This is a genomic window from Massilia aerilata (assembly GCF_042656905.1).
GTDB lineage: Bacteria > Pseudomonadota > Gammaproteobacteria > Burkholderiales > Burkholderiaceae_D > Telluria > Telluria aerilata.
The window spans coordinates 1-56124 of record NZ_JBHSMZ010000005.1; the positions used below are offsets into that span (position 1 = coordinate 1).

51 protein-coding genes, 8 tRNA genes and 1 riboswitch (1 of these 60 only partly in view) are annotated in these 56124 nt (G+C 65.7%); of the genes, 21 read left to right on the top strand and 38 right to left on the bottom strand.

Annotation, left to right across the window (positions count from 1 at the left end; translation table 11 throughout):
* From ACFPO9_RS07920 to aceA, 3 genes are all read right to left on the bottom strand, one after another.
* Positions 1-587, bottom strand: a 587-nt coding sequence (locus ACFPO9_RS07920) for a DUF1565 domain-containing protein (RefSeq protein WP_379769216.1), incomplete at its 3' end; no start/stop codon positions are given.
* Positions 588-762: 175 nt separating this feature from the next.
* Positions 763-2070: a PQQ-dependent sugar dehydrogenase gene (locus ACFPO9_RS07925; protein ID WP_379769219.1), complete on the bottom strand. Its 1308-nt coding sequence runs from the start codon at positions 2068-2070 to the stop codon at positions 763-765.
* Between the two features lie 146 nt (positions 2071-2216).
* Entirely contained in the window at positions 2217-3515 is a 1299-nt protein-coding gene (gene aceA, locus ACFPO9_RS07930) for an isocitrate lyase (protein WP_379769222.1), read from the bottom strand.
* 528 nt (positions 3516-4043) lie between these two features.
* Between aceA and ACFPO9_RS07935 the strand changes: the two genes are divergently transcribed.
* Positions 4044-4229, top strand: coding sequence for a PEP-CTERM sorting domain-containing protein (locus tag ACFPO9_RS07935; protein ID WP_379769225.1), 186 nt, complete (start codon positions 4044-4046; stop codon positions 4227-4229).
* Positions 4230-4286: 57 nt separating this feature from the next.
* On the opposite strand, the gene clpB is transcribed toward ACFPO9_RS07935, so the two are convergent.
* Positions 4287-6902, bottom strand: coding sequence for an ATP-dependent chaperone ClpB (clpB, locus tag ACFPO9_RS07940; protein WP_379769229.1), 2616 nt, complete (start codon positions 6900-6902; stop codon positions 4287-4289).
* Between the two features lie 67 nt (positions 6903-6969).
* The gene (gene yiaA, locus ACFPO9_RS07945; RefSeq protein WP_379769232.1) at positions 6970-7377 is read right to left on the bottom strand and encodes an inner membrane protein YiaA; all 408 of its coding nucleotides are present in this window, start codon (positions 7375-7377) and stop codon (positions 6970-6972) included.
* A gap of 163 nt (positions 7378-7540) precedes the next feature.
* Positions 7541-7624, top strand: a riboswitch (Fluoride riboswitch).
* A gap of 91 nt (positions 7625-7715) precedes the next feature.
* On the opposite strand from yiaA, the gene ACFPO9_RS07950 reads away from it, so the two are divergent.
* Positions 7716-8990 carry a voltage-gated chloride channel family protein gene (locus ACFPO9_RS07950; RefSeq protein WP_379769235.1) on the top strand — a complete coding sequence of 425 codons (1275 nt, stop codon included), beginning with the start codon at positions 7716-7718 and terminating at the stop codon, positions 8988-8990.
* Here the strand turns inward: ACFPO9_RS07950 and ACFPO9_RS07955 are convergent, their stop codons facing one another.
* The 4 genes from ACFPO9_RS07955 to ACFPO9_RS07970 all read right to left on the bottom strand — a co-directional run bounded on the left by ACFPO9_RS07955 (position 8991) and on the right by ACFPO9_RS07970 (position 14346).
* Positions 8991-9470, bottom strand: coding sequence for a molybdenum cofactor biosynthesis protein MoaE (locus ACFPO9_RS07955; RefSeq protein ID WP_379769237.1), 480 nt, complete (start codon positions 9468-9470; stop codon positions 8991-8993).
* On the bottom strand, positions 9467-12151 hold the full coding sequence (locus ACFPO9_RS07960; RefSeq protein ID WP_379769240.1) for a DUF349 domain-containing protein: 2685 nt from the start codon (positions 12149-12151) through the stop codon (positions 9467-9469). The genes ACFPO9_RS07955 and ACFPO9_RS07960 overlap by 4 nt, the downstream gene beginning before the upstream one ends.
* Before the next feature lie 84 nt (positions 12152-12235).
* The gene (locus tag ACFPO9_RS07965; RefSeq protein ID WP_379769242.1) at positions 12236-12877 is read right to left on the bottom strand and encodes a hemerythrin domain-containing protein; all 642 of its coding nucleotides are present in this window, start codon (positions 12875-12877) and stop codon (positions 12236-12238) included.
* Between the two features lie 236 nt (positions 12878-13113).
* Positions 13114-14346, bottom strand: coding sequence for a winged helix-turn-helix domain-containing protein (locus tag ACFPO9_RS07970; protein ID WP_379769244.1), 1233 nt, complete (start codon positions 14344-14346; stop codon positions 13114-13116).
* 126 nt (positions 14347-14472) lie between these two features.
* On the opposite strand from ACFPO9_RS07970, the gene ACFPO9_RS07975 reads away from it, so the two are divergent.
* From ACFPO9_RS07975 to ACFPO9_RS08015, 9 genes are all read left to right on the top strand, one after another.
* Positions 14473-15720, top strand: a complete 1248-nt coding sequence (locus tag ACFPO9_RS07975) for an exonuclease SbcCD subunit D C-terminal domain-containing protein (protein WP_379769247.1) — start codon at positions 14473-14475, stop codon at positions 15718-15720.
* Positions 15717-19496 carry an AAA family ATPase gene (locus tag ACFPO9_RS07980; protein WP_379769249.1) on the top strand — a complete coding sequence of 1260 codons (3780 nt, stop codon included), beginning with the start codon at positions 15717-15719 and terminating at the stop codon, positions 19494-19496. The genes ACFPO9_RS07975 and ACFPO9_RS07980 overlap by 4 nt, the downstream gene beginning before the upstream one ends.
* A gap of 148 nt (positions 19497-19644) precedes the next feature.
* Positions 19645-19857, top strand: coding sequence for a hypothetical protein (locus ACFPO9_RS07985; RefSeq protein ID WP_379769251.1), 213 nt, complete (start codon positions 19645-19647; stop codon positions 19855-19857).
* Positions 19858-19867: 10 nt separating this feature from the next.
* The gene (locus tag ACFPO9_RS07990) at positions 19868-21019 is read left to right on the top strand and encodes a methyltransferase (protein WP_379769253.1); all 1152 of its coding nucleotides are present in this window, start codon (positions 19868-19870) and stop codon (positions 21017-21019) included.
* Positions 21020-21074: 55 nt separating this feature from the next.
* A tRNA-Met gene (locus ACFPO9_RS07995) sits at positions 21075-21151 on the top strand.
* Positions 21152-21214: 63 nt separating this feature from the next.
* Positions 21215-21454, top strand: coding sequence for a hypothetical protein (locus tag ACFPO9_RS08000; RefSeq protein WP_230021783.1), 240 nt, complete (start codon positions 21215-21217; stop codon positions 21452-21454).
* 132 nt (positions 21455-21586) lie between these two features.
* Positions 21587-22996: an ATP-dependent RNA helicase DbpA gene (gene dbpA / locus ACFPO9_RS08005; RefSeq protein ID WP_379769255.1), complete on the top strand. Its 1410-nt coding sequence runs from the start codon at positions 21587-21589 to the stop codon at positions 22994-22996.
* Between the two features lie 134 nt (positions 22997-23130).
* Positions 23131-24345, top strand: a complete 1215-nt coding sequence (locus tag ACFPO9_RS08010; protein ID WP_379769258.1) for a protein kinase family protein — start codon at positions 23131-23133, stop codon at positions 24343-24345.
* Positions 24346-24359: 14 nt separating this feature from the next.
* A complete protein-coding gene (locus ACFPO9_RS08015; RefSeq protein ID WP_379769260.1) occupies positions 24360-24896 on the top strand; it encodes a TssQ family T6SS-associated lipoprotein in 537 nt (178 codons plus the stop codon).
* A 9-nt stretch (positions 24897-24905) separates the two neighbouring features.
* Here ACFPO9_RS08015 and ACFPO9_RS08020 read toward each other — a convergent pair whose 3' ends face one another.
* On the bottom strand, positions 24906-25352 hold the full coding sequence (locus ACFPO9_RS08020) for a GNAT family N-acetyltransferase (protein ID WP_379769262.1): 447 nt from the start codon (positions 25350-25352) through the stop codon (positions 24906-24908).
* A 172-nt stretch (positions 25353-25524) separates the two neighbouring features.
* Here ACFPO9_RS08020 and ACFPO9_RS08025 point away from each other — a divergent pair, with 172 nt between their 5' ends.
* Positions 25525-26820, top strand: a complete 1296-nt coding sequence (locus ACFPO9_RS08025; RefSeq protein WP_379769264.1) for an FAD-dependent oxidoreductase — start codon at positions 25525-25527, stop codon at positions 26818-26820.
* Here ACFPO9_RS08025 and ACFPO9_RS08030 read toward each other — a convergent pair.
* The 3 genes from ACFPO9_RS08030 to ACFPO9_RS08040 all read right to left on the bottom strand — a co-directional run bounded on the left by ACFPO9_RS08030 (position 26817) and on the right by ACFPO9_RS08040 (position 29079).
* Positions 26817-27194, bottom strand: coding sequence for a nuclear transport factor 2 family protein (locus tag ACFPO9_RS08030; RefSeq protein WP_379769266.1), 378 nt, complete (start codon positions 27192-27194; stop codon positions 26817-26819). The genes ACFPO9_RS08025 and ACFPO9_RS08030 overlap by 4 nt on opposite strands.
* Before the next feature lie 12 nt (positions 27195-27206).
* Entirely contained in the window at positions 27207-28805 is a 1599-nt protein-coding gene (locus tag ACFPO9_RS08035) for an amidase (RefSeq protein WP_379769268.1), read from the bottom strand.
* A 79-nt stretch (positions 28806-28884) separates the two neighbouring features.
* On the bottom strand, positions 28885-29079 hold the full coding sequence (locus tag ACFPO9_RS08040) for a hypothetical protein (protein ID WP_379769271.1): 195 nt from the start codon (positions 29077-29079) through the stop codon (positions 28885-28887).
* Between the two features lie 73 nt (positions 29080-29152).
* Between ACFPO9_RS08040 and ACFPO9_RS08045 the strand changes: the two genes are divergently transcribed.
* Positions 29153-29761 carry a TetR/AcrR family transcriptional regulator gene (locus ACFPO9_RS08045; RefSeq protein ID WP_379769273.1) on the top strand — a complete coding sequence of 203 codons (609 nt, stop codon included), beginning with the start codon at positions 29153-29155 and terminating at the stop codon, positions 29759-29761.
* Positions 29762-29818: 57 nt separating this feature from the next.
* Here the strand turns inward: ACFPO9_RS08045 and ACFPO9_RS08050 are convergent, their stop codons facing one another.
* The 10 genes from ACFPO9_RS08050 to gltX all read right to left on the bottom strand — a co-directional run bounded on the left by ACFPO9_RS08050 (position 29819) and on the right by gltX (position 34172).
* Positions 29819-30394: an elongation factor P gene (locus ACFPO9_RS08050; RefSeq protein WP_379769276.1), complete on the bottom strand. Its 576-nt coding sequence runs from the start codon at positions 30392-30394 to the stop codon at positions 29819-29821.
* Between the two features lie 220 nt (positions 30395-30614).
* Positions 30615-31766, bottom strand: coding sequence for an elongation factor P maturation arginine rhamnosyltransferase EarP (gene earP / locus ACFPO9_RS08055; RefSeq protein WP_379769278.1), 1152 nt, complete (start codon positions 31764-31766; stop codon positions 30615-30617).
* Positions 31767-31848: 82 nt separating this feature from the next.
* Positions 31849-31924, bottom strand: a tRNA-Glu gene (locus ACFPO9_RS08060).
* Positions 31925-31932: 8 nt separating this feature from the next.
* Positions 31933-32008: transfer RNA gene (locus ACFPO9_RS08065), tRNA-Ala, on the bottom strand.
* Between the two features lie 63 nt (positions 32009-32071).
* Positions 32072-32147, bottom strand: a tRNA-Glu gene (locus ACFPO9_RS08070).
* Positions 32148-32268: 121 nt separating this feature from the next.
* Positions 32269-32344, bottom strand: a tRNA-Glu gene (locus ACFPO9_RS08075).
* A gap of 32 nt (positions 32345-32376) precedes the next feature.
* Positions 32377-32452 (bottom strand) — tRNA-Ala (locus tag ACFPO9_RS08080).
* 79 nt (positions 32453-32531) lie between these two features.
* Positions 32532-32607, bottom strand: a tRNA-Glu gene (locus ACFPO9_RS08085).
* 31 nt (positions 32608-32638) lie between these two features.
* Positions 32639-32714, bottom strand: a tRNA-Ala gene (locus tag ACFPO9_RS08090).
* A gap of 66 nt (positions 32715-32780) precedes the next feature.
* Entirely contained in the window at positions 32781-34172 is a 1392-nt protein-coding gene (gene gltX / locus ACFPO9_RS08095) for a glutamate--tRNA ligase (RefSeq protein WP_379769281.1), read from the bottom strand.
* A gap of 183 nt (positions 34173-34355) precedes the next feature.
* On the opposite strand from gltX, the gene ACFPO9_RS08100 reads away from it, so the two are divergent.
* Complete coding sequence (locus ACFPO9_RS08100) at positions 34356-35534, top strand: GGDEF domain-containing protein (protein WP_379769283.1); 1179 nt, start codon at positions 34356-34358, stop codon at positions 35532-35534.
* Between the two features lie 26 nt (positions 35535-35560).
* Here ACFPO9_RS08100 and ACFPO9_RS08105 read toward each other — a convergent pair whose 3' ends face one another.
* The gene (locus tag ACFPO9_RS08105; RefSeq protein ID WP_379769286.1) at positions 35561-36583 is read right to left on the bottom strand and encodes an RNA methyltransferase; all 1023 of its coding nucleotides are present in this window, start codon (positions 36581-36583) and stop codon (positions 35561-35563) included.
* Between the two features lie 97 nt (positions 36584-36680).
* A complete protein-coding gene (gene apbC, locus ACFPO9_RS08110; RefSeq protein ID WP_379769287.1) occupies positions 36681-37769 on the bottom strand; it encodes an iron-sulfur cluster carrier protein ApbC in 1089 nt (362 codons plus the stop codon).
* Positions 37770-37889: 120 nt separating this feature from the next.
* Here apbC and metG point away from each other — a divergent pair, with 120 nt between their 5' ends.
* From metG to ACFPO9_RS08140, 6 genes are all read left to right on the top strand, one after another.
* Entirely contained in the window at positions 37890-40043 is a 2154-nt protein-coding gene (gene metG / locus ACFPO9_RS08115; RefSeq protein ID WP_379769288.1) for a methionine--tRNA ligase, read from the top strand.
* A 47-nt stretch (positions 40044-40090) separates the two neighbouring features.
* Positions 40091-41407, top strand: a complete 1317-nt coding sequence (locus ACFPO9_RS08120; protein ID WP_379769290.1) for an enoyl ACP reductase FabMG family protein — start codon at positions 40091-40093, stop codon at positions 41405-41407.
* Between the two features lie 47 nt (positions 41408-41454).
* Entirely contained in the window at positions 41455-41664 is a 210-nt protein-coding gene (locus ACFPO9_RS08125) for a DUF3460 family protein (protein ID WP_379769292.1), read from the top strand.
* A 28-nt stretch (positions 41665-41692) separates the two neighbouring features.
* A complete protein-coding gene (locus ACFPO9_RS08130; RefSeq protein WP_379769294.1) occupies positions 41693-42580 on the top strand; it encodes a segregation and condensation protein A in 888 nt (295 codons plus the stop codon).
* Between the two features lie 16 nt (positions 42581-42596).
* Complete coding sequence (gene panC / locus ACFPO9_RS08135) at positions 42597-43448, top strand: pantoate--beta-alanine ligase (RefSeq protein WP_379769296.1); 852 nt, start codon at positions 42597-42599, stop codon at positions 43446-43448.
* 180 nt (positions 43449-43628) lie between these two features.
* Positions 43629-43793, top strand: a complete 165-nt coding sequence (locus ACFPO9_RS08140; protein WP_379769299.1) for a hypothetical protein — start codon at positions 43629-43631, stop codon at positions 43791-43793.
* On the opposite strand, the gene ACFPO9_RS08145 is transcribed toward ACFPO9_RS08140, so the two are convergent.
* Positions 43768-45183 (bottom strand): aminotransferase-like domain-containing protein, encoded by a 1416-nt coding sequence (locus tag ACFPO9_RS08145; RefSeq protein WP_379769302.1) that lies wholly within the window; start codon positions 45181-45183, stop codon positions 43768-43770. The two genes, ACFPO9_RS08140 and ACFPO9_RS08145, sit on opposite strands and share 26 nt — an antisense overlap.
* A gap of 117 nt (positions 45184-45300) precedes the next feature.
* Here ACFPO9_RS08145 and ACFPO9_RS08150 point away from each other — a divergent pair, with 117 nt between their 5' ends.
* On the top strand, positions 45301-45519 hold the full coding sequence (locus ACFPO9_RS08150) for a hypothetical protein (protein ID WP_379769304.1): 219 nt from the start codon (positions 45301-45303) through the stop codon (positions 45517-45519).
* A gap of 327 nt (positions 45520-45846) precedes the next feature.
* Here ACFPO9_RS08150 and ACFPO9_RS08155 read toward each other — a convergent pair whose 3' ends face one another.
* The 12 genes from ACFPO9_RS08155 to motA form a co-directional block, all read right to left on the bottom strand.
* Positions 45847-47055 (bottom strand): EAL and HDOD domain-containing protein, encoded by a 1209-nt coding sequence (locus tag ACFPO9_RS08155; protein WP_379769306.1) that lies wholly within the window; start codon positions 47053-47055, stop codon positions 45847-45849.
* Between the two features lie 65 nt (positions 47056-47120).
* Positions 47121-47765, bottom strand: a complete 645-nt coding sequence (cheZ, locus tag ACFPO9_RS08160) for a protein phosphatase CheZ (protein WP_379769309.1) — start codon at positions 47763-47765, stop codon at positions 47121-47123.
* 1 nt (position 47766) lies between these two features.
* Entirely contained in the window at positions 47767-48156 is a 390-nt protein-coding gene (cheY, locus tag ACFPO9_RS08165; protein WP_230021946.1) for a chemotaxis response regulator CheY, read from the bottom strand.
* Positions 48157-48280: 124 nt separating this feature from the next.
* Positions 48281-49363 carry a protein-glutamate methylesterase/protein-glutamine glutaminase gene (locus ACFPO9_RS08170; RefSeq protein WP_379769311.1) on the bottom strand — a complete coding sequence of 361 codons (1083 nt, stop codon included), beginning with the start codon at positions 49361-49363 and terminating at the stop codon, positions 48281-48283.
* Between the two features lie 14 nt (positions 49364-49377).
* On the bottom strand, positions 49378-49977 hold the full coding sequence (gene cheD, locus ACFPO9_RS08175; protein WP_230021959.1) for a chemoreceptor glutamine deamidase CheD: 600 nt from the start codon (positions 49975-49977) through the stop codon (positions 49378-49380).
* A 12-nt stretch (positions 49978-49989) separates the two neighbouring features.
* Positions 49990-50838, bottom strand: coding sequence for a CheR family methyltransferase (locus ACFPO9_RS08180; protein ID WP_379769314.1), 849 nt, complete (start codon positions 50836-50838; stop codon positions 49990-49992).
* A 54-nt stretch (positions 50839-50892) separates the two neighbouring features.
* A complete protein-coding gene (locus ACFPO9_RS08185) occupies positions 50893-51390 on the bottom strand; it encodes a chemotaxis protein CheW (RefSeq protein ID WP_379769317.1) in 498 nt (165 codons plus the stop codon).
* A 28-nt stretch (positions 51391-51418) separates the two neighbouring features.
* Positions 51419-53584 (bottom strand): chemotaxis protein CheA, encoded by a 2166-nt coding sequence (cheA, locus tag ACFPO9_RS08190; RefSeq protein WP_379769320.1) that lies wholly within the window; start codon positions 53582-53584, stop codon positions 51419-51421.
* A 31-nt stretch (positions 53585-53615) separates the two neighbouring features.
* Positions 53616-53981 (bottom strand): response regulator, encoded by a 366-nt coding sequence (locus ACFPO9_RS08195; protein WP_230021993.1) that lies wholly within the window; start codon positions 53979-53981, stop codon positions 53616-53618.
* An 88-nt stretch (positions 53982-54069) separates the two neighbouring features.
* A complete protein-coding gene (locus ACFPO9_RS08200) occupies positions 54070-54618 on the bottom strand; it encodes a chemotaxis protein (protein WP_230022006.1) in 549 nt (182 codons plus the stop codon).
* 14 nt (positions 54619-54632) lie between these two features.
* Complete coding sequence (gene motB, locus ACFPO9_RS08205; protein WP_379769323.1) at positions 54633-55619, bottom strand: flagellar motor protein MotB; 987 nt, start codon at positions 55617-55619, stop codon at positions 54633-54635.
* Positions 55619-56124 carry the 3' portion of a flagellar motor stator protein MotA gene (motA, locus tag ACFPO9_RS08210; RefSeq protein WP_379769326.1) on the bottom strand. 355 nt of this gene lie beyond the right edge of the window, so only the last 506 of its 861 coding nucleotides appear in the window; its start codon lies beyond the right edge, outside the window; the stop codon is at positions 55619-55621. The genes motB and motA overlap by 1 nt, the downstream gene beginning before the upstream one ends.

The following is a 56124-nucleotide window of genomic DNA, read 5'->3' on the forward strand; positions in this document are numbered from 1 at the left end:
GAAACCCAGTAGATGCGTGCCGAGGCGGTGCCGTTGGCGGTGGTCTTGATGCCGCCGGCATAGGTGCCTGGAGCCACCCAGACCGTGGTGCCGGCCTTGGTCGCGGCTTTTGCTGCGCGGGCCAGGGTCTTGAACGGCGCGGCCTTGGTGCCGGCGGCGGTATCCGAACCGGTCGGCGACACATAATAGTTATAGGTGGTGGCCGGGGTCGTGGTCGCGGCGCTCACGGTCGGGCTCGATGCCGAGATCGACGCCAGCAGGCGCGGCGCGCCGTCGGCCGGCGCATCGGCTTGCGAAGAAGCGGCGCCGGTCGAGGCCAGGCTGCCATCGTAAGCGCTCAGTTCGAAGCTGCCTGCAGCGGCTTCGGTCGCCCGGGCGCCGGCTGCGTCGGCAGCGTTCGGCGTGGTGGCGGCACTATTTGCGACGGTGGTGTCGGCGCTGGACATGAGCGCGGCGGCGGTCTGCGATTGCTGGCCGCTGCCGGCGTCGCTCATGCCGCCGCCACAGGCGGTCAGGAGCACGGTGACGCTGGCGCACAGCAGGGCGTTGACACGGCTATCCGAAGCAAAAGTAACGAGTTTTTTCATAAGAAAGTTCCTAGCAGCAAAAAGAGAATGCACCCCTTTGAGCGTAGGAAACTTCCTTAGTTCAATCTTTTTTAAAAAAAATTTCCTTATAAAATCAAATACTTATGAAAGTATAACTGAGACCTGGCAAGCAAATGAGCCGGCGCCCTACGGCACAGCGGACTCATCTGCCTCGTCATTTCTTGTAAGTCAGCTTGAAAATCGTGCCCTTGGCATCGTCGCTTACCAATAGCGCGCCGTCGCGCGTCACCGCCACGCCGGCCGGCCGTCCCCAGGTACTGTCGCCAGTCAGGGCAAATCCGGTCATGAAATCCTCGAACCCGCCGGTCGGCTGGCCATTCTTCATGCGCACGCGGACCACCTTGTAGCCGGTCGCGGGCGCGCTGTGCGAACCGTGCATCGCGACGAACGCATCGCCCCGATACTCCGCAGGGAAAGCGTTTTGATCGTAGAACGCCAGGCTCAGCACCGCGGCATGGGGATGGAACAGCACTTCCGGCGTCCGCACGTGGCCCTTGAGATCGGGGCGCTTTCCCTTGAGAGCCGGATCTTCGTTGTCGCCCAGGTAGTACCAGGGCCAGCCGAAGAAATCGCCCTCCCCTACACGCGCCATGAAATCGGGTGGCACCTGCGGGCCGAGGTGATCGCGCTCATTGACCACGCACCACAGATTATCGGTACCGGGCTGCATCGCCAGCCCCGAGCAGTTGCGCAGGCCGGTAGCGTAGGTGCCCAGCTTCCTGGTTTGCAGATCGTAGACGCGGACCATGGCGCGGTTCTCTTCATCGCCCCACGCCGCGCCGCGGCCATGCGCCTTTTCATAAGCCTGTATGTCTGCCGGTTTTTTCTCGGGCATGACGCCCAGGTTCGAGCTCGATCCGATGGAGACGAACAGGCGCTTGCCGTCACGCGACAGCGCCAGGTCGCGCGTCCAGTGACGCTTGGTCGGGATATTGTCGATGAGGACTTCGGCCGGGCCGGAAGCCTTGACGTCGCCGCTATGGTAGGGATAGCGCACGACTTGATTCGCCGCCGCCACATAGACGTACTGCGGGTTGGCGGCAGGCTGGAACACGATGCCGTAGGGACGGTCCAGCTTCTCGGCAAAGACTTCGGGCTTGGCCGGCGCCGCCGCATTGGCGCGGAAGACCAGCACACGTCCGGTGCCGGTTTCGGACAGGAAGATATCGCCGTTGGGCGCGACGCGCATGGTGCGTGGCTTGTCGAGGCCGCTGGCGAATACCTGTACCGTAAAACCGGCCGGCACCTTGGGCAGCGCGCCTGCCGGCGGCGAAACGACTTTCACGGTGGCCGGCAGCGATCCTTCCGGGTCGCCGGCCTTTGGATTTGCCGGCAGGTCGGATCGCTTGATCTGGTGCTGCGTTCCCGGCGTATCGGGACGCCAGTCCTGGGCCTGGGCGAGCGCGGCGGCAAAGACCAGTGGAAGAGGAAGAAGTAGGATGGCAGGTTTGGGGAAGTGCACGAGAGCCTCCATTGTCGTGTTCACTTGAGTCTATCGGTTCCGCTTGCCAGGCCGCGCACGTGAGCCGCAAAAAAGCCGCAGCGGCTTTTGACCGCTGCGGCTGCCACCGCGAACAACGGAGGAAAAAACTTTTCAGTTAGCGCTTCTTAGGCGACTTTCTTTTCGTCGAAGAACTGCTCATCTTCCGTCGAGCCATGCAGGGCCGTGGTCGAGCTCTGGTTCTGCTGGATGGTCTGGGTCACGGCGTCGAAGTAGCCGGTGCCGACTTCGCGCTGGTGCTTGACCGCGGTAAAGCCCTTCTCGGCCGCCGCGAATTCCGCTTCCTGCAGCTCGACGAAGGCCGACATGCCGCGCCGCGCATAGCCGTGGGCCAGGTTGAACATGCCGTAGTTGAGCGAGTGGAAGCCGGCCAGGGTGATGAACTGAAACTTGTAGCCCATCGCGCCCAGCTCCTTCTGGAACCTGGCGATGGTGGCGTCGTCCAGGTTCTTCTTCCAGTTGAACGAAGGCGAGCAGTTATAGGCAAGCATCTTGCCGGGGAATTTTTCGTGGATCGCTTCGGCGAAGCGCTTGGCGAAGGCCAGGTCCGGCTTCCCGGTCTCGCACCAGACCAGGTCGGCGAAAGGCGCGTAGGCCAGGCCGCGCGAGATCGCCTGTTCGACGCCCGGACGCACCCGGTAGAAGCCCTCGACGGTGCGCTCGCCGGTGCAGAAAGGCTGGTCGACCGGATCGACGTCCGAGGTCAGTAGATCGGCCGCTTCGGCGTCGGTACGGGCGATCACCAGGGTCGGCGTGCCCATCACGTCGGCCGCCAGGCGGGCCGCGGTCAGCTTTTCGACCTGCTCTCGGCTCGGCACCAGCACCTTGCCGCCCATGTGGCCGCACTTCTTGACGGACGCCAGCTGGTCTTCGAAGTGAACGCCGGCGGCGCCGGCATCGATCATGGACTTCATCAGCTCGAAGGCGTTCAGCACGCCGCCGAAACCGGCTTCGGCATCGGCCACGATGGGTGCGAAGAAATCGACCTCGTCCTTGCCTTCCGACCACTGGATCTGGTCGGCGCGCTGGAAGGTATTGTTGATACGCTTGACGACCATCGGCACCGAGTTGGCCGGATACAGCGACTGGTCCGGGTACATCTCGCCGGCCAGGTTGGCATCGCCGGCGACCTGCCAGCCGGACAGGTAGATCGCCTTCAGGCCGGCCTTCACCTGCTGCATGGCCTGGTTGCCGGTCAGCGCGCCGAGGGCGTTGACATAAGGCTCGTTATTGACCAGGTCCCACAGCTTCTCGGCGCCGCGGCGGGCGATGGTGTGCTCGATCTGGATCGAGCCGCGCAGGCGGACCACGTCCTCCGCCGTGTAGTTGCGGGTCACGCCCTTCCAGCGCGGATTGCTGTCCCAGTCTTGCTGCAGGGCGGCGATTTGCTGTTCACGAGTTGCCATGCTGATTCTCCTGATGATGAATGATGAAAGCTGTGTTGGAAGGAAGCGGCCTTGGGAATATCTTAAGCCGGCTTGTGCGAAGCACCAATACTCTTATATAAGACATAGGATTAATTTTATTTACTTATTTATCAAACACTTGCGAATTTCCTTCCATGATGCGGAAGGTAATTTCTCAAAATGGGAGCGGGTGCGGCGTCCCATTCGATGCAATTTTCATATTCGCGAACTGCATTCCGCATCGTGAAATATGGACCATTGTTCCGCCAAGGAAATAACCTGCCCATCATGGCGGCATGCGGCCCACCTTCCTTGACCCAGTGCCGTGCGCTCTCAACTTCCTTCCGCGCGTCAATATATTTGTTACACAGACTGAGTTAGCCACTTAACAGAGAGCCTTGCCATCCCACCCCTACCCTGTGTTCGCGGACTCATCCGTATCGCCGGTCCGTTCGCAGGACGCGAAGGGCCGGCGCCCGAGACTCGAAGAAAAGGAGGCCCCATGGCCCTCGGCTAAGGCCGGCACCCTTGAGCCCGCACCTGAAGGTCAACTCCTTCGACGGCGACGGCGGGCGCAAGGCCGGCAGCCTGCTGTCGGAGAATATTCCGCTGGCGCCGGTGCCGGAGCCCTCGGCTTACGCGATGTTGCTGGGTGGGTTGTTGCTGCTGGGCGGGATGGCTCGGGGGCGGACGAGCGCGGAAACGACGAGCTGACAAAAAACGCCCTGCCCGGCTTTCCGGACAGGGCGCTTTCACTTGGTGCGCAAGATATTACTTGGCCAGATCGACCGCCGGCTCCGCGCTGAAGTTCAGCTCGCTGCCGTTGACGCCGACGTGGATCGTATCCTTCGGCCCGAAGCGGCCGGAGAGGATCGCCTTCGACAGCGGATTCTCGATCTGCTGCTGGATCGCGCGCTTGAGCGGGCGGGCGCCGTAGACCGGGTCGAAGCCGGCTTCCGCGATTTTCTGCAGGGCGGCGTCGGTCAGGTCGAGTTTCATCTCCATCTTCTCGAGGCGCTGCTCCAGGTTGCGCAGCTGGATGCGGGCGATGTCGCCGATGTTCTTCTCGTCGAGCGCATGGAAGACCACGATCTCGTCGATGCGGTTGATGAACTCGGGGCGGAAGTGGCCGCGCACCTCGGCCATCACGGCCATCTTGACCACCGCCGGCTCGTCGGTCTCCATCGCCTGGATCTTGTGCGAACCCAGGTTCGAGGTCATGACGATCACGGTGTTCTTGAAGTCCACCGTGCGGCCCTGGCCATCGGTCATGCGGCCGTCGTCGAGCGCCTGCAGCAGCACGTTGAAGACGTCCGGGTGGGCCTTCTCGATCTCGTCGAGCAGGATCACGCTGTAGGGCTTGCGGCGCACGGCTTCGGTCAGGTAGCCGCCCTCTTCATAGCCGACATAGCCCGGCGGCGCGCCGATCAGGCGGGCCACCGAATGCTTCTCCATGAACTCGCTCATGTCGATGCGGATCAGCGATTCCTCGGTATCGAACAGGAAGCTCGCCAGCGCCTTGCACAATTCCGTCTTGCCGACGCCGGTCGGACCCAGGAACATGAAGGAGCCGTACGGACGGTTCGGGTCGGCCAGGCCGGCGCGCGAACGGCGGATCGCATCGGACACGGCTTCGATCGCCTCGTCCTGGCCCACCACGCGCTCGTGCAGCTTCTCTTCGATGTGCAGCAGCTTGTCGCGCTCGCCCTGCATCATGCGCGCCACCGGGATGCCGGTCGCGCGCGAGACCACTTCCGCGATCTCCTCGGCGCCGACTTGCGTGCGCAGCAGGCGCGGCTTGCCATCGGCCGTCTCGGGCTGCTCGCCCGCGACTTCGGCGTCCTTCAACTGCTTCTCCAGCTCCGGCAGACGGCCATACTGCAGCTCGGACATGCGGCCGTAGTCGCTCTTGCGCTTGGCCTCGTCGATCTGCAGGCGAATCTGCTCGATCTCCTCCTTGATGTGCGCGGTGCCCTGCACGGCGGCTTTTTCGGCCTTGAGGATCTCTTCGTAATCGTTGTACTCGCGCTCCAGGCGCGCGATCTCGTCGTTGATCAGCTCCAGGCGGCGCTGGGATGCTTCGTCGGTTTCCTTCTTGACGGCTTCGCGCTCGATCTTCAGCTGGATCAGGCGGCGGTCCAGCTTGTCCATCACTTCCGGCTTGGAGTCGATCTCGATCTTGATCTTCGAGGCCGCTTCGTCGATCAGGTCGATCGCCTTGTCGGGCAGGAAGCGGTCGGTGATGTACCTGTGCGACAGCTCGGCCGCGGCGATGATCGCGGGGTCGGTAATCTCGACCTTGTGATGCAGTTCGTACTTCTCCTGCAGGCCGCGCAGGATCGCGATGGTCGCCTCCACGCTCGGCTCGTCGACCATGATCTTCTGGAAGCGGCGCTCCAGCGCGGCATCCTTCTCGACATACTTGCGGTACTCGTCGAGGGTGGTCGCGCCGATGCAGTGCAGCTCGCCGCGCGCCAGCGCCGGCTTGAGCATGTTACCGGCGTCCATCGCGCCCTCGGCCTTGCCGGCGCCGACCATGGTGTGGATCTCGTCGATGAAGACGATGGTCATGCCCTCGTCATGCGCGAGCTCCTTCAGCACGGTCTTCAGGCGTTCCTCGAATTCGCCGCGGAACTTGGCGCCCGCCAGCAGCGCCGCCATGTCGAGCGAGAGCACGCGCTTGCCCTTCAGGGAATCGGGCACCTCGCCATTCACGATGCGCTGGGCCAGGCCTTCGACGATGGCGGTCTTGCCCACGCCCGGCTCGCCGATCAGCACCGGATTGTTCTTGGTCCGGCGCTGCAGCACCTGGATCGCACGGCGGATCTCGTCGTCGCGGCCGATCACCGGGTCCAGCTTGCCCATGCGGGCCCGCTCCGTCAAATCGAGGGTGTATTTTTTCAGCGCTTCACGCTGGCCTTCGGCATCCTGGGAATTCACCGAGGCGTCGCTGCCGCGCACGGCGGCAATCGCCGATTCCAGCGCCTTCTTCGTCAGCCCATGCTCGCGCGCCAGGCGCCCGGCGTCCGATTTGTCCTCGGTCAGCGCCAGCAGGATCATTTCGCTGGACAGGAACTGGTCGCCGCGCTTCTGCGACTCGCGGTCGGCCAGGTTCAGCAGCTGCACCAGTTCGCGCCCGACCTGCACGTCGCCGCCCGTGCCGGACACCTTGGGCAGGCGCTCCAGCGCATTGCGCAGCGCCGTCGACAGCCCGCCGACGTTCACGCCGGCGCGCTGCAGCAGCGAGCGCGCGCCGCCGTCGTCCTGGTTCAGCAAGGCGCTCAGCAGGTGCGCCGGTTCGATGTACTGGTTGTCGTTGCCGACCGCCAGGCTCTGGGCATCCGCCAGCGCTTCCTGGAGCTTGGTCGTCAATTTGTCTTGCCGCATGTTTTTATCCCCTAGTGGTTGGTGGGTGTTTCCGTTGAACTCAAGTTAGGGATGCGGCAACGATATTTCAAGATGCGGGATGCGCGGCCAGGTCACGAACGTTTTTCTGGACCGCAACGATGGCGAATAGCACCAGCACGAAGGACATGGCGTAGAAGCCCTTCTCGCTCAGCAGCAGCGTGGCATGCCACAGCCCCACGCTGAGCAGCAGGATGGAAGCGCCCAGCGACACCCAGCACAAGCCCACATACATGCCGGTCACACGCAAGCCTTCGGTGCGGTCGCGCAGGGTCTTTTGCAGGGACACGGCGGCAAAGCAGCCGTACAGCAGGATCGTGAAGTAGTAAGCCTTTTCGTTCAGCTGCATCTGGGCATTCCACAGGCCGATCAGGTAAGCGATCATGCCGACGATCATGGCGCCCCAGGAGGCGCCGACGAAGGCGTTGCTGGGGCGTGCGGTCGATTGCTGGTGCATGGCGTTCTCCGGTCAAAGAAAAAATGGACTTTGCTAGATTGCAATCGGGACGCCTTGAGCACAAGTAAATAGCTCGGCGGTATCAGCTCCCGCCACACCGGGTAGCGCATCCCGCGCTATCGTCGCCGGCGGGGGCTGGCGAAGCAGAATTTGCTGAGATACAATTATTAACGGAGATGGCATTCCTCCCGTATCGCAGCCGCGCGCGATACCAACCGCCCCCAGGGCTGATGATGCCTACACGTTCCCGGACCGTTTTCGGTCATCTGGAAGTGTAGGCGCACGCCTTCCAGCCTGCCGCATGTCCGGGAAACGATTCATTCACGCACGGGACATGCATGACAACAAGCAATAACACCGAACATCCCGACGGCCTGCAGCTGGCGGCTTTGCTAGGCTTCATGCTCAAGTGGCTGCCGCTCGCCGTCGTCGTCGGGGCGCTGGGCGGTTCAGCCTCGGCCCTGTTCCTGTTCGCGCTCGACTGGGCAAGCGCGGCCCGGCTGCTGCATCCCTGGCTGATCGGCCTGATGCCGCTGGCCGGCTTCGCAGTCGGCTGGCTGTATCTGCGCTACGGGCGCGAGGTCGAGGCCGGCAATAACCTGCTGATCGACGAGATCCACGATCCGAAAAACGTGATCCCGCTGCGGATGGCGCCGCTGGTGCTGGGCGGCACCGTCGTGTCGCACCTGGTCGGCGCCTCGGTCGGCCGCGAAGGCACGGCGGTGCAGATGGGCGGCGCCCTGGCCGACCAGCTGACCCACCTGCTCCGGCTCCACCATGAAGACCGCCGCATTCTCCTGATGGCCGGTATCAGCGCCGGCTTCGCCTCGGTGTTCGGCACGCCGCTGGCCGGCGCCGTGTTCGCACTGGAAGTGCTGGCGATCGGCCGCCTTCGCTATGACGCCCTGTTGCCTTGCCTCGTTGCCGCCATTGCCGGCGACCAGATCTGCCTGCTGTGGGGCGTGCACCATGTGCAGTATGCGATCGGCGCGGTACCGCTGCCGGCGCCGTGGCCGCTGCTGGCGACGGCGCTCGCCGGCGCCGCCTTCGGCGCGGTGGGACGCCTGTTCGCGACAGGCACCCATGCCTTGGGCGCCTGGATCAAACACCGCGTGCGGTACGCGCCGCTGCGCCCGTTCCTGGGCGGGATCGTGGTGGCCGGCGCCGCATGGCTGCTCGGCGGCGAGCGCTGGCTCGGGCTCGGCATCCCGACCATCCAGGCCGCTTTCCAGCAGCCCCTGCCATCCTGGGACTTCGCCGGCAAGATGGCCTTCACCATCGCTTCGCTGGGCAGCGGCTTCAAGGGCGGCGAAGTGACGCCGCTGTTCTATATCGGCGCAACGCTGGGCAATGCGCTGGCGCCGCTGCTGCACCTGCCCTTCGCCCTGCTGGCCGGACTGGGTTTCGTGGCCGTGTTCGCGGGTGCGGCGAACACGCCGATCGCCTCGACCCTGATGGCCATCGAGCTGTTCGGCGCGGAAGCCGGCGTGTATGCGGCCGTGGCCTGCGTGGTCAGCTATATGTTTTCAGGACACCGCGGCATTTACCGGGCACAGCGCATCGGGCTGGCCAAGCATCGCCATCCGCTGCAAAAGGCCGGGAAACCGGAATGATCAGCACGCCCACTTGGCGCGGGCGGCGTCGTCGCTGACGCGGGCATCGACCCAGCGCGCGCCTTCCGGGGTCTGTTCCTTCTTCCAGAACGGCGCCTCGGTCTTCAGGTAATCCATGATGAATTCGCAGGCCGCGAAGGCTTCGCCGCGGTGGGCGGCGCTTGCCGCCACCAGCACGATCTGCGCCATCGGCGCCATCGGGCCGACGCGGTGCACGACCAGCGCACCGTACAGGGGCCAGCGCGCGCGCGCCTGCGCGACGATGTCCCGCAGCGCGCGTTCCGTCATTTCCGGGTAGTGCTCCAGCTCGAGCTCGGCCACCTTCGCGCCCTCGTTCATGTCGCGCACCGTGCCGACGAAGGACACGACGGCGCCGATGCGCGGGTCGCCCGCGCGCATCCGCGCCACTTCCGCGCCGAGGTCGAAGTCTCCCTGCTGCACCCTGACTTCATTGAAGAACTTTGTGAAGCCCTCGCTCATTTACCCTCCCGGGCCAGGCGCATGAACAGCTGTTCGATGCGCGACGCGGTACGGGCGTCGACCAGGGCCGGCAGCGCCGCCAGTTCGCGCAGCTGGGCGCTGCCGCCCGTTTGCCCGCTCTTCTGGCCATCCTTGTGTCCGCCCTTGTGGCCGGCGCCGTGGCCCCCGCCGTGACCCGATTTGAGCGAGGATTGCAGCACCTCGACCTGCAGCTTGAGGCGCTCGCGCGCGAACTCGGGACCGCTGTCGATGCCGGCGCGGATCTCGGCGCGCAGCAGTTCGTTGAGCAGGGTGCCGCGGTTGCGCTCCAGCAGCTGGGCATAGCCGTCGCGGCCTTCCGGCAGCGCGCCCAGGGCCGCGTCGAAGCGGGCACGCAGGGCGCGCTCCATGTCGGCCTCCAGCGGCGGTAAGGCGCTCCAGCGCGCTTCCCAATCGGCGTCGCCGGCGCCGTCTCCGCTCGCGACTTGCTGCTCCAGCGCCTGCACCAGGCGCAGCTTGTCGCGCAGCTGGCCGGCCTGGGCCAGGCCGACGGCGCGCCGGGCGGCTTCCAGCTGCTGCTGGATCTGCGCCACCGCGGCGTGGTAGCGCTTCTCGACCCGCGCCTCGTGGGCGCGCGGCACCGGGCCGATCGCCTGCCATTCGGCCGCCGCATCGCGCAGCAGCTTGCCGGCGCTGGCCGGGCTCACCTCCGCGGCCGCGGCTTCGAGGCGCGCGCTGATCGCTTCCTTGGCGGCTTCGTGGGCGCGGCGCTCGATGTCGGCCTCGTGCATGCTTTCCTTGCGGCGCTGGAAGATTTCGTCGCAGACCGCGCGGAAGCGCTGCCACAGCGCCTGCTCGCTCTTGCGCTCGAGCGGCAGCGCGCGCGCATGCTCCTGCCAGCGCTGCTGCAGGGCGCGCATGGTGTCGAGCGCGTGGCGGTCGTGCGGGTCGATCGCCGCGGCGGCCTCGATGATGTCCTCGCGTTCCGCCATCTCGCCCTTGCGCTGTTCTTCCAGCGGTCCCTGCAGGGTGTTCAGGGCGTCGGTAAACAGCGAATCGAGGCGTTTCTTTTCCTTGCGGTCGATGGCGCCCAGGTGGCTCCAGGCCAGGCGCAGGCGCTGCACGGTGCCGGCCACGTGCTTCCACTCGGCTTCGCCGGACTGCAGGCGCGCGATCTCGGCGTTGGCTTCGTCGATCAGGCCCTGGCCGCGCGCGGCGTTGGCATGGCGTTCGTCGGCCAGATGGCGGAAGTGGGCCGCCGCCGGCGCATAAGCCGCGCCGCAGGCGGCGTCGAAGCGCTCCCACAGGCTTTTCGGGGCCGCGCCGGACAGGCTGTCGAGGGCTTTCCAGCGTTCGCGCATGGTGCCGACCTTCTTGGCCAGCTCGCTCATCGCCAGGTTCTGGGTCGGCAGCGCTTCCACCGACTTGATCAGTTCCTCGCGCGAGACGTTGCCGCCCCAGCGCGCCCAGTCCGACAGGCGCTTGAGCTCGGCCCGCACATGGGCCAGGCGGTCGGACTGCGCCGGCGTCAGGTGCATGCCCCGCATGTTCTTCTCGCGCGCTTCCTTCAGTCCCTTGTCGAGTTCGGCGGCGGTTCCCAGCGAGCCTTGCTGCAGCGCCGCTTCCATCGCATCCATGGTGTCGAGGAAGTGCTGGTCGGCGCCACGCGCCCTGCCCTCGGTTTTACCCTCGATCCTGCCCTGCTCTTTCGGCTTTGTGGCCGGGGTTTCTTTCGGCTCGCGCGGCTTGCGCGCTTCCGGCTGCGGCAAGCTGGCCAGCAAGGCCTCGAAGCGCTGCTGCAGCGCAGCCATGGCCTCGCCATGCGCGCCCTGCTGTGCTTGCGGCAGTCGCTGCCATTCCTTGCGCAAGGCCTCCGGGTTCAGCTCGGCGTGGGGCTTGTCCTGCTGGGCGGCGAGGAAGGCTTCGCGCGCCGCCAGCGCGGCCTGGCCGGCTTCGATTTCATGCAGGCTGGCCTGCAGCTTCTGCGCTTCGAGGCCGACTTCGGCCACCAGGCCGCGCGGCAGCGAGGGCTGCTCGGGCGCCTGTAGGGCCTGGGCCTGTTCCTGGGCCAGCGCTTCCAGCTTGATTGCCAGCTCGGCGGCCGGCAGCGGTTCGGACGGCAGCCGGCGCAGCGCGGCCAGGCGGTCGATCATGGCGCGCTGCAGCTGCACCTGGGCTTCCAGGCGCTGGGCCAGCGCGGCGCGGACGGCGCCGAATTCATCCTGCAGTTCAGGGGCGGCGATCACCGCCCACTTGCGGTCGAGGTCGGCAACGTGATTGGGCGTCAGCAGCGCATCCTTGAGCAGCGAGCGCGCCTGTTCGAGCATGGTCTCGCCGCGCCGGCGCTCGGCTTCGCGGTGCCGGTGGGCGTCCAGGCGCGACTGCATCAGCTTGGCGACGCGGCGGTCGGTATTGCGCATCGCGGTATGGACGCGCTCGAGCAGCTCGGGACTCTGGATGGTTTCGGCTGCGGTCAGGCGCAGCTCGGAAAACTCGCATTGGAGGACGAATTCCACCGCGGCGGCCTCGTCGCCCTGGATCCGGCTCAGCTTCTCGGCCTGCAGCGCGCGCTGCGGCGTCGCGGCGGCGCCCGGACCAGCTGCGCCCGTGGAGGCGGCCTGTCCCGCTTGCGCCTCCTGTCCGGCCGGCTGCTTGTCGCCGGGCTTGTTGTCGCCCGGCCGCTTGAATAGGAACTCGAACATGATGAAATCGCACTTCCAAAATCGCCATCATAACAAGAAACCTGATGGCCTCGCGCCGCCGGACAGGCGCGTGCGGACAGCGCATCAGTGCAGTAGGGAAAGCGTGGCGTAGCGCCGCCCGAATTCGGCGCCGGCCGGATCGTGCCCCTGGCCATGGCCATGCGGCTCGAAACGCCCATGGCGGGGCTCGATGGATTCGACGCAGCCGCGCCGCCCTGCCCCGCGCCGCTCGCGGGCGACGGCATCGTGGACCAGCATCTGGTTGGCGATCGCGAACCAGGCCTCGCCGCGCACCAGGCTGCGCGCCAGTGGAAACAGCTCGTGCTCTTCGCGCTCCAGGCGGCAGCGCAGGGCGTCGGCACAGCGCTCGATGGCCTCCTGGAAGCCGTCGCGGTCGACGCCGCGGGCGCCGGCATCGACGCAGGCTTCGGCCGCCGCCAGCGCATCGGCGGCGGCGCGGCTGATCTGCTCGAGATCGTGCAGCAGGCCATCGGCCGCTTCCGTGTTGCGGCGCAGGGCCGGCACCAGGAACTTGTCCAGCTTGCGCCAGTGGCAATCGTCGACCACTTGCCGCAATTCCGCGCACAGCCGGGCCGCCTGGCCGGGCGCCAGGACGCCGTCCTCGCCCGGCAAGGCATGCAGCGCGTGGACCAGCGACTGCAGCGCCGAGCGCACGGTGGTCTGTTCGACGGACAGGGCAACGAGAGTGTAAGTTGACGTCAGCATTCGGTCTCCGCTCAGTTTTTCGCCAACACAAAGTTCAGCCTGACCGGCATGGTCGGGGCGGGAACCTGGATGGGAGGCGTATGTTTTGAACAGGCCTGAGGAAGGGTTGGGACCCTGTAGTGGTTGTCATCGGCCTGAAAGAGCACCTAGTGTACGGACGGGTCCTGGGGCCGGGTTTGATCTGGCACAAACCACAACCCCTTGCGCCCCCCATCGATGGGGGCAAAAAATACCGCTCAGGCGGCAGCCTGTTGCGGAACGGAAAGCAGGTCCCGCAGCGGCCCGGCAATGCCTTCGGGATCGGTGCGCGCCACCTCGACCGCCGGGCAGCCGTGCCAGCGGGCGCAGCGCGCCACCGCCGCCGCCAGGTCGCGCAGCAGGCGCTCGCTGGGACGCGCGCCAGGCTCGAAGGCGACGGATTTCAGCTCGAACAGCCCGGCCGGGCGGTGCGCCTTGGCGTCGATCCGTGCGATCAGCTGGCCGCGGCGCAGCACCGGCAGCGTGAAATAGCCGTACTGGCGTTTTTCCGCCGGGGTGTAGCATTCCAGCCGATAATCGAAACCGAACAGCTCCAGCGCGCGGCGGCGGTCCCAGACGATGGGGTCGAAGGGCGACAACAGCGTGGTCACGGTCGGGTTCAGGCGCCCTTCCGCCGCCTGCGCCAGCAGGCCGGCATGCTCGGCATGCACGAACACCGGCTCCTTCCAGCCCTCGACGCGGGCGCGCAGCAGCAGGCCTTCCTCGACCAGCGCCTCGAGCCCCAGGTGCGGCGGCCGGGTGCGGTGGTAATCCGGGATCCACGATGCCTTCGCCAGCCCCAGCGCTTTCACCGCACGGAGGGCGAATTCGCGCCGGACCTCGTCCATCGACGGCGTGCGACTATCGTCCCAGGGCAGCACGCGCTCGGCCAAATCGTAGACGCGGTGGAAATTCTGGCGCCGCGCCACCATCACCTTGCCGGCCGTGAACAGCGCCTCCAGCGAGCGCTTCTCCGGCTTCCACGCCCACCAGCCGCCGCTCTTGCCATCGGTGCGCTCGAAGTCGGCGGCGCGGGTCGGCCCGTTCACGCGGATGTGCTCGAGCACCCCCTCGACCAGCTCCGCATGCCCCTTCATCCAGGACGCGCCGGACTTCCAGCCCAGCGCGTGGGTATCGAGCATGCGGTGGCGGTACAGGCCGTAATCCTCGACCGGGACGAAGCAGGCTTCGTGCGCCCAGTATTCAAACAGCCTGCCCTCGGCCAGCAGCTGCTCGAGCCAGACCGGTTCGTAATCGCCCAGCCGGCTCCACAGCACGAAATAGGGGCTGCGCGCGACCACGCTGATGGTGTCGATCTGCAGCACGCCCATGCGGCGGATCGCGGCCAGCACATCGTCTTTGGTGGCGCGGGCGCGGCGCGGCTGCAGCATGCCCTGGGCCGCCAGGTGCAGGGCGCGCGCGGCGCCGAGACTAAGAGTGAGTTCGCTCATCCATCTATTTTATTAGAGCCATTGTCATGTTGCTCATCTGTCCGAGAACTTTTGTCATGGCGATGCTGTCTGCGCTATAGTGAGCCCCCTTGGCTCACCCAGAAGCTATCTTCCTGTAAGAAATCCATGCGGCTGCTGCACACTTCCGACTGGCATCTCGGCCAGACCCTGCACAATTTCGACCGGACCTACGAACACCAGCGCTTCCTCGACTGGCTGCTCGAGACCATCGTGGCCGAGCAGGCCGACGCGGTGCTGATCGCGGGTGACATCTTCGACAACTCGAACCCCTCGGCGGCCTCGCAGCGCCAGCTCTACCGTTTCCTGCAGCAGGCGCGCGCGCGCATGCCGCAACTGGACATCGTGATCGTCGCCGGCAACCACGATTCGCCGGGCAGGCTGGAAGCACCGGGACCGCTGCTCGAAGCCCACGGCACCCGCGTGGTCGGCCACGTGGTGCGCGATGCCGAAGGCGCCATCGACATCGAACGCATGGTGGTGCCGCTCACCGGCCGCGACGGCGCGGTGAAGGCCTGGTGCGTGGCGATCCCCTTCCTGCGTCCAGGCGACGTGCCGCGCGTCGACGCCGCGAACGAGGCCGGGAATGCAGCCATCGACGCCTACTTGTCCGGCATCGCCCTGCTCTACCAGCAGGCCTATGCGCTGGCGCGCTCGCGCTGCGCGAACGGCGAGGCGATCGTCACCATGGGCCACTGCCACATGGTGGGCGGCGACTCCTCGCCGGACTCCGAGCGCCGCATCCTGATCGGCGGCACCGAGGCCCTGCCCTCGTCCATGTTCGATCCGGGCATCGCCTATGCCGCGCTGGGCCACCTGCACCTGGCGCAGAAAGTCGGCAAGCAGGAGCACCTGCGCTATTGCGGCAGTCCGCTGCCGCTGTCCTTCGCCGAGATCAATTACCAGCACCAGGTGCTGCGCATCGACCTCGACGGCGGCAAAGCGAAGGAGATCGTGCCGCTGCAAGTGCCGCGCTCAGTCGGCCTGCTGCGCGTGCCGGCCCAGCCGGCGCCCCTGAAACAGGTGATCGCCGAGCTGGTGGGCCTCGATCTGCCGGACGCGCCGCTGCACGAACAGCCCTATCTCGAAGTCCGGGTGCTGCTGGACGGACCCGAGCCCAGCCTGCGCGCCCAGGTCGAGGCGGCGCTGGAGGGCAAGCCGGTGCGCCTGGCGAAGATCGAGCCGACCCGCAAAGTCCTCACCATGCCGGGCGTGGAGTCCGCCCTGAGCCTGGACCAGTTGGCCCAGCTGCAGCCGGACGACATCTTCCGCCGCCTGTGGCAGCAGCGCTTCGGCGACGATGCGCCGGATGACCAGCTGGCCGCTTTCGCCGAGTTGATGACGGGGGAACCGTGAAGATCCTGCGCATAGCCGGTAAAAACCTGGCTTCGCTGGCCGGCGAATTCGAAGTCGACTTCGAGACGGAGCCGCTGGTATCGAGCGGGCTGTTCGCCATCAGCGGCCCCACCGGCGCCGGCAAGAGCACCCTGCTCGACGCTTTGTGCCTGGCCCTGTACGACGCCACCCCGCGCCTGCTCAAGGGCCCGCGCGCCGGCAACTTCCTGCCCGACGTCGGCGACGACGTGCTGTCGGTGCAGGACCGCCGCACCCTGCTGCGGCGCGGCACCGCCGAGGCCCATGCGGAAGTCGACTTCGTCGGCAACGACGAGGGCCGCTACCGCGCGCGCTGGAGCGTGCGCCGCTCGCGCAACCGCGCCGGCGGCGCCCTGCAGCCGGTCACCATGAGCCTGAACCGCCTGCCGGACCTGAACCCGATCGGCGCCACCAAGACCGAGGTGCTGGGCGAGATCGAGCGCCGCATCGGCCTCTCCTTCGAACAGTTCACGCGCTCGGTGCTGCTGGCCCAGAACGAGTTTTCGGCCTTCCTGCGCACCGACGAGAACGAGCGCGGCGAGCTGCTCGAGACCCTGACCGGCAGCGCGGTCTACAGCGAGATCTCGCGCCGCGCCTTCGAGCGCTGGCGCCAGGAACAGGAGGCGATGCGCCGCCTGACTTCGCGCCTGCAGGACCAGGCGCCGCTGGCACCTGGCGAGCGCGAGGAGCTTGAAACCCAGCATGCGCAGGCCACGCGCCAGCTCGAGCAAGTCGATGCCCGCCGCGCCGCGCTGGAAGAAGGCCTGCGCTGGCACCAGGAGCTGGCGCGCTTGAAAGCCGCGGAGACTGCCGCCGAAGCCGCGCTGGCCGCGGCCAAGACTGAACTGGACGCCGCCGCCGAACGTCGCCGCCGCCTGGCGACTTTGGACGCGGTGCAGCCGGCGCGGCCGCTGATGGCCGACCTGGCGCGCCTGGCCGACGAGCAGCGCCAGGCCCAGTCCCAGCTTGCCTCCGGCGAGCAGGAGCTGGCGCGCGCGCTGGCGGCCCAGCAGGAAGCGCTGCGCGGCCAGATCGCGGCCGAACGCAAGCTCGAAGCGGCCGAGGAAGCCCTGCGCGCCGCCGGCCCGCAACTGGACCGCGCCAAGGCCCTGGATGCGACCCTGGACACCGTGGCGCCCGCGCACGCCAAGGCGCGCGCGGCGCGCGACGAAGCCCTGGATGAAGCCGCGAAAGCCGAGGCGCAGCAGCAGGCCAAGGCCCGCGAACTGGGCGCCGCCCGCGACTCGCTGCAGGCCACGATCGCCTGGCTGGACGGCCAGCGCGCGCTCGAGGGCCTGGCCGTCCAGTGGGCGCGCTGGGAACAGCGCCTGGTGCAGGCCGAGGAAGCCGCGCGCCAGGATGCCCAATCCGCGGCCGCCCTGGACCAAGCCAGGGCCGGCGCCGAACAAGCGGCCAACGCCGCCCAGCGCACCGCCGTGGCCCTCGAATCCGCGACCGCGCTGCTGGCCACCCGCGACGGAGCGCGCCGCGCCGCGAGCGAAGCGCTGGCAGGCATCGACGATCACCAGCTGCGCGACGAACGCCGCCAACTGGATGCGCGCCGCGAGCGCCTGGCCTCGCTGGAACAGACCTGGAAGGTCTTGCGCACCGCCCGCCAGCGCCTGGCCGAACTGGACGCCGGCGCGCAGCAGGCGGCGGCCGCCGGCAAGGCCGCGCAGGAAGCGCTGGACGCCGCGCGCGCCGCCGGCATCGCGCTGGACGCCCAGGTGAGCCAGGCCGAGCGCCTGCTCAAGGGCGCCCAGCTGGCCTGCGCCGACGGCGTCGAGAGCCTGCGCGCGACCCTGGTCGACGGCGATCCCTGCCCGGTGTGCGGCGCCGAAGACCACCCCTACCGCCACCAGGACGAACGCCTGCACGCGGTGCTGGCGAACCTGGCCGGCGAACTGGCGGCGCGCCGCCGCGAGCAGCGCGACAACCTGAACCTGCAGGCCGAGCAGCGCGCGGCGGCCGACGCGGCCAGCGAAAAGCTGGCGCAGCTGGGCCGCGAACGCGAAGCCTTCGCCGCCGACGTCGCGCAACTGGAACAGGAATGGCAGGACAGCGAACTGGCGGCGGACGCTCCCGCGGAAGCCGGACGCCAGGCCTGGTTCGCCGGCCAGGCCGCCCGCCTGCGCGCCGACCTCGATGCGCTGGATGCGCGCGACCAGGGCCTGGGCCGCGCCCGGCTCGCGCGCGACGCCGCCCAGCAGGCCTGGGACCAGACCAACGCCGAACACGCGCGCCTGCTGCAAAGCGCGCAGAACGCCCAGGGCCAGCTGGCGAAACTGGACGCCGACATCGCCGGCCTGTCCGCGCGGCGCGATGCCGCGGCAGGCAGCCTGGCCGCGCTGCTGGCGGAACTCGACCCGGTGCTGAGCGATGCCTGCGGCGACGGCTGGCAGCGCGCCTGGGAACGGGATCCATCCGGCTGGCGCAATGCGCGCGCGGCCCAGGCCCGGGAATGGCAGGAGCGCTCGGCGCTGCAGGCGCGCCTGGCCGCCAATATCGGCACCCTCGCCGCCGGCCAGTCGGCGCTGGACGAACGTGTCCTACAAGCCCGGCGCCAGGCTGACGCCGCCCGTCAGGACTTCGAGCGCATCGACGCCGAGCTGCGCGAACGCCGCGAGGAGCGCGCCGTCCTGTTCGAGGGCCGCAAGGCGGTCGAGGTCGAGCAGGCGCTGGGCGCGGCGGTGGCGTCCGCGCGCCAGTCGGTGGCTGCCTGCCAGGCGGCCAGCCTGCAGTCGGCCCAGCTGGAAGCGCGGGTACGCGCCGCCCAGGCCCAGGCGCTGGGCCGCATCGCCGACCTGCAGGGCGCGTCCGCCGATGCGGCCACCCGGCTGGCGCAGTGGATCGAGGACTTTGCCGGCAGCGATCCCGATCTGGAACCGGTCGAGAACGAGCAGCAGCTGGCCGGCCTGCTGGCGGTCGGCGCGGCGCGCATCGCCCAGGAACGCGACGCCCTGCTGGAACTGGATGGCCGCGCGCGCCAGGCGTCCGCGGTGCTCGCCGAACGGCGCGGCCAGCGCGAGCAGCAGCAGGCCGCCCTGCCCGCCATCGCCGATGCGGAAGACAAGGAAGCGCCGCTTGACGCCGACGGCGTCGCGCGCCTGCTCGACAGCGTGCAGGCCGAGCGCCGCACGGTGCACGAAACGGCCGCCAGCCTGGCCGTGCGCATCCGCGAGGACGCGCAGCGGCGCGAACGCGCACGCTCGATGATGGACGAGATCGAGCGCCAGCGCGCCATCGAGGAGCGCTGGGCCAAGATGGCGGAGCTGATCGGTTCCGCCGACGGCAAGAAATTCCGCAACTATGCCCAGCAGTTCACGCTGGACGTCCTGCTCGGCTACGCCAACATCCACCTGGCCCAGCTGGCGCGCCGCTACCGCCTGGAGCGCGTGGCCAGCCAGGCCGGCCCCTCGCTGGCGCTGATGGTGCGCGACCAGGACATGGGCGGCGAGATCCGCTCGGTGAACTCGCTGTCGGGCGGCGAATCCTTCCTGGTCTCGCTGGCGCTGGCGCTGGGCCTGGCGTCCCTCTCGTCGAACCGGGTCAAGGTCGAGTCGCTGTTCATCGACGAGGGCTTCGGCAGCCTCGATAGCGATACCCTCGGCGTGGCGATGGATGCGCTGGATGCGCTGCAGTCGCTGGGCCGCAAGGTCGGCGTCATTTCGCACGTGCAGGAGATGACGGAGCGGATTTCGACCAAGGTGCTGGTGCGGCCGGCTGGTGGGGGGAGTAGCGCCATTACAGTCCAATGAGCGGCGCAATGAGCGATGCTAAAATGCGCGCCTTCCCGTCGTTCCCGCGCAGGCGGGAATCCAGGTTCTGCGTGCGTTACCGACATGCGTGCAACTTGGATTCCCGCCTGCGCGGGAATGACGGTTTTACAGCTAACGACTCTCGAATATGAACAAACCCGCCCGCTTCCTGACCTTCAAGTGCGCCAAATGCGCCAAGCCGGTCAAGGTCACCCTGCAGAAAGTCTCGGCCTGCTCGCACATCCAGCCCTACCAGGGCATCTGCGAATGCGGCGAGATCAAGCGCCATGCCACCGGCAATGCGGAGGCCGTGAAGTCCTACGTCGAGTCGAACGAGCTCAACTGGCACCACCACCACTGATCGGATCCCCTTGGACTCCCAACGCATCCACTGGATCGAGAACGGCGAGGAACGCTCGGCGGCCTGGCGCTCGGAAAGCGGCTGGCCGGCGCCGAAAAAAGTCGTCCTGGCCGACGACACCATGAACGCCGACACGGCTTATCGCCTGGCGCTGGAAGGCACCGGCCTGCTGTGGCGCGGCGACTTCCAGAACGCGCGCCAGCTGGTGCAGGCGCTGGTGCGCCGCATCGAGCACAAGGGCGGACGGGCCAAGCGTGCCAAGGCCGCCGCCAAGCCGGCGACCCTGACCGAACAGTTCCACCGCCACCGCCTGGCCCAGCTGCAGCGCGCCCGCACGCTGGCGATGCTGCTGATTCCCTTCGACGGCGATTACACGATCCCGCTGCGCCGCGCTCCCGACGTGAAGGACGCGTGCACCGAGGCCTACGGCGCGGCCACCGAGCCCTTCGTCGCTTCGCTGCGCGAATTGCTGGGCGTGATCGGCGCCCACGAGTGGCGCCGCAAGGGCGTGTTCATCCCGGTGCTGGATGAGCGCATCCACCCCTGGTACGGCGTGTTCTCGCCGGTGCGCGGCGAATACGTGGAACTGGTGGCGCAGGCGCCCCTGCCCGCCGGCGCATCGGCCGGGCTGGCCTTCGACATCGGCGCCGGCACCGGCGTGCTGTCGGCGGTGCTGGCGCATCGCGGCCTGCAGCGGGTCATCGCGACCGACATGGACGAGCGCGCGCTCGGCTGCGCACGCGCGAACCTCGAGCGCCTCGGCCTGCAAGGCCAGGTCGAGGTGGTGAAGGCCGACCTGTTCCCGGAAGGCCGCGCCAGGCTGGTGGTCTGCAATCCGCCCTGGCTGCCGGGCAAGCCGAGTTCCGCCATCGAGTATGCGGTCTACGATCCGGACAGCCGCATGCTGCGCGGCTTCCTGGCCGGCCTGAAGGACCACCTGCTCGACGGTGGCGAGGGCTGGCTGATCCTGTCCGACCTGGCCGAGCACCTGGGCCTGCGTTCGCGCGAGCAGCTGCTGGGCTGGATCGCCGGCGCAGGGCTGGCGGTCGCGGGACGCCACGACATCCGGCCCGCGCATCCGAAGGCTTCCGACCCGGACGACCCGCTGGCGGCGGCGCGCATGCAGGAAGTGACCTCGCTGTGGCGGCTCCGCATCGGCTGAACGCATAGCCTGATTTGCACTTCAGGCGCGGACGCGATACAATAGCGTTCTCAGACGCGGGGTGGAGCAGTCTGGCAGCTCGTCGGGCTCATAACCCGAAGGTCACAGGTTCAAATCCTGTCCCCGCAACCAAATACTGTATGACAGAAGCCCGACTCTTGAGCCGGGCTTTTGTTTTCTGGGCCAGCGCAGCGCATGAGAGACAAGAAAGACAACGCCACCTTCGACCTGCCGGGCTTCGAGCCGGCCGCAGCGGACGAGGCGCTTGCTCCCGAACCGAAGCGCCCCGCCCAGCGCACCCGCCGCAGCACCCTCAAGCAGGAACAGATTCCGCTGCTGGATTTGAACGAGACCGACGCTTCCGGCCTGCCGGTATGGAAGTCGGATCCGGACCTGGATTTGACCGGCTTGCCGGTCTGGAAGCCGGCGGCGTAAGCTACACCACAACATCGTCGTTCCCGCGCAGGCGGGAACCCAAGTTTGGCGATTTGCCACGAAAGTCAACTTGGATCCCCGCCTGCGCGGGGACGACGTGCTTATGTCCACAATTCACTTCACGGTCCTCCCATGTCCGACACCTCCTTCGCCGCCCTCCAGCTCCCCGCCCCCTTCCTCGCCAACCTGACCCAGCTCGGCTACCACGACATGACCCCGGTCCAGGCCGCGACCCTGCCGCTGGCCCTGGGCGGGCGCGACCTGATCGCGCAAGCGAAGACCGGCAGCGGCAAGACCGCCGCTTTCGGCATCGGCATGCTGCTGCGCCTGAACCAGGCGCTGTTCGCAGTGCAGGGCATGGTGCTGTGCCCGACGCGCGAGCTGGCCGACCAGGTGGCGAACGAGCTGCGGCGCCTGGCGCGCGGGATCGGCAACGTCAAGATCGTCACCCTCACCGGCGGCATGCCGATGCGCCCGCAGATTGCCTCGCTCGAATTCGGCGCCCACATCGTGGTCGGCACGCCGGGCCGCATCCAGGATCACATCGGCAAGCGCACCCTCGACCTGGCGCGCCTGCGCACCCTGGTGCTGGACGAAGCCGACCGCATGACCGACATGGGCTTCTACGACGAGATCGCGGCCATCGTGCGCGAATGCCCGTCGCACCGCCAGACCCTGCTGTTCTCGGCCACTTATCCGGACGACATCCGCGAAGCCACCGGGCGCTTCCTGAACAATCCGGAAGAAGTCGCGGTCGAGACCCGCCACGAGCCGACCCGCATCGCCCAGCAGTTCTATGAAATCGGCTTCGACAACCGCTTCGAGGCCGCCGCGCGCCTGCTGGCCCACTTCCGCCCCGCCTCCGCGATCCTGTTCTGCAATACCAAGGCGCGCTGCAAGGAGCTGGCCGACTACCTGCGCGGGCACGGCTGGTCGGCGCGCGCGCTGTACGGCGAGATGGAGCAGCGCGACCGCGACGAAACCCTGGCCATGTTCGCCAACCGCAGCTGCACGGTGCTGTGCGCCACCGACGTCGCCGCGCGCGGCATCGACGTGGCCGGCATGGAAGCCGTGATCAACGTCGACGTCTCCAAGGACCCGGAAGTGCACGTGCACCGCATCGGCCGCACCGGGCGTGCCGGCGAGAGCGGCCAGGCGCTGACCCTGGCCGCGCCCAACGAGAAGAAGTGGGTGAAGCTGATCGAGGACTACCAGCAGGCGCCCGCCGAATGGCATCCGCTGGCGGAACTGGGCGAGGACAGCTACCCCGACGGCCCGGCGCCGATGATGACCCTGTCGATTGCCGGCGGCAAGAAGGACAAGCTGCGCCCCGGCGACCTGCTGGGCGCCCTCACCGGCGACGCCGGCCTGCACAAGGACCAGGTCGGCAAGATCCAGATCGGCGAATTCTTCAGCTACGTGGCGCTCGACCGCCGCGTGGCCGAGCAGGCTTTCGAACGCCTGAACGGCGGCAATTCGCTCGGCCCCGAGTTCGGCACCGTCAAGGGCCGCAACTTCAAAATGCGCTTTATTGAGGTGTGATGCGCGAGGTGTAATGCGCGAGGTCTGATACTGCTGAGTTGTAACCGTGCGTAACAGGCGCGCACGGTTGAGACCACTGCGGGGCACCGGCCCCGTAAATCTGGCATGATTTGCTACAAATACAGGTTAGCAAAATGACCAGCACACTCATCATCGGACCCGATCAGCAGGGCCTCGAAGGCCGCACCGTCAGGGACATCGTCGAACACGATCCCGCGCAGGTCAACGAAGTCTGGTGCCGCAAAATCTTCCGCCAGATCCTGCAGTCGCTCGAACTGCAGTACGCGGTGCACGCGCCGCGCCAGGCGATCACGCCCGACACCGTCGTCTTCCACGGCAATGGCGAGCCCAAGATGCTGCCGACCGAGCTTGCCGACAGCGCGCACGACGAAGCGGCCGACATGACGGCGCTTGCGCGGGTCGTGCATTTTGCGATCACACGCGAACTGGCGCCGGCAGGCCCGCTGCGCGGCCGCAAGCTCGAGGGCTACAGCGATTCCCTCATCACCGCGGTCGACCGCTGCATGGCCGCCGATCCGGCCGAGCGTCCGCAGACCATCGCCGAACTGCGCCACATCCTCGGCATCGTGTCGCTGGGGCCGGTGGCGCCGGCCATCGTACCGCTGCCGACGCCAAACCCGATTCCCGCGCCGGCCCCGGCCCCGACGCCGGTGCCGGCGCCGCCGCCCGTCAAGGCGCCCTCGCCCTTCGCGGCAGCGGGCGACACCATGCCCGCCTTCATGCGCGAGCCCGCCCCTGCCGGCGCGCACATCGGCGGCCTGTCGCGCTGGCAGCGCTGGGCCATAGCCGCGGGCGGCGGCGCGCTGCTGCTGGCCGTCGCGCTGGCCCTGTTCGCCGAGCTGCGCGACTCCGGCTCCTACGACCATATCGTGCTGACCCTGCCGCAGTCCGGCGAACAAGCCCACGGCGACGCGGTCTCGGCGCCGCCGCCGCTGGCCCAGGCCGAGCCGCAGGCAGCCGCGCCGGCCGCGCCCTTGCCGGACAATGGCGCCGGACAAGCAGCGCCGACGGCTCCCGAGGCGGCCGCGCCGCAAGCCGCCGCCATGCCTTCGGCATCCGCCGCCATGCCGGAAGCACCCGCCTCCGCGCCCAAGCGTCCCGGCATTGCCCCGTCCGCCACCTACCGCCTGCAGATCCAGCCCTGGGGCGTCGTCTACGTCGACGGCGTCGACCGCGGCGTCAGCCCGCCGGTCAAGCGCCTCGTGCTGGCGCCCGGGAAGCACACGATCCGCATCGCCAATCCGAATTTCCACGACCGCGTGCTCGACGTCGACACCAGCGGCGGCGGCGGCCAGATCGCCGTCGATTTCAGCGACGAACGACGGTGAGCACGCCACATTCCATGACCAAGCAGCGATACCACCTTCTCGCCCTTGCCGCCGCCGGCGCCCTGCTGCTGGGCGGCTGCGCCGAGTTTCCCATCTTCGACCAGAAGGCGCCGCGTACGCCCTCGCATCCGAAGGCGTCCACGCCGCGGTCCGCGCCGCCCGTAGAGCGCGACGCGTCGCCGCCGCGCGAGGCCGCCGGCCGTCTGCGCGACCGCGATGGTGACCGTGGCGACGGACCGGGTATTCCCGACGGGCAAAAGGATAGCGGCCTGCGCGAAGGCATCCGCCTGTACAACGAAGGCGATTTCACTGGCGCGATCCGGCGCCTGTCCGCGCGCGACGTCAATAACGGACCGATCAATACCCGCCTGACGGCCCTGAAGTACCTGGCCTTCAGCTATTGCGTCACCTCGCGCCCGGCGCCCTGCCGCCAGGCCTTCGACCGCGCCCTGCGCCTCGATCCCTCCTTCGACCTGGCGCCCGGCGAACACGGCCACCCGCTGTGGGGTCCGGTCTTCACCAAGGCCAAGCAGGCTGCCGGCGAGCGCTGACGCGGCGTCTCAGAAAGGCAGCATCCGGCGCTGGAGCGGGCGGATTTCCTTTTTCAGGAAGCCGGCGACCAGCGGGTCGGCGACGAAGTCGAGCTTCTCGTAGAAGGCGCGGTTGTCCGCCATCGGCTGCAAAAGCACGCGCGGGATGCCCATGTCGCGGCAGTGGTGCTCGATCTGCTGCATGAACCATTCGCCGACGCCGCGGCCGCGGCATGCGCGCAACACGATCAAATCCGACACGAAACAGAACTGCGGCGGCGCCAGTTCCAGGCGGGCGATGGCGACCCGCTTTTTTCCGGACTCGACCGTGACCCAGCGGACCAGGCTGCCCGGCTGGCCGGCGTCTCTGGCAGCGGAGGTGTCGTGGTTGCTCCAGCCGGCATCCTTGCGGAAGGCCAGCAAGACCTTGTCGGGCAGTGGAGCGCTCAGGGGGCGAAAGCTGAGAGAAGATTGCATGAGAGAATTTTTGTCAATTTTCTCTAGCATAGATCCTAAGCTGCCTGTATAGATGTGCTCAAATGTAAATTGAGACTAGGTATTTGTAAGCAAATGTTTCTATCGGTATTTACAGTATTTACACCCATAGTGACAAGTCGCACGGCAGGCGATCGGGGTGTTAGCATGCCGCATGCCCAGTCTTCCCCCTTCTTCATTCGATGTCATCGTGGTCGGCACCGGCCCCGGCGGCGCCAGCGTCGCGCGTGAACTGGCGCGCGGCGGGGCCAGGGTCGCCATGCTCGAACAAGGCAGCGCCGCGCCGCTGCGCGGCAGCCTGGGTCAGATGGCAGGCATGGCCGCCGTGCCGGGCAAGGGTGCCTTCATCCACCGCGACGCATCGCTGCTGGTGCGCGCAATCACGCTGGGCGGCACCTCGACCATCAATTTCGCCACCGCGGCCCCGCCGCCGAAAACGATGTTCGCCGCCCGCGGCATCGATCTCGAGCCAGCGCTGGCGGCACTGCGCGCCGAGCTGCCGATGGCGCCGCTGCCCGACGATCTGGTCGGCCCGATGGCGGCCCGCATCATGGAAGCTGCGCGTGGCCTCGCCCTGCCCTGGTTTAAGCTGGATAAACTGATCCGGCCCGAATCCTGCCGCAGCGGCTGCTGGCGCTGCGTGACCGGCTGCCCTTTCGGCGCCAAGTGGACCGCACGCGATTTCGTCGACGAAGCACTGCGCCACGGCGCCATCCTGCGCGAGCGTGCGCGCGTGACGCGGGTGCTGGTCGAGGATGGCCGCGCGGCCGGCGTGGAAGCGGTGGTGGACGGCGAAAAGCAGACCCTGCGTGCCGGGTGCGTGGTGCTGGCTGCGGGCGGCATCGGCAGCCCGCGCCTGCTGCGCGCCTCTGGCTTGCTCGCGCAACCCGCCGCCTTCTTCAGCGATCCGGTGGTGGCGGTGATGGGCAGCGTCGATGATATCGATGGCGGCGCCGAAGTGCCGATGGCGGCCGGCGCCAGCTGGCACGCGGACGGCATCGCGCTGGCCGACCTGACCCTGCCGCAAGCCATGTACCAGGCCTTTGCGCTGCAGGCCGGCCGCGTCGACCGCCTGCTGGCGCACCGCCGCACGCTCAGCATCATGGTCAAGATCCGCGACCAGATCGGCGGCAGCGTGGGCCAGCGCTGGGTGGACAAAACCCTGCAGCCGGCGGACCGCGAAAAATTCGGCCGCGGCATCGCGATCGCGCGCAGCATTCTCGATCGCGCCGGCGCGCACCACGTCTTCGCCAGCCATCATTTCGCGGCCCACCCCGGCGGCAGCCTGCGCATCGGCGAGCAGGTCGACGCCGGCCTGGCCACGAGCACGGCCGGTCTCTACGTCTGCGACGCTTCGGTGATCCCGGAACCCTGGGGCCTGCCGCCCACGCTCACCCTGCTGGCGCTGGGCATGCGGCTGGGCAAGCAGCTGAGCCGGGTCCCCGCTTAGAACATCCCTCGTTCGTTGGGCATCGGATCCGGCTGGGCCTGGCCGATGTCCCACATCTCGGCAATGCGTCCCTCTTCGAAGCGCAGGATGTGGACGATGGCGACATCAAGACCGTCCGGCGTCATCCGGGCGCGCGAATGGACCGCCACCATGGCGCCATCGGCGATGGCGCGCTGCACCTCGAACAGCATGTCCGAGAAGCGCGCCGCATTCTCCAGCATGCCGGCCTTGATCGAGGCGGCGTCGCTCGCGAAATAAGGATTGTGATGGCGGAACTGCGGGCCCGCGTAACGCTCGAAGGCTTGCTCGACCTGGCCGGCGGCTGTCATTTGCAGGAAGTCGAGGGCGGCTTGCTTCAGTGTCGTGTCAGTCATTGTTCACTCCGTTCAGGCTTTGATGTTGACCGTCGCCGGGAAGCCTGGCGCGCGGCGGCGCTGGCTGGCCTGCTCGTAGGCGTAGGCCATGCCGATCAGGCTGGCCTCGCTCCAGGCGGCGCCGACGAAGGAGATCCCGACCGGCAGGCCCGCCACAAAACCGGCCGGCACCGTCACGTGCGGGTAGCCGGCCACCGCGGCCGGCGAGGAGAAGCTGCCGCCGTAATGGTCGCCATTGATGTAGTCGGTCAGCCAGGCGGTGCCGCCGGTCGGCGCGACCAGCGCGTCGAGCTTCTCGTCCTTGAGGATCTTGTCGATACCCTCTTCGCGCGAATAGCGGCGGTTGTTGGCCAGGGCTTCGCGGTAGGTCTTGTCGTCGAGGCCGGGCTTCGTCGAGGCCGCCACAAGATGCTCCTGGCCGAAGTGCTGCAGCTCGCGGCCGGCGTTCTTCTCGTTGAAAGCGATGATGTCGGCCATGGTTTTCACGGGCGCATGCGGCGCGTAGTCGCGCAACCATGCCTCGAGGTCCGGACGGAACTCGGCCAGCAGCACTTCGAGCTCGCTGTCGCCGTACTTGTCGACGTTCGGCAGCTGCACATCGACCAGGATCGCGCCCTGGGCCTTCAGGACCGCGAGCTCCTTCTCGATCGTGGCGTCGATGGCCGGGCTGCCGCCGAAGAAGTTGCGGGCCACGCCGATGCGCTTGCCGCGCAAGCCGTCCAGGCGCAGCGCCGCCGCGTAATCGGCGGCCTTGCCGCGGGCGTCGCCGGTCGCGGCGTCGTCCGCATCGGCGCCGGCGATCGCGCCCAGCAGCAGCGCCGCATCCGCCACGCTGCGCGTCATCGGGCCGGCCGTGTCCTGCGAGTGCGCGATCGGGATGATGCCGCTGCGGCTGACCAGGCCCAGGGTCGGCTTGATGCCGACGATGCCGCAGGTCGACGAAGGCGAAACGATCGAGCCGTCGGTTTCGGTGCCGATCGCCAGGGTCGCCAGGCCCGCCGCCATGGCCGCACCGGAACCCGAGCTGGAGCCGCTGGTGTTGCGGTCCAGCGCGTAGGGATTGCGGGTCTGGCCGCCGCGGCCGCTCCAGCCGCTGACCGAATGCGTGGAGCGCATGTTGGCCCACTCGGACAGATTGGTCTTGCCGATGATGACGGCGCCCGCCTCGCGCAGCTTCCGGGCGACGAAGGCATCCTTGCCGGCCCGGACCCCGGCCAGGGCCAGCGAGCCGGCCGTGGTGCTCATCTTGTCCGCGGTGGCGATGTTGTCCTTGATCAGGACCGGGATGCCGTGCAGCGGGCCGCGCAGCTTGCCGGCCTTGCGTTCGCGGTCGAGTTCCTCGGCGATGGCAAGGGCGTCGGGGTTCAGTTCGATGACGGCGTTGATGCGGGGGCCGGCCTTGTCGATGGCGGCGATGCGCGCCAGGTATTGCTGCACCAGGGATTTCGAGCTCAGCTTGCCGGCCGCCATCTGGACCTGCTGCTCCTGGACGCCTGCGTCCAGGATACTGGAACCGCCCTTGGCATTTGCCGCCACTGCCTGCCCTGCACCAAGCGCACCGGCTGCAATACCCGCGCTTACCCCCAGACGAACGAAATCCCTGCGTTTCATACAATTCTCCGTGTCGGATAATGGCACGAGCATATCAGTAAAGTTGCTCATGTGACACGGTCAAGATGCGGCGTCGTGCTTAGCGCGACGCCGGATAATGTTCGGGGCTCGGGTAGCGCAGGCGTTCGGGCATTCCTCGGGCCGCCGTCGGTGGCGACTGTTTCGGCCCGGGCGCCTGTGCATGCAGGAATTCCGCACCGGCGCAGCAGAATTCGAGATCCTTGGCGCGCGCCTTCCTGTAGCGGCAAAACATGCAGACATGCGGTTTGTTCATGGTATCATCCTCCAAAACGGAACGCGATTCCGAATTATAACCGGAACAACGTTCCGGTTAATAGATATTTTTTATGGATACGAAGCCAAACGAAGAACAAGCCGCATCAGAGGCGGATGACCAGCAGCCGCGCGCCAAGCGCGTGGACGCCCAGCGCAACCTGCGCACCCTGCTCCAGGCAGCCATGGATGTGTTTGCGGAGTCGGGGGTCGATGCGCCGGTGCGCGCGATCGCGGAGCGTGCCGGCGTCGGTGTCGGCACCCTCTACCGCCACTTTCCGCAGCGCGCCGACCTGATCGTCGCGGTGATGAAATCCCAGATCGACGACTGCGCGGATGCCGCAGCCAGCATCGCGGCCGAGCACGAACCCGGCGAGGCGCTGGCGCGCTGGATGCAGCGCTACGTCGACTTCATTCTCACCAAGCGCGGGCTGTCGAATGCGCTGCAGTCCGACCATGCGGCCTATGCGGCGCTGCCGGATTATTTCTATGCGCGCTTGCGGCCTGCCCTGTCGTCACTGCTGAACGCGGCGGTCGAGCAGGACCTGATTCGCCCCGGCTTCGAGGCGGATGAATTGCTGCGCGCGGCTGCCACCCTGTGCAAGGCGAATCCGGACGAGGACACGGCGCTGACGCGCAAGATGGTGGGGCTGCTGGTGGATGGATTGCGCCGCAGGGATTAGCCCGGGCAAAAAAAACGCTGCCGAGGCAGCGTTTTTTCTGACAGCGATACTGATAAATCAGTTACGCACGACTTTCTTGTACTCGGCGGTACGGGTGTCGATTTCGATGGTGTCGTCCTGGTTGACGAACAGCGGCACCTGGATGGTGAACTGCTTCGATTCGATGGCGTTTTCCAGGCGGGCTTCCTTCATCACGTTACCCGAGGTGTTGCCCTTGACGGCCGGTTCGGTGTAGATGATCTGGCGTGCGATGGTGATCGGCAGTTCGACCGAGATCGCCTTGCCGTCGTAGAACACGGCTTCGCATTCCATACCGTCTTTCAGGTAGTTGATGGCGTCGCCCAGGTTTTCTTCTTCGATTTCGTACTGGTTGTACTCTTCGTCCATGAAGACGTACAGCGGGTCGGCGAAGTACGAGTAGGTGACCGGCTTCTTGTCCAGCACGACCACGTCGAACTTGTCGTCGCCGCGGAACACGTTTTCCAGCGGAGCGTTGGTCAGAAGATTCTTCATCTTCCATTTGTAGGTGAAGCCCGTGCGGCTCGAGCCGTTGACGTCAGAGCGCAGCACGATGAAAGGCTTGGCATCGACCATGATGATGTTGCCGACACGAATTTCTTTTGCGGGTTTCATAGGAATTATTTAACCAAAAAAGGAGTTGCAGTAACCGAGCATGATACCACGTTATTTTCCGGCCGCCTAACGAAGTACTCACCCATAAATAAATGTGTTTTTGGCTTCCATAACCGGCGCGTTGCATCGTTGGCTCATGCTTGCAGTGCTCGCACTGCGGTGCACTCGCCGCCTTGCACCGCATCCGGTTCTGTTCGCCAAAAATCACATTTATTTCTGGTTAAGTACTAAGCGACCGGGCGAAATCCAGCAGATTGCTCACTAAATCGCCATTTGCCAGCATCTGCGCTTCCCACTCACGGGCACGGCGCGTCAAGCCTGGCAGTTCGGCTTGCAGGGACGTCCACAGGCCTTCCATCTGTCCTTCCCGCGCATCGTTCCAGCGCAGGGAAAAGTCGACCAGGCTCTGTGCGCCCACCGCATACTTTTGCAGGAACGCGCGGAGTTTAACATGATGCAAGTTTTCATCTTGCGGATAAATGTGCCAGACAAAGGGCCGGGCCGCCCATTGCGCACGCACCCAGGAGTCCTCGCCGCGCACGAAATTGACATCGCAAGCCCAGAGCAGGCGATCGTAATCCGTCTGTGGCATGAAGGGAATCACGCGCACCGTCAGCGCGCCGCGGGTGGCGGCGGCGCCGGCCTGTGCCCGCGCGCCGATGAATGCTTCCACCTTTTCGCGCGCCACGCCTTCCGGCACCAGGCAGCTCACTTTCATTGCGCCCTGCGCCCACACGTCGAACAATTCGCTCACCGGCGCATGCGGATAACAGAACAGGCTCACCTTCAGTGCAGCCATTTCCTCTTCCCTTACGCCAAAGCGCCCAAGGAATGCCGCCATTGCCGCCGCATCTTCCTGGAAGCGCGCACAATCCTCGACCAGGCCGCGTTCGCGCAGCAGGCCGCCGGTCTTCTCGTTAAAGCCGGGGAAGAAGAAATGCTTGATCAGTTTCAGCCGCGGATGCATGGACGGCAGCCGGTGGCAGCCTTCGACCCATTCCTCGGCGCTCAAGCCTTCGTAGTTGATCCAGACCGGACGCGGTTCGCGCTGGGCCATTGCCTCGATATAGCCGGGCGGGATATCGACGCCGAAGAATTCGATCACCAGGTCAGGAATATCGGCGGGGCCGAATTGCCCGTCCTGGCCGGCCCAATGGCGCACCGTCACGCCATCGATGTTCTGCAGCTCGGCCGCCGTATCGACTTGCGGCCAGATGCGGCGGAAGCTCGCGAGGTCGTCGACCCAAAGCGTGACCGCGATGCCATGCTCGGCATGGAATTGGCGCGCCAGGCGCCAGCAAATGCCGATGTCGCCGTAGTTGTCGACGACTTTGCAGAAGATCGCGAGGGTGCGGGGGAAGTCTGGAGACATGATCGTTTGAAAAGGATGCGGCCAAATAGAAAAACCGGGGCACCTATCCGCATGCGCGGACGGTCTGCTCCGGTTTTTTGACTGGCGTCCCCACGGGGATTCGAACCCCGGTACTCACCGTGAAAGGGTGATGTCCTAGGCCTCTAGACGATGGGGACCTAAAACTTGGTGGAGGTAAGCGGGATCGAACCGCTGACCTCTTGCATGCCATGCAAGCGCTCTCCCAGCTGAGCTATACCCCCCAATACTGCGGCACTACTGCCGCACTCAACAAAAGAGCCGCTCAAGGCGGCTCCTTGCGATGCTGGCGTCCCCACGGGGATTCGAACCCCGGTACTCACCGTGAAAGGGTGATGTCCTAGGCCTCTAGACGATGGGGACCTAAAACTGTTTTTACTACTTTTACTGCTTCAATGGCGCACTGCTGGGTGTGCGTCCATCTTGTTTCATGGGGCCAGATCCTGAATTTCTCGGGTTGAATCTGACCTCATCCAATTATCTTTGGCGTCCCCACGGGGATTCGAACCCCGGTACTCACCGTGAAAGGGTGATGTCCTAGGCCTCTAGACGATGGGGACCCTGGACTGCTTTGCTACCGTTTCCTGAAACTTGGTGGAGGTAAGCGGGATCGAACCGCTGACCTCTTGCATGCCATGCAAGCGCTCTCCCAGCTGAGCTATACCCCCGTTTCGGGAACGCAGCATCATAACACACTGCGTTTACTTCTCACAGCATCGTTTTCACAACGCTGAAACTTCCAAACCTTGGCGTCCCCACGGGGATTCGAACCCCGGTACTCACCGTGAAAGGGTGATGTCCTAGGCCTCTAGACGATGGGGACCCTGGACTTCCTTGCTACCCACTTCAGAACTTGGTGGAGGTAAGCGGGATCGAACCGCTGACCTCTTGCATGCCATGCAAGCGCTCTCCCAGCTGAGCTATACCCCCGCAGTGCTGAAGTGCGAGCATTATAGCGGAGGGACTTGCATTTCGCAAATAGCCAACAAGGGTCGTTTACAGACCTTTTTGCAGGCGCGCCAGCACGGTGTCGCGGCCGAACAGTTCCAGCACCGCGTCGATGGCCGGCGTCTGCAGCTGGCCGGTCACCAGCAGGCGCAGCGGCATGGCCAGCTGCGGCATCTTCAGGCCGTTCGCCGCCAGCACTTCCTTCATCGCCGCGGACAGCGCCGGCTTGCTCCACTCCACCGTCTGCAGCTTTTCCGCGAACTGCGCCAGCGCCGGGCGCACGGCCTCGGTCAGGTGCTGGGTGAGCAGCGCAGCATCCGGATTCGGCGTGCGGAAGAACAGCATCGCCGCATCGGCCAGTTCCTTGATGGTGTTGGTGCGTTCCTTCATCAGGCCCAGCACTGCGGCCAGCGGCGGCGCGCCGTCGAACCGGGCGCCCTCGCGCTCCATGATCGGGCGCGCCAGCGCGGCCAGGCGTTCGTTGTCGGATTGCTTGATATAGTGGTTGTTCAGCCAGGCCAGCTTTTCCGGGTTGAACTGGGCCGCCGACGCGGTCAGGTGCTCGAGATTGAACCACTCGGTGAACTGCTGCATCGAGAAGATCTCGTCGTCGCCGTGGCTCCAGCCCAGGCGCGCCAGATAGTTCAGCATCGCCTCCGGCAGGAAACCCTGTTCCGGATACTGCATCACGCTGACGGCGCCGTGGCGCTTCGACAATTTCTGGCCATCCGGGCCGAGGATCATCGGCAGGTGGCCGTACTGCGGCAGTTCCGCGCCCAGCGCGCGCAGGATGTTGATCTGGCGCGGCGTGTTGTTCACGTGGTCGTCGCCGCGCAGCACGTGGGTGATCTGCATGTCCCAGTCATCCACCGCAACGCAGAAGTTATAGGTCGGGGTGCCGTCGCCGCGCGCGATGATCAGGTCGTCGAGTTCCTTGTTGCCGATGGTGATGGGGCCCTTGACCACGTCGTGCCAGGTGACTTCGCCGTCCAGCGGGTTCTTGAAACGGACCACCGGCTTGATGCCGGCCGGGACTTCCGGGAGCTGCTTGCCCTCTTCCGGGCGCCAGGTGCCGTCGTAGCGCGGCTTTTCGCCGGCCGCGCGCATGCGCTCGCGCATCGCCTCGACTTCTTCCGGGGTGCAGTAGCACAGGTAGGCGGTGCCGGCGTCCAGCATCGTCTTGATGACTTCGCGGTAGCGGTCCATGCGCTGCATCTGGTAGAACGGGCCTTCGTCGTGCTCCAGGCCCAGCCACTTCATGCCGTCCAGGATCGCCTGCACCGCCTCCGGGGTCGAACGCTCCAGATCGGTGTCTTCGATGCGCAGGATGAAGGTGCCGCCGAAGTGGCGGGCATAGGCCCACGAATACAGCGCGGTGCGGGCGCCGCCGAGGTGGAGGTAGCCGGTCGGGCTGGGAGCGAAACGGGTGCGAACGGTCATGATGTGAAAAAGAGGATGTGCTAAAGGGGCTATTTTACAGGCTTGCCATCGGGCCGGCGTAGTCGGCGCCCCGTGCTATGCGCCCTGCATGCAATTACTTTACAGAAAGTAAATTTTTAGCTACTCTTTCTCCTTTGGTCAGCACTCATCACCTCTTCCGATCCTGCCTGACATCAGCCCCTCATGTCGAACGACCCCAGCATCGCTCCCATCGCGCCCCTGCGCGGAGAATTCTCCGACGCCGCCACGGAAGCCGGTTTCCTGCACCGGCAGGCGGCCACGATCCTGCGCGACCTGCGCCGCGGACTGCTGCTGTGCTCGCTGTTCTACCTGGTGTTCGGCGCCACCGACATCGCGGCGCTGGGCCTGGCCAAGGCCATCGTGCCGCTGCTGTCGCGCCTGGCGATTCCCTTCGTCGCGGCCGCCTGCCTGTTTTACGCACGCCGCCCCGCGGCCTCCGTGCGCGCCACCGGCCATGCGGCCAGCGCCTTCACGCTGTGCTGGGCCGCCAGTTATTTCGTCGTGATCTGCTACCGCCCCGCCGACATCCTGCTGCACGCCATGGCCTGGGCGGTCATGGCGATGGTCATCCATGTGCTGATCCCGAACCGGCTGGTGCACGCGGCCGCGATCACGGCGGGCGCCAGCCTGGTCTTCATCGGCCTGGCCTGGACCCGGCACGCGGTCGAGACGCGGGCCCTGAGCTCGCTGACCATGCTGCTGGTGGGCGCCAACGTGTTCGGCCTGACCGTGGCCCAGCGCCATGCGCGCATGTGGCGCGAACAGTACTGGGCGCAGCAGGTGCTGACCAACCTGTCGATCCGCGACCCGCTCACCGGCTCGTATAACCGCCGCCACCTGAACGCCGGCCTGCTCGACGGCGAGATCGCGCGCGCCCGCCGCTACCGTCTCAGCCTGTCGCTGATCATGTGCGACCTCGACGGCTTCAAGAAGATCAACGACACCCACGGCCACCACGCCGGCGACGAACTGCTGCGCAGCTTTGCGACCCTGGTGCAGACGATGACGCGCGACGCCATCGACACGGTGGTGCGCTACGGCGGCGAGGAATTCCTGATCATCCTGCCGGAGACCCGCCTGGACGGCGCCCTGGAACTGGCCGAGCGCGTGCGCGCCGTCTTCGCCGCCCAGCGCGTCGAGCTCGAGGACGGGCTGTCGCTGGGTACCACGGCCAGCTTCGGCGTCGTCGGCGCCGAGTTCGGCGGCAGCCATGCGGTCACGCCGCAGGGCATGATCGCGCTGGCCGACCAGTTGATGTACGAGGCCAAGCACGCGGGGCGGAATCAGGTGCGGGCAAAGCAGTTGGGACAGCGGGTCGAGAAGGTGGGGCGGGTGGCGTAGGGTGGGCACACCGTGCCCACGTCGTATTACGCGGATCGATGTATCTTGATCGGCTGCGCCGCCCGCGCGCGCAACTGCCCGCAACCGCCATCGACATCCTGCCCGGCCGAATCGCGCAGCTTGGTGAGGATGCCGCGCTCGAACAGCCAGGCCGCGATCCGCTCGGCCTTGTCCCAGCCAGGCCGCTGGAAGGGCAAGCCCTCGTTGGCGTTATACGGAATCATGTTGAGCACCGCGTACCTGCCGCGCAGGAGATCGACGAGGGCGTCCAGCTCGTCCTGGCCGTCGTTCACGCCTTCCATTAAAGTCCACTGGTACTGGATCGGATAGCCGGTCAGGCGCGCATAGCGCTCGCCCTCTTCCACCAGCTGCGCCGGCGTGATGCGCGGCGCGCGCGGCAGCAGGCGTTCGCGCAGCGCCGGCTTGGTCGTGTGCAGCGACAAGGCCAGCGCCGGCTTCACGCGGCCCGACGGCAGGCGCTCGAACACGCGTGGGTCGCCGACGGTCGAGAACACCAGGTTCTTGTGCGCGATATTTCCTTCCACGCCCAGCAGCTCGATCGCTTCCATCACGTTGTCGAGGTTGTGCGCCGGCTCGCCCATGCCCATGAAGACGACCTTTTTCACGGACCGCCGGCGGCGCGCCAGCACCACCTGGGCGACGATCTCGCCGCTGGTCACCTGCCGCACCAGGCCGCCCTGCCCCGTCATGCAGAACTGGCAACCGACCGCGCAGCCGACCTGGCTCGACACGCAGACGCCATCGCGCGGCAGCAGCACGGACTCCACCGTCTGGCCGTCCTGCAGGCCGACCAGCAGGCGTGCGGAACCGTCTTCGGCCGGGTACGTACTGAGGATGCGGGCCAGGCCGTCGAGCTGGGCGTCGATCCGCGGGAGCGCTTCGCGCAGCGGTTTCGGCAGGAAGTCGCCGGGGCGGCGGCGGCCGTGCTCGTGGCCGCTGTTCCTGACCCAGTCGCGCAGGATGCGGTCTTCGTGGAGCGGGAGGGCGCCGAGAGTGCGGAGGTGGGTGCGGAGGGAGTCGATGCGCATGTTGCTTCACGTCGTTCCCGCGAAGGCGGGAACCCAAGTTGGGCGCGCAGTCGAAATGCCCGCAAACTTGGATCCCCGCCTGCGCGGGGACGACGTATCAGTCGTTCTTGACCACGATCGTCGGGAACTTGGCGCTCATGTCCTTCGCCTTCTCCGCCACCTTCACCGCCACCTTGCGCGCAATCGCCTTATAAATAGTGGCCACCGCGCCATCCGGCTCCGCCACCACGGTCGGCGTGCCCGAATCCGCCTGCTCGCGGATCGACAGCTGCAGCGGCAGACGTCCCAGGAAATCGACGCCGAAGTCGGCGCACATCTTTTCGCCGCCGCCCTCGCCGAAGATCGCCTCATGATGGCCGCAGTTCGAGCAGATGTGCATGCTCATGTTCTCGACCACGCCGAGGATCGGGATCCCGACCTTCTCGAACATCTTCAAACCTTTACGCGCGTCCAGCAGCGCGATGTCCTGCGGGGTGGTGACGATCACGGCGCCCGTCACCGGCACTTTTTGGGACAGGGTCAGCTGGATGTCGCCGGTGCCCGGCGGCATGTCGACGATCAGGTAGTCGAGTTCGCGCCAGTTGGTCTGCTCCAGCAGCTGCTGCAGGGCCTGGGTGACCATCGGTCCGCGCCAGACCATGGGCTCGTCCGGATCGATCAGGAAACCGATCGAGGACACCTGCACGCCATGGTTCTCCAGCGGCTCCATGGTCTTGCCGTCCGTGCTTTGCGGGCGGCCGTTGATGCCCAACATGGTCGGCTGCGAAGGGCCGTAGATGTCGGCATCCAGCACGCCGACGCTGGCGCCCTCGGCGGCCAGGGCCAGCGCCAGGTTGACGGCGGTGGTCGACTTGCCGACGCCGCCCTTGCCCGAGGCGACGGCGATGATGTTCTTCACGTTCGGCATCACCTTCAGGCCGCGCTGCACGGTGTGCGAGATGATCTTCGAGCTGACGTTGACGCTGACGTTCTGCACGCCCGGCAGCTGGCGCAGCGCCTCGATGACGCTGTTCCTGACCAGGCCGACCTGGCTCTTGCCCGGGTAGCCGAGTTCGATGTCGAGGGAGATGTTGCCGGCGTCGAGCTGGATATTCTTGACGGAACGGGTGCTGACGTAATCTTTATTGGTGTTCGGGTCGATGACGGCGGCCAGGGCGGCTTTGACGTCTTCTGCAGTGATGCTCATGGGGTTCTCCGGATGTGATGCGCAAGAGTTTAGCTTATTTCAAGCTTGAGAACCCCCTGACCGCTCAGGGTCATCCGCTGGTAAAATGCCTTTTTTCTATATCGTCCCCTTTTTCCGACCATGACACGCAAGCTGTTCGTCACCACCGCCCTGCCCTACGCCAACGCCGCCTTCCACATCGGCCACATGATGGAATACATCCAGGCCGACATCTGGGTCCGCTTCCAGCGAATGCAGAAAGACGAGGGACAACAGCGCACGGTGCACTTCGTCGGCGCCGACGACACCCACGGCACCCCGATCATGATCGCCGCGGAAAAGGAAGGCGTGACGCCGCAGGAATTCGTGGCCCGCATCGCCGCCGGCCGCGCCCAGTACCTGGACGGCTTCCACATCGGTTTCGACAACTGGTATTCGACCGACTCGCCGGAAAACGTCGAGCTGTCGCAGGGCATCTACCGCAAGCTGCGCGATGCCGGCCTCATCTATACCAAGACCGTCGACCGCTTCTACGACCCGACCAAGGGCATGTTCCTGGCCGACCGCAACATCAAGGGCGAGTGCCCGGTCTGCCACGCCAAGGACCAGTACGGCGACAACTGCGAAGTCTGCGGCGCCGCCTACCAGCCGACCGAACTGATCAACCCGTACTCGGTGTTCACCGGCTCGACCCCGATCCTGAAGCCGTCCGAGCAGTACTTCTTCAAGCTGTCCGACCCGCGCTGCTTCCAGTTCCTCAAGGCGTGGCTGAACACCCCGGGCCGCCTGCAGCCGGAAATGGTCAATAAAGTGTCCGAGTGGCTGGGCGAGAACGGCGAAAAGCTGGCCGACTGGGATATTTCCCGCGACGCGCCCTACTTCGGCATCCCGATTCCGGATGCGCCGGGCAAGTTCTTCTACGTCTGGCTGGACGCGCCGGTCGGCTACCTGGCCTCGCTGAAGAATTATTTCGAAAAGAAAGGCCTCGACTACGAAGCCTTCCTGAACGATCCGGCCGCCGAGCAGGTCCACTTCATCGGCAAGGACATCGTCTCCTTCCACCTGCTGTTCTGGCCGGCGATGCTGAATTTCTCGCAGCACCCGGTGATCGACAAGCTGAAGGTCAATGTCCACGGTCACCTGACCGTGAACAACGAAAAGATGTCGAAGTCGCGCGGCACCGGCATCTCGCCGCTGCGCTACCTGGAACTCAAGATGAATCCGGAGTGGCTGCGCTACTACCTGGCATTCAAGCTGAACAGCAAGGTCGAGGACCTGGACTTCACCGGCGAAGACTTCGTGGCCCGTGTGAACAGCGACCTGATCGGCAAGTACGTCAACATCGCCAGCCGCTGCGCCGGCTTCATCGCCAAGAAGTTCGACGGCAAGCTGGCCGCTTCGCTGTCCGATAACGCGAAACAATGGATCGCCCGCGCCCTGAACGGCGAACACGGCGAGCGCCAGGCGACGATCGCCGCCAGCTACGAAGCGCGCGAGTTCGGCAAGGCGCTGCGCGAGATCATGGCCATCGCCGACGTCGCCAACCAGTACGTCGACGAGAACAAGCCCTGGCTGCTGGCCAAGGACGAATCGAAGCTGGAAGAGCTGCACGAAGTCTGCACCACCGCCCTGATCCTGTTCCGCCAGCTGAGCATCATGATGTCGCCGGTGCTGCCGCAGGTGGCCGCGCGCGTGCAGGAATTCCTGGGCGACGCCGCCTTCTCGTGGGAAGACACCGAGGGCGAGAAGGTCTACAACAGCATGCTTGGCCGCAGCATCGGCGCCTACAGCCACCTGATGCAGCGCGTGGACGCGAAGATGGTCGAGGACCTGTTCGACAAGCCTGCCGTTGCCGCTCCGGCTGCAGCCCCGGCTACCGCTGAAAAGCCGGCCGCCGCGGCGCCCGCAGCCGATCTGCCGGCAGCCGAAGCCGGCGATATCGAAGAACTGGCCCCGGAAATCTCGATCGACGACTTCACCAAGATCGACCTGCGCGTGGCGAAAATCGTCAATTGTGAGCACGTCGAAGGTTCGAGCAAGCTGCTGCGCCTCACGCTCGACCTGGGCGAAGGCCGCTACCGTAATGTCTTCTCGGGCATCAAATCGGCCTACCAGCCGGAGCAATTGATCGGCAAGCTGACCGTGATGGTCGCCAACCTGGCGCCGCGCAAGATGAAGTTCGGCGTCTCGGAAGGCATGGTCCTGTGTGCTTCGGCCAAGGATGAGAAGACCAATCCGGGCCTCTACCTGCTGGAGCCGGTATCGGGGGCGCAGCCTGGCATGCGCATCCGTTGATTGGCTATAATGCAGCGTTTCTTACTTTTGAGTGGTAGAAAAATAAAATGACCGAATACAAAGCCCTTCGACACATCCCGCAAGCGAACCTGTTCCGCCAAGGCGACGTCTTCGTGCTGTTCGGCGAGCTGTTCGGCCGTGGCTATGCGAACGGCCTGATCGACGAAGCGCGCAAGGCCGGCATGACCATCCTGGGCATCACCGTGGGCCGCCGCAACGACGACGGCAGCCTGCGCGCCCTGAGCGCGGAAGAACATGCGGAAGCGGAAGAAAAGCTGGGCGGCCACATCATCAATGTGCCGCTGATGGCCGGTTTCGACATGGATGCACCGGCGGGCGAACAGAACCCGACCGAGATGCTGTCCGGCATTACCCTCAAGAGCTGGCAGGAAGACAAGCTGGACTGGGACAAGATCGAGCTGTGCCGCCAGGCCGGCGTGGCCCGCTTCACGGAATCGGCCCGCCAGTCGATGGCCGAGATCGACAAGCTGATCCCGGACGGCGCCAACGTCTTCTTCGCCCACACCATGGCCGGCGGCATCCCGCGCATCAAGGCTTTCCTGGCCATCGCCAACCGCATCTACAAAGGCCGCGGCGAGCGCTTCATGTCTTCGCGCGCCCTGCTGGACAGCGACCTGGGCAAGCTGATCCTGATGAACTTCGACGAAGTCTCGGCGAATACGCTGAAGTACCTGATCGAGGCCTCCAGCGCGATCCGCGCGCGCGTCGAATCGAAAGGCGGCCAGGTCCGCTACACCGCCTACGGCTACCACGGCACCGAAGTGCTGATCGGCGACGAATACAAGTGGCAGACCTACACCAACTACACCCAGGGCTACGCCAAGATGCGCCTGGAGTCGATCGCCGAAGCCGCCTGGAACCAGGGCGTGGCCGCGACCGTGTTCAACTGCCCGGAAATCCGCACCAATTCCTCGGACATCTTCGTCGGCGTGGAACTGTCGCTGTTCCCGCTGCTGACCGCACTGAAGAAAGAAGGCGGCGGCGCCTGGGCCCAGCAGCAGTGGGACGCTTGCCAGGCCCTGCTGAACGAGGGCGAGACCGTCCAGGGCATCCTGGACAAGCTGGAAAGCTACCTGCAGACCGAGACCAGCGCCGGCTTCCGCAACTTCGAAGCCTGGCCGATGGACAATTCGCCGGAGCTGGCCGACCTGATGATCGGCACCTCCGACGAAATCTCCTCGCTGCACCAGGATAAAAAGGCCTTGATCACCGACCACCTGTCCTCGCTGGTGCTGGAAGGCACCGGCCCGCTGATGTTCCGCGGCGCGGCCGAGAAGATTGCGCCGGTGCTGTGGCTCAACCACGACATCATCGCCCGCCAGCTGAACGCGCTGCACAAGTAAGCGTTAGAATTTCAGGTTTGCACCTATTCCTTTAAGTAAAGAGCACCATGGGCCTGTTCACGAAACACTCGAATTACGAATCCGACCACACCAAGTTCATCAAGGACCTGAAAGAGAAAACCCCGGGCATGGACCAGCGCCAGGTGGAAGGCCGCTCCCTGCTGTGGGACAAGTCGCCGACCTCGCTGGACGAGCAGCGCCGTATCGCGGAATCGCGCCTGCGCCAGCAAGCTTATCCGTATCAGACCAAGGTCTGAGGCCGGCTGACGGCAGAGGCTGACGACGATGCTGCCCGAGCAGGCGTCTCCCGAGGGAGGCGCCGATTCCACGCCGGACGACGGCGCCATCCTTGACGCCGAGCTGCAGTCATCCCTCGAGGCACACGATGCGGCCGAGGCCGCCATTGCCCGCCTCTACGGCGAGCCGCTGCTGCGCCTGCCGAACGACCTGTACATCCCGCCCGACGCGCTCGAAGTCTTTCTCGACGCCTTCGAAGGTCCGCTCGACCTGCTGCTCTACCTGATCCGCAAGCAGAACTTCAACATCCTCGACATCCCGATGGCGCAGGTGACCCTGCAATACCTGAAATATGTCGAGGAGATCCGCAAGAGCAACCTGGAGCTGGCCGCAGAATACCTGCTGATGGCGGCCATGCTCATCGAGATCAAGTCGCGCATGCTGCTGCCCAAGCGCCAGGACGAGCTGATCGAGGACGTCGGCGACCCGCGCGCGGAACTGGTGCGGCGCCTGCTGGAATACGAGCAGATCAAGCTGGCGGCCCAGCAGGTGGGTTCCCTGCCCCAGCTCGACCGCGACTTCCAGCGTCCTTCGCTGCCGGTCGAGCAAGGCCTGGCGCCAGTCTGGCCGCAGGTCGACCCGCACGACCTGCAGCGCGCCTGGATGGACGTGCTGCGCCGCGCCAAGCTGACCCAGCATCACCGGATCGGCCGCGAGGAACTGTCGGTGCGCGAGCACATGTCGGCGATCCTGCGTACACTGCAATCGAACCGCTTTATTGAATTCTCGGAACTGTTCCATGGACAAGCCAGCGTGCCTGTCGTGGTCGTGCACTTCGTGGCCATGCTCGAGCTGGCCAAGGAAACCCTGATCGAAATTACCCAGGCCGAAGCTTTCGCGCCCATCTATGTCCGGTTGGCCTATTCGCCGGCCTGAGTTTTACAAAGACACCATGAAAATCATCTCCACCATCGACGAACTGCGCGACCAGCTGCGCGGACAACTGCGCACCGCCTTCGTTCCGACCATGGGCAACCTGCATGAAGGCCACCTCTCGCTGATGCGCCTGGCGCGCCGCCACGGCGACCCGGTGGTCGCCTCGATCTTCGTCAACCGCCTGCAGTTCGGCCCGAACGAGGACTTCGACAAATACCCGCGCACTTTCCAGGCCGACGTCGAGAAGCTCGAGAAGGAAGGCGTCTACGTGCTGTTCGCGCCGACCGAAAAGGACCTGTACCCGGAGCCGCAGGAATACCGCGTGTTGCCGCCCAACGACCTGGGCAACATCCTCGAAGGCGAGTTCCGCCCATCCATGTTCCCGGGCGTGTGCACGGTGGTGACCAAGCTGTTCTCCTGCGTGCAGCCGCGTGTGGCCGTGTTCGGCAAGAAGGATTACCAGCAGCTCATGATCATCCGTAACATGGCGCGCCAGCTCGCGATGCCGACCGAGATCATCGGCGCCGAGACCTTCCGCGCCGGCGACGGCCTGGCCCTCTCCTCGCGCAACGGTTACCTGTCGACGGAAGAGCGCGCCGAGGCGCCCTTCCTCTATCAGACGCTCAACCATGTCGCCGAGCAGACCCGCGCCGGGCTCAGCAGTACCCCGGCCGACCTGCTGGCGTTGGAACAGGACGCGATGGATCGCCTGGCTGCGCGCGGCTGGAAGCCGGATTATGTGTCGATCCGCAAGCGCATGAACCTGCAGCCGCCGACGCGCGACGAGTATCTTGCTGGCGAGCAATTGGTGGTCCTGACCGCGGCCAAGCTGGGCAACACGCGCCTGATCGATAACCTGGAAATCTGACTTTAACTGCGCCACACTACTTTCTTTTTGAAATTGTCTTGTAGATATTGGCAACTTCCTTTACTAGAATCTACCTGGCAAGACTTTTTACCCAAATCACGTAAAAAGATCTATTCGACACCCTGTCGCCCCTGGCGCAGACCGGCGAGGCCATCACGGTGTATCCGATGGGCCAGGATTTTGTCGCTGACGATCACCGCCGACCTCGAAGTGCGTCTGCTGCGGCCCTTCCACACCTTCCTGCTGGGGAAGCAGGTGCAGATCGGGTGCCGGATTTCGAATATTTCGATGCGGATGAAGCAGCGGCTGGAGCGCGCCGTCAGCAAGGTGCAGATGAAGCGCTGAGTTGTTCGAACGACTCGGGCCGCTGCGCAAGCAGCCGGGACAAGCGTTGAAGACCCGCCTGCAAGCGTCCTCGGTCCTTGATGCTGCCCAGGGAGATCCGAATGGCATTCACGGATCCGCTGCCGCCGGCGAATGCCTCCGCCGGCGTGACGGCGATGCCGTCGCTGGCGGCTGCCCGCGCAAGCTGCGAGGCGTTCCAGTACGCCGGCAACTCGAGCCATACGTGCAGGCCGTCGCCCAAGCCCTTGTAGCGCCCCGCCAGGAGATCGCGAGCCATCCGCTGGCGCAGGCGCGCCTCCTGGCGTACGCCTGCCAATAATCCGTCAGCCGAACCGTCGAGGATCCACTGTGTGGCCAGCGCGGCGCTCAAGGGCGCGGCCATCAGCGAAAACGATCTGAGCGCGGCCAGGAAGCGCCCGCGTTCTTGCGGGTCGCGTACCAGCACGAAGGCGACCCGCAAGCCGGGCGTCAGGCATTTCGACAGGGTCGAGATATAGGCCACGTGTTCGGGAGCAAACGTGGCAATGGGCGGCGGCGGCGCATCGGCAAGCAGCCAGTAGGGATCGTCCTCGACGATGCGTATATTCCAGCGCTTCGCAATGCCGGCGAGCTCCTTGCGCCGGCGTTCCGGGATGGTAATGGCGGTCGGGTTCTGGCAGGTCGGATTGAGGTAGGCCAGCCGAGCCTGGTGCCGGCGGCACGCTTCCTCGAGCATGTCGGGCACCATCCCGTACTTGTCCGCTTCCACCGCAACGATGTGCCGGCCGAACTGGGTCGCCGCGGCACGCAAGCCGGGATAAGTGGTCGGCTCTGCCAGGATGACATCGCCGGGCGCCGTCAGCGCAAGGATCAATGCGGCGATCGCCGCTTGCGCCCCCGGACAGACGACAAGCTGCCCGGAATCCAGCTGTCCAAGCATCGGGGCCAGCCATGTCGCGCCAGCCTTGCGGTCGGAGTCGCTGCCCCCGCCCAGGTGATAAGTCATCAGCGATGCATTATCCGCCCTCATCAGCACCTGGGACAAACCCTGCTTCAACATGTCGTCGAAGTCAACGCCATCCGGCGGCGGCGGGGTATTCATGCTCAGGTCGAGGATGGCGCTCAGTTCGACTTTCGGCGCTGCGACATAGGTGCCTCGAGCGCCGCGGCCCTCCAGCAGCTTGCGGCGCCTGGCTTCGTCGTAGGCGCGCGTGACCGTCGTCAGGTCCACGTCCAGCTGTGCTGCGAGCTGGCGCTGCGGAGGCAGGCGATCACCCGGATTCAGCGATCCGCCTTCCACTGCCGCCTGCAAGGCATCCGCAATCTGCAGGAAACGAGGCCCTTTGTTCCCCGCCAATCGCGGCAACCAGGTGGGCAAGGTTTCATCTTGTATGGTTCTCAACTGGGACATTTTGTCTCGATGTATGGATATTGCTTCTAGGTAGAATGCCTCAGAACCTGCAGCAACACCATCCTTGCATGGCGGTCGCTGAGCTTTTCTCTTCTCTCATCTGCATTCGGCAAATTCATGGACTGGATCCCTGTAGTCTTCGTTACCTTCAAGGCTCTCGTGCTCGGCACGGGCATGTTCTTCGCCGTCAAATGGCATTACGATCAGGAGATGAAGAAGGGGAAGGACAAGCGCACGGTGCTGCGCACGGCCGGCAAGCTGGCCGCGGTCTTCGTGCTGGCGCTGCTGGGCGTGGGGCTACTGGCCTATGCCCTTGTCCGGCTGCTCGGTATGTAAGCGTGGAGGTCGTGACTTGACCTTCCCCGCGACGTGCAGCATTTCGTCGATCAACGCGAAGGCTGCGACCACATGCGTGGCGAGATTCCCGCCCCGCCGAGAAGCGGCGCATACAGGAGCTCAACCGAGAGATACGCAAGCGAAAATACGCGGCCAACCCGGCCGTCATGCAAACCCTGAACGAAGACGAGCCGGATATCGAAGCGGCTGACTCTCAAACGCCGAAAAACAGGCGCGCAGCAGAAAAGCAAGCGAGCCAGTCCCAAAACAAAAAGCCAGTCAATTCAGAGCTGACCGGCTTTTTCCCCTGCACCCCCAACAGGATCATCAGGTGGTCACATTCTGCGCCCAGGCCAGCGCACTCAAATGCGCCTTGTTCACGTCGAGCGGGCTGATATCCAGCGACGCCGCCATCGACGCCACCAGCTGCGAATTCAGCTCGCAGGCCTCGGCCAGCGCCAGGTAAGGCCCGTAGACCCCGTCCCGCGTCAACAGCGCGCGCACCACCTCGTCCGGCAGCTGGATGGTGTCCAGCACTTCCTTCATCGGCAGGCCCAGCAGGCGGTCCAGCAGCGAGAACATGCCGGCCACGAACAGGTACTCGCCTTCGCCGCGCGGCAGGAATTTCTGGCCCAGCAGTTCGCACAGGCGGGCGCGCACGACCGCGGTTTCCATCAGCACCGGCGAGTAGCCGCTCGAGCTGGCGGTGGCCAGCAGCAGCACCAGCCAGCGGTACAGCGGCGCGTAGCCGAGCATGGCGATCGCCTGGCGCAGCGACTCGATCTGGCGGCCGGCGCCGAAGCCGGCGGAATTGATGAAGCGCAGGAGCTTGTAGATCAGCGCCGGGTCGCGCTTGAGCACGGCCTCGATCTTGGGCACGTCCTCGTTGTTCTGCACCATCTGCATCAGTTGCAGGATGATTGCCTGGGCCGGGTTCATGCCCTTGGTATTGCCGCCGTCGCGCGGGGTCAGGTGCAGCTTGCCGACGAAGGCGTCCAGGCCGAGCGCGGCGCAGGCGTCGAAGTCGGGCCAGGTGGCTACTGGCCGGCCCACCATGCGCAGGGTCGAGGCCTTGGCCGCGGCATAGGTGCGGGCCTGGGTAGCGACGTCGGCGCCGCTGAAGCGCACTTCGGCGTAGGAGGCGACCGGAGACAAGTTCTTGCCCAGCAGGTCCAGGTTGGCGCCGCGCAGCGAGATGCCGACGCCGCCGGCGCGCAGGGCCTGCACGGCGGCGCGGGTGTCGTTGTTCGCCAGTTCGCGGGTGCTCATCGACAGCACGGTGCGCTCCGGCGGCAGCGCGTGCAGGGCGTCGGTCGAGAGCATGGCCGGCACGGCGTCGATGAACAGCAGCTTGTCGCGCAGCAGCCAGTTCTGGTCTGCATCGACCAGGTGCTCGGCGACGAAGCCGACCAGCGATTCGAGGTCGGCGGGACCCACTTCCCTGCCGTTCTGCTGTTGCCAGCAGAGCTCATAACCAATCACACGCTGCTTGGGATCGAGCAGAGGTTCACGGACGATGAAGTTGGTCTGATGCATTTTATGAACGCCGGGTGAAACTGGGGAGCGATGCGCCGTCCGCTGGCGCATCGTACAACGGTGAATCAGAAGCCGAGGCTGTCCAGCAGGTCGTCGACCTGGCCCTGGTCGGCCACCACTTCGGTATTGCCTTCGGGGTTGATCTGCGGGCCGTTCAGAAGGCTGTTGTCGAACTCGCGCTTGACCTCGGCCGGCGCGAAGTCGACCAGCATCTGCACCAGTTGCTTTTCCAGGTTCTGGGCGATGCCGGTGATGCGCTTGATCACCTGGCCGGTCAGGTCCTGGAAGTCCTGGGCCATCATGATGTCCATCAGGTGGCCCTTGGTGGCCCCGACCGCGGCGCGCGATTCGGCCAGCGATGCGATGGTGCGTTCGGCCAGCGCGCGCCATTCGGCGGGCAACTGAGCGCTGCCCTCGCCGCTGTCCAGCAGCGACTGCCAGGAAGCCGACAGTTCCACGGCCGAAGCGTCGATCCCGTCCTGCAGCGGCGACGCGGCATCGGTCGCGTCCAGCACGCGCTTGGCGGCATCTTCCGACAGGCGCGCCACGTAGTCGAGGCGGTCGCGCGCATCAGGGATGTCGCTGGCCGCTTTTTCGATCAGCTTGTCCAGGCCCAGTCCGCGCAGGCTCTCGTGGAGCGCGCGGGTCATGTGTCCGATCCGGCTCAGGACCTCGTCGTTCGAGCCCGAGTCGGCCGTGTGCTCAGTCATTTTACTTCCCCATCTTTTCGAAAATCTTGTTCAGCTTTTCGTCGAGGGTGGCGGCGGTGAAGGGCTTCACCACATAGCCATTGGCGCCCGCTTGCGCGGCCGCGATGATGTTTTCCTTCTTTGCTTCGGCGGTCACCATCAGCACCGGCAGGCCGGCCAGCGCGGGATCGGCACGGATGTTCTGCAGCATGGTCAGGCCGTCCATGTTCGGCATGTTCCAGTCCGATACCACGAAGTCGAACTGCTCGCTGCGCAGCTTGGCCAGTGCCATCACGCCGTCTTCCGCTTCGTCAACGTTGGCGTAACCCAGTTCCTTCAACAGATTCCGCACGATGCGACGCATCGTCGAGAAATCGTCAACAACTAAAAAACGCATCTTTGGATCAGCCATGAATTACTCCGTGTTACTTTATCTGTATGTGTTGGTTGGACTTCGACACTGCGAAAGCAGGCCTAAGCATAGCATTTTTGTTGCTCTGCGGCGATAAAACCGAGGCTAAAGCCGCTTTGGCGGATCAAACGCGCAACGCGCGGCCGCCGTGTGTTGCAAGATGGCCAAGGACCATGCCCGGCAAGGCCGTCAGCGCACCCACTTCATGGGTGGCGCCGACCGCAATCGCCTCGCGCGGCATGCCGAACACGACGCAGGAAGCCTCGTCCTGGGCGAAATTGTAGGCCCCCGCCCCCTTCATTTCCAGCATACCCTGCGCGCCGTCTTTCCCCATGCCCGTCAGGATCACCCCGACCGCATTCTTGCCGGCCGCCTGCGCCGCCGAACGGAACAGCACGTCCACCGAGGGACGGTGGCGGTTGACCGGGTCGGTCTGCTCGATACGGGTCATGTAGTTGGCGCCGGAGCGGGCCAGCAGCAGGTGCGAATGGCCGGGCGCGATGTAGGCGTGGCCCGGCAGCACGCGCTCGTTGCCCTGGGCCTCGCTCACGCTGATCTTGCACAGCGAATCGAGGCGCTTGGCGAAGGAACTCGTGAACCCTTCCGGCATGTGCTGGGCGATCAGGATGCCCGGGCAGTCGGACGGCATCTGCATCAGGAATTCGCGGATCGCCTCGGTGCCGCCGGTGGAGGCGCCGATGATGATCAGCTTTTCCGAAGAGGTCAGCGGGCTGCGCAGCTGCGGCAGCTGGGCGCTGGGCGCCGGCGCGTGCAGGCTGCGCGGTTTCAGGCGCGCGCGGGCGGCGCCGCGGATCTTGTCGGCGATGAGTTCCGTGTACTCGCGCATCCCGGTCTGGATCGAGATCTTCGGCTTGGTCACGAAGTCGACGGCGCCGAGTTCCAGCGCGCGCATGGTGATCTCGGAGCCGCGCTCGGTCAGCGAGGACACCATCAGCACCGGCATCGGGCGCAGGCGCATCAGCTTTTCCAGGAAGTCGAGGCCGTCCATCTTCGGCATCTCGACGTCGAGCGTGAGCACGTCGGGATTGGTGCGCTTGATCAGGTCGCGCGCAACCAGCGGATCGGGTGCGACGCCGACCACTTCCATGTCCGGCTGCGAATTGACGATCTCGGTCATCACGCTGCGGATCAGGGCGGAATCGTCGACGATCACGACCTTGATCTTGTTGTTCGTAGTTGCCAACATGGCGGGCCCTTTCGTCAGAACAGGTCGATGTCGCCGCCGACCGGGGCGACCTTGAGGCGGCTGGCGTAATCGAGCTCGCGCTTCGCCAGCGTGTCGTTATGGGTTTGCATCAGCTTCTTGACCAGCACCTTGCCGGTGCGCGGGAAGAAGTACACCTTGCGCGGATAGATGTCGTTCAGGTCTTCGGCCAGCACCGGAATGCGCTCGGTCTTCAGGAACTGCATCACGAAGGCGGCGTTGCGCTCGCCCACGTTCATGGCCGAGAAGCCGCGCAGCACGGCGCCGCCGCCGAACACCTTGGCTTCCAGGTGCTCGCGGCGCGCGCCGGCCTTCAGCAGATCGTTGATCAGCACTTCCATCGCATAGGTCCCGTAGCGCATCGAGGCCGAGACCGGATTGTTCGGGTCGCCGCCGTCCGGCAGCATGAAGTGGTTCATGCCGCCCAGGCCTTTCACGCGGTCGCGGATGCAGGCCGAGACGCAGGAGCCCAGCACCGTCACGATCAGCATGTCCTTAGGCGTGTAGTAGTACTCGCCCGGCAGTATCTTGGCGGCGTCGCAGTCGAAGGTGCGGTCGTAGTAGACGTTGGTGGCGAATTGGCTGTTCGTATCCATGGCGGTGCTTCTTTAAGCTAATTCGTACACGGTCTTGCCGCGCAGGCGCAGCGCGTCGGACACATACAGGAAATTCTCGGAATGGCCCGCGAACAGCAGGGCGTCCGGCTTCATCAGGGGCACGAAGCGCGACAGGATCTTGCGCTGGGTGGCCTTGTCGAAGTAGATCATCACGTTGCGGCAGAAGATCGTGTCGAACGGGCCTTTCAGGTCCCAGCCGTCGGCCAGCAGGTTGAGCTGGCGGAAGGTGACCAGGCTGCGCAGTTCCGGACGGATCCGCACCAGGCCCTCCTGGGCGCCCTTCCCCTTCAGGAAGAAGCGGCGCTTGCGCTCGGTCTCGAGCTTGTCCAGGCGTTCGATCGGATAGACGCCGGCGCTGGCGGTGGCCAGCACGTTGGTGTCGATGTCGGTCGCGATGATGGAGACCGGCGGGCTCAAGGTGTTGAAGGCCTCGCACAGGGTCATCGCGATCGAATAGGGTTCCTCGCCGGTCGAACTGGCGGAACACCAGATCGTCAGCGGCGTGCCCGGATGCTGGCGGCGTGCCTTGAGCGCATGCTCGGCCAGCAGCGGGAAGTGGTGGGCCTCCCGGAAGAACGAGGTCAGGTTGGTGGTCAGCGCATTCGTGAACGATTCCCACTCTGCCGGCATCTTGCCGGCTTCGAGGCTGTCCAGGTAGCGCACGAAGGACTCGATGCCGGTCGCGCGCAGGCGGCGCGCGAGGCGGCTGTAGACCATTTCCTGCTTGCTGTCGGCCAGCGAAATGCCGGCGCGCTGGTAGATCAGCCCGCGCACGCGTTCGAAGTCGCCGCGCGTGAACTCGAATTCCTTGCCGGTTTCCTGCTTGGTATGAAGCGGCACGTTATTACCCTTGGGTGTGAAAAATGAAGCCAGCCCTGCGCCGCGATTCCGGTTTTACGCTGCCATCTTGTCGATCAGGCCCATCTCGCTGGACGACATCAGGCGGTCGATGTCGATCAGGATCAGCATGCGCTCGTCGACGGTGCCGAGGCCCATCAGGTAGTCGGAATTGAAGGCGGTGCCCATTTCCGGCGCCGGCTTGACCTGGTCCGGCGTCAGGGTGGTGACGTCCGACACGCTGTCCACGACCATGCCCATGATGCGGCCGCCGATGTTCAGGATGATCACGACGGTGAACTGGTCGTAGGTCGGGGTGCCGAGCTTGAACTTGATGCGCATGTCGACCACCGGAATGATGATGCCACGGAGGTTGATCACGCCTTTGATGAATTCCGGGGCATTGGCGATGCGGGTCACGGCTTCGTAGCCGCGGATCTCCTGCACCTTCAGGATGTCGATGCCGTATTCCTCGGAGCCGAGGGTGAAGGCGAGGTATTCGCTGCCGCTGCCGTCGCGCGCGTCGGCGGGCTTGGTGGTCTGTTGAGTGGACATGCCGGTTCCCAGTTCAGATTTAATGAGTTTATAAAACGACGGTATCGTCCGTCAGCTGACGCGAGGAGCGCAGCAGCGCAGCCACGTCAAGGATCAGCGCCACGCCGCCATCGCCGAGGATGGTGGCGCCGGAGATCCCGGCCACCTTGCGGTAGTTCGATTCGAGGTTCTTCACCACCACCTGCTGCTGCCCCACCAGTTCGTCGACGAACAGCGCGGCCTTGCGCCCTTCCGCTTCCAGGATCACGAGGATGCCTTCGGACGGATCGACGATGCGCGGCTCGATGTTGAACATCTGGTACAGCGGGATCAGGGGCAGGTACTCGCCGCGCACCTTGACCACGCGGCCCTGGCCGGCGATCTCCTTGACGTCGGCCCTGGCCGGCTGCAGCGACTCGACCACGAAGCCGAGCGGCAGGATGTAGATCTCCTCGCCGGAGCGGATCGACATGCCGTCCAGGATCGCCAGCGTCAGCGGCAGCGAAATCAGGATGGTGGTGCCGAAGCCCTTGGCCGAACGGATGTCGATGGTGCCGCCCATCTGCGTGATGTTTCGCTTGACGACGTCCATGCCGACCCCGCGCCCGGAGACGTCGGTGACGATTTCCGCGGTCGAGAAGCCCGGCGCGAAGATCAGCTGCCAGACCTCGGCGTCGCTCATGCCGTCGGAGACCGGCAGGCCGTTCTGCTTCGCCTTGGCCAGGATGCGCTCGCGATTCAGGCCGCCGCCGTCGTCGGCGACTTCGATCACGATATTGCCGCCCTGGTGGGCCGCGGACAGGAACAGGCGCCCCGATTCCGACTTGCCCGAGGCGATGCGCGCGGCCGGCATCTCGATGCCGTGGTCGATCGAATTGCGCACCAGGTGGGTCAGCGGATCGACGATACGTTCGATCAGGCCCTTGTCCAGTTCCGTCGCCGCGCCGTTGGTGATGAAGTCGACCTTCTTGCCCAGCTTACCGGCCAGGTCGCGCACCATGCGCGGGAAGCGCGAGAACACGAAGTCCATCGGCATCATGCGGATCGACATCACCGCTTCCTGCAGGTCGCGGGTATTGCGGGTCAGCTGCGACACCGACGCCAGCAGGCGCTGGTGGACCATCGGATCGAGGCCGTCGCTGCGCTGCTCGATCATGGCCTGGGTGATCACCAGTTCGCCGACCAGGTTGATCAGCTGGTCGACCTTCTCGATCGAGACGCGGATCGAGCTCGACTCCGAGCCCGCATGCCCGGCGTCCGCGGCCTTCCTGGCGGCCTTCTTCTCGGCCGCGACCTCGGTCACTTCGAGCGCTTCCGGACGGCTCTCCACCACCACCGGTTTCGCCGTTTCGGCCACGATGCCGGCTTCGCGGCGGATCTGTTCGATCGGCTGGAAGAAACCGTAGCCGCGCTCGTCGTCGGACTGTTCGGCTTGCGCCCCCTCGGCCGGCTCGTTCGGATCGAAGAAGCCGTAGCCCTGCTCGTCCTCGATGCGGGCGCGCTCGGCGGCTTCGATGGCGCGCTGCTCGGGCGTGAGCGGCGGCGCTTCGAAGATCTTCAGGTCGTTCGGGTCCAGCACGAACGAGCAGATCGCGATGATGTCGTCCAGGCCCTCGTGGGTCATGATGATCAAAGCGCTGCGGCCGCCGGCCAGCGGCGTCACCAACACGCGGCCCAGCAGGCCGAGTTCATCGACCAGTGCATTCACGTCGCGCTGCGGGATGTCCGGCAGCTCGATCTTGTAGCGGTGCGCGCCCTCCTGCACTTCCTGCTTCTGCTCGGCGTGCAGGAAGGACGGCACGGTCGGCTGGTGCGTGGCCACGATGACGCCTTCGGACAAATCGTGCAGCATCATGCGCACGTTGGCCACGGCTTCCTGGTCGACCGTCGCGCCGTTGCGGTGGCCGTCGAGCTGCATCTTGAGGATATCCTTGGCCGCCAGGAAGGCGTCCACGTGCTGCGCCGTCAGGGACATCTCGCCCTTGCGGATGCGGTCCAGCAGCGACTCCAGCACGTGGGTCACTTCGCTCATGTCGTTCAGGCCGAAGGTCGACGCCCCGCCCTTGATCGAATGGGCGGTGCGGAAGATCGCGTTCAGGTCTTCCGCGTCCGGCGCGGCGATATCGACGGCCAGCAGCAGACGCTCCTTCTCGGCGAGGAGTTCTTCCGCCTCGTCGAAAAAGACCTGGTAGAACTGGCTGATGTCGATGGTCATGATTGTCGCTTATCGCTTGTCGCTGATCGGCTCAGCCGATGACTTTCTTGACCACCTCGATCAGGCGCTGCGGATCGAAGGGCTTGACCAGCCAGCCATTCGCGCCGGCGGCACGGCCCTTCGATTTCATCTCGTCCGACGATTCGGTGGTGAGCATCAGGATCGGCACCTTGGCATAAGTCGGCAGGCCGCGCAGCGACTTGATCAGGGTGAGGCCATCCATCTTCGGCATGTTCTGGTCGGTCAGGACCAGGTCGACGGCCTGCTGCTTCGCCTTGTCGAGGCCATCCTGGCCATCGACCGCCTCGATCACCTGGTAGCCGGCGGCCTTCAGGCTGAACGCCACCATCTGGCGCAGGGAACTGGAATCGTCAACCGCAAGAATTGTTTTAGCCATGTTATGTGTGCTCCAGAGGGGTCAGAGCCCGGTTCTTCTTTTAAAAGGGGCTCTGACCCCGGTTTAATATAGTTAAAGTTCGATGTAATCAGAACAGTTCAACGTCGCCACTTTCCAAATGCCGCTGCTCCACCGATTTCCTCAGCATGCTGCGCAGCTCCAGCGACTGGATCGCCAGCGCCATGCTGACCTTGCCCAGGCGCTCGACGATTTCCTCGCTGTGGCTGTCCGGCGCGATGTCGGCGCCGTGTTCGCTGAGCGTGGTCAGGAATTCGCGCAGGCCGCTCACCCGGCGCAGCGTGCGGTCGAGCAGCTGGCTGGTCATGTCCTGGAACTGCATGCTGGTAATGGCCGTGTTCACGTGCAGGCCGATCTCGCCCGACATGCCGGTCAGCTTCTCGCTTTCCTCGGCCGACGGCGCCTCGCCCGCCAGCAGGCGGTTGATGCTCTGCTGGCGCGCATCCACCGCCTGGTGGATCGCCATGAAACTGGAGGTCAGCTTTTCGACGGCTTCCTCGAGCAGCAGCGTGGTCTGCACCAGGTCGGTCTCGACCTCGTTCAGGTGGCGCCGGCCGTGGTCGGATACGCCCGACAGCAGGCGCTTCACGTGCGACCCTAAAATCTTTTTTCTTGTCATTGAGTCCTCCAGAACTATCGCGCGCCCTGCGTCGCCGCTTCCTGCTCCGGCGCGGCCAACCCCGCACCCGTAGCCTGCGCCACGGCTTTGACGGCGCCATCGGCGTCGCCCGGAACGTCCAGCGAGTTGTCGCCGCTGCTGCCGCCGCGCAGCACCGCTTCCTCGGTGCGCTTGTTCATCACCAGGATGCTGATGCGGCGGTTGACCGGGTTGAACGGGTCCTTGGGAACCAGGTGGTTGGCGGCCGCCAGGCCCACCACGCGCAGGATCTTGTCGTCGGCCAGGCCGCCGCGCACCATTTCGCGGCGCGAGGCGTTGGCGCGGTCGGCCGACAGTTCCCAGTTGGTGTAGCCGCTCGCCGTCATGTAGGGCGTCGAGTCGGTATGGCCCGACAGGCTCAGTTTGTTCGGCACGTCGTTCAGCACCAGCGCCAGCACGTCGAGGATGTCGCGGGTATAGGGCTGCAGCTCGGCCTTGGCGCTCTCGAACATCGGGCGGTTCTTCTCGTCGACGATCTGGATGCGCAGGCCTTCGCTGGTGACGTCGAGCAGCAGCTGGTTCTTGTACTTCTTCAGCTGCGGATTGGCCTCGATGGTCGACTCGATCTTTTGCTTCAGCTTCGCCAGGCGCTCGGCTTCCTCGTGCTCGAGGGCTGCGCGCGCGGCTTTCAGGTCATAGGTCTTCTTGTCGGCCGGGGTGTCGCCCTTCTTGACCTGGCCGTTACGGCGCGTCAGGTCCTGGCCGCCGCCCTGCAGGATCGAGGCGCTGTCGCCGCTGCCCGAACCGCCCTGCATGGCCACCTTCAGCGGCGTCTTGAAATAGCTGGCGATGCCTTCCATGTCGCCCTTGGTGGTCGAGCCGAGCAGCCACATGAGCAGGAAGAAGGCCATCATCGCCGTCACGAAGTCGGCGTACGCGATCTTCCAGGCGCCGCCATGGTGTCCGTGGCCGCCCTTCTTGATCTTCTTGACGATAATCGGCCGCTGGCCTTCATCAGCCATTACTTGGTCTTCGCTTTCTTGATGTGGTCTTCGAGTTCGGCGAAGGTCGGGCGCTCGGTCGAGAACAGGACCTTGCGGCCGAATTCGACCGCCAGCGCCGGCGCATAGCCGTTCAGGCTGGCCAGCAGCGTGACTTTCACGGTCTGGAACATCTTGGTCGATTCCTCCAGTTTCTGCTCCAGCAGGCTGGCCAGCGGGCCGACGAAGCCGTACGCCAGCAGGATGCCGAGGAAGGTACCGACCAGCGCGTGCGCGATCAGCATGCCCAGCTCGGCCGGCGGCGCGCCGACCGATTCCATGGTGTGCACCACGCCCATCACCGCGGCCACGATGCCGAATGCCGGCAGGCCGTCGCCCAGCTTGGCGATGCACTGCGCCGGGACGTGGCCCTCATGATGGTGGGTCTCGATCTCGTTGTCCATCAGGTTTTCGATCTGGAAGGCATCCATGTTGCCGGAAACCATCAAACGAAGGTAATCGGTGATGAATTCGATAACGTGGTGGT

Bases quoted from the DNA above. Each gene is read 5' to 3' on its own strand.
- ACFPO9_RS07950 (WP_379769235.1), top strand. From the start codon at position 7,716: ATGACAACAAGCAATAACACCGAACATCCCGACGGCCTGCAGCTGGCG.
- ACFPO9_RS08050 (WP_379769276.1), bottom strand. From the start codon at position 30,394: ATGAAACCCGCAAAAGAAATTCGTGTCGGCAACATCATCATGGTCGAT.
- motB (WP_379769323.1), bottom strand. From the start codon at position 55,619: ATGGCTGATGAAGGCCAGCGGCCGATTATCGTCAAGAAGATCAAGAAG.
- panC (WP_379769296.1), top strand. From the start codon at position 42,597: ATGAAAATCATCTCCACCATCGACGAACTGCGCGACCAGCTGCGCGGA.
- ACFPO9_RS07955 (WP_379769237.1), bottom strand. From the start codon at position 9,470: ATGAGCGAGGGCTTCACAAAGTTCTTCAATGAAGTCAGGGTGCAGCAG.
- cheZ (WP_379769309.1), bottom strand. From the start codon at position 47,765: ATGACTGAGCACACGGCCGACTCGGGCTCGAACGACGAGGTCCTGAGC.
- ACFPO9_RS08015 (WP_379769260.1), top strand. From the start codon at position 24,360: ATGACCAAGCAGCGATACCACCTTCTCGCCCTTGCCGCCGCCGGCGCC.
- gltX (WP_379769281.1), bottom strand. From the start codon at position 34,172: ATGACCGTTCGCACCCGTTTCGCTCCCAGCCCGACCGGCTACCTCCAC.
- ACFPO9_RS07965 (WP_379769242.1), bottom strand. From the start codon at position 12,877: ATGCTGACGTCAACTTACACTCTCGTTGCCCTGTCCGTCGAACAGACC.
- ACFPO9_RS08145 (WP_379769302.1), bottom strand. From the start codon at position 45,183: ATGTCCCAGTTGAGAACCATACAAGATGAAACCTTGCCCACCTGGTTG.
- ACFPO9_RS08125 (WP_379769292.1), top strand. From the start codon at position 41,455: ATGGGCCTGTTCACGAAACACTCGAATTACGAATCCGACCACACCAAG.
- metG (WP_379769288.1), top strand. From the start codon at position 37,890: ATGACACGCAAGCTGTTCGTCACCACCGCCCTGCCCTACGCCAACGCC.
- ACFPO9_RS07975 (WP_379769247.1), top strand. From the start codon at position 14,473: ATGCGGCTGCTGCACACTTCCGACTGGCATCTCGGCCAGACCCTGCAC.
- ACFPO9_RS08120 (WP_379769290.1), top strand. From the start codon at position 40,091: ATGACCGAATACAAAGCCCTTCGACACATCCCGCAAGCGAACCTGTTC.
- clpB (WP_379769229.1), bottom strand. From the start codon at position 6,902: ATGCGGCAAGACAAATTGACGACCAAGCTCCAGGAAGCGCTGGCGGAT.
- ACFPO9_RS08150 (WP_379769304.1), top strand. From the start codon at position 45,301: ATGGACTGGATCCCTGTAGTCTTCGTTACCTTCAAGGCTCTCGTGCTC.
- ACFPO9_RS07985 (WP_379769251.1), top strand. From the start codon at position 19,645: ATGAACAAACCCGCCCGCTTCCTGACCTTCAAGTGCGCCAAATGCGCC.
- cheY (WP_230021946.1), bottom strand. From the start codon at position 48,156: ATGGCTGATCCAAAGATGCGTTTTTTAGTTGTTGACGATTTCTCGACG.
- ACFPO9_RS08200 (WP_230022006.1), bottom strand. From the start codon at position 54,618: ATGACAAGAAAAAAGATTTTAGGGTCGCACGTGAAGCGCCTGCTGTCG.
- ACFPO9_RS08025 (WP_379769264.1), top strand. From the start codon at position 25,525: ATGCCCAGTCTTCCCCCTTCTTCATTCGATGTCATCGTGGTCGGCACC.
- ACFPO9_RS08020 (WP_379769262.1), bottom strand. From the start codon at position 25,352: ATGCAATCTTCTCTCAGCTTTCGCCCCCTGAGCGCTCCACTGCCCGAC.
- ACFPO9_RS08155 (WP_379769306.1), bottom strand. From the start codon at position 47,055: ATGCATCAGACCAACTTCATCGTCCGTGAACCTCTGCTCGATCCCAAG.
- ACFPO9_RS08170 (WP_379769311.1), bottom strand. From the start codon at position 49,363: ATGTTGGCAACTACGAACAACAAGATCAAGGTCGTGATCGTCGACGAT.
- dbpA (WP_379769255.1), top strand. From the start codon at position 21,587: ATGTCCGACACCTCCTTCGCCGCCCTCCAGCTCCCCGCCCCCTTCCTC.
- aceA (WP_379769222.1), bottom strand. From the start codon at position 3,515: ATGGCAACTCGTGAACAGCAAATCGCCGCCCTGCAGCAAGACTGGGAC.
- ACFPO9_RS08040 (WP_379769271.1), bottom strand. From the start codon at position 29,079: ATGAACAAACCGCATGTCTGCATGTTTTGCCGCTACAGGAAGGCGCGC.
- ACFPO9_RS08030 (WP_379769266.1), bottom strand. From the start codon at position 27,194: ATGACTGACACGACACTGAAGCAAGCCGCCCTCGACTTCCTGCAAATG.
- cheA (WP_379769320.1), bottom strand. From the start codon at position 53,584: ATGACCATCGACATCAGCCAGTTCTACCAGGTCTTTTTCGACGAGGCG.
- apbC (WP_379769287.1), bottom strand. From the start codon at position 37,769: ATGAGCATCACTGCAGAAGACGTCAAAGCCGCCCTGGCCGCCGTCATC.
- earP (WP_379769278.1), bottom strand. From the start codon at position 31,766: ATGTCTCCAGACTTCCCCCGCACCCTCGCGATCTTCTGCAAAGTCGTC.
- ACFPO9_RS08195 (WP_230021993.1), bottom strand. From the start codon at position 53,981: ATGGCTAAAACAATTCTTGCGGTTGACGATTCCAGTTCCCTGCGCCAG.
- ACFPO9_RS08010 (WP_379769258.1), top strand. From the start codon at position 23,131: ATGACCAGCACACTCATCATCGGACCCGATCAGCAGGGCCTCGAAGGC.
- ACFPO9_RS08035 (WP_379769268.1), bottom strand. From the start codon at position 28,805: ATGAAACGCAGGGATTTCGTTCGTCTGGGGGTAAGCGCGGGTATTGCA.
- ACFPO9_RS08185 (WP_379769317.1), bottom strand. From the start codon at position 51,390: ATGTCCACTCAACAGACCACCAAGCCCGCCGACGCGCGCGACGGCAGC.
- ACFPO9_RS08130 (WP_379769294.1), top strand. From the start codon at position 41,693: ATGCTGCCCGAGCAGGCGTCTCCCGAGGGAGGCGCCGATTCCACGCCG.
- ACFPO9_RS08100 (WP_379769283.1), top strand. From the start codon at position 34,356: ATGTCGAACGACCCCAGCATCGCTCCCATCGCGCCCCTGCGCGGAGAA.
- ACFPO9_RS08000 (WP_230021783.1), top strand. From the start codon at position 21,215: ATGAGAGACAAGAAAGACAACGCCACCTTCGACCTGCCGGGCTTCGAG.
- ACFPO9_RS08105 (WP_379769286.1), bottom strand. From the start codon at position 36,583: ATGCGCATCGACTCCCTCCGCACCCACCTCCGCACTCTCGGCGCCCTC.
- ACFPO9_RS07960 (WP_379769240.1), bottom strand. From the start codon at position 12,151: ATGTTCGAGTTCCTATTCAAGCGGCCGGGCGACAACAAGCCCGGCGAC.
- yiaA (WP_379769232.1), bottom strand. From the start codon at position 7,377: ATGCACCAGCAATCGACCGCACGCCCCAGCAACGCCTTCGTCGGCGCC.
- cheD (WP_230021959.1), bottom strand. From the start codon at position 49,977: ATGGATACGAACAGCCAATTCGCCACCAACGTCTACTACGACCGCACC.
- ACFPO9_RS07970 (WP_379769244.1), bottom strand. From the start codon at position 14,346: ATGAGCGAACTCACTCTTAGTCTCGGCGCCGCGCGCGCCCTGCACCTG.
- ACFPO9_RS08045 (WP_379769273.1), top strand. From the start codon at position 29,153: ATGGATACGAAGCCAAACGAAGAACAAGCCGCATCAGAGGCGGATGAC.